The sequence below is a fragment of the Robinsoniella sp. RHS genome, from assembly GCF_001029355.1.
In the GTDB taxonomy this organism is placed as follows: domain Bacteria; phylum Bacillota; class Clostridia; order Lachnospirales; family Lachnospiraceae; genus Robinsoniella; species Robinsoniella peoriensis.
Map to the genome: position 1 here is coordinate 1 of NZ_JNGB01000081.1, position 56,526 is coordinate 56,526.

At 39.9% G+C, this 56,526-nt stretch carries 48 protein-coding genes; 6 read left to right on the plus strand and 42 right to left on the minus strand.

Annotated features, from left to right (window positions below; translation table 11 throughout):
- Both rpsI and rplM read right to left on the minus strand, forming a co-directional pair.
- Positions 1–185: 30S ribosomal protein S9 (gene rpsI / locus RHS_RS21745; RefSeq protein WP_047834358.1), on the minus strand; the 185-nt coding region annotated here is incomplete at its 3' end.
- Between the two features lie 17 nt (positions 186–202).
- Positions 203–631, minus strand: coding sequence for a 50S ribosomal protein L13 (gene rplM, locus RHS_RS21750; RefSeq protein ID WP_027296327.1), 429 nt, complete (start codon positions 629–631; stop codon positions 203–205).
- A 349-nt stretch (positions 632–980) separates the two neighbouring features.
- Here rplM and RHS_RS21755 point away from each other — a divergent pair, with 349 nt between their 5' ends.
- Genes RHS_RS21755 through RHS_RS21770 form a run of 4 tightly spaced genes read left to right on the plus strand, consistent with a single transcriptional unit; the run spans position 981 to position 4,738 of the window.
- Positions 981–1,979: a radical SAM protein gene (locus RHS_RS21755; RefSeq protein WP_047834359.1), complete on the plus strand. Its 999-nt coding sequence runs from the start codon at positions 981–983 to the stop codon at positions 1,977–1,979.
- Positions 1,980–2,022: 43 nt separating this feature from the next.
- Positions 2,023–3,090 carry an ABC transporter substrate-binding protein gene (locus RHS_RS21760; protein ID WP_377141707.1) on the plus strand — a complete coding sequence of 356 codons (1,068 nt, stop codon included), beginning with the start codon at positions 2,023–2,025 and terminating at the stop codon, positions 3,088–3,090.
- A gap of 18 nt (positions 3,091–3,108) precedes the next feature.
- A complete protein-coding gene (locus tag RHS_RS21765) occupies positions 3,109–3,924 on the plus strand; it encodes an ABC transporter permease (protein WP_047834360.1) in 816 nt (271 codons plus the stop codon).
- Between the two features lie 40 nt (positions 3,925–3,964).
- Positions 3,965–4,738 carry an ABC transporter ATP-binding protein gene (locus RHS_RS21770; RefSeq protein WP_047834361.1) on the plus strand — a complete coding sequence of 258 codons (774 nt, stop codon included), beginning with the start codon at positions 3,965–3,967 and terminating at the stop codon, positions 4,736–4,738.
- A gap of 9 nt (positions 4,739–4,747) precedes the next feature.
- On the opposite strand, the gene RHS_RS21775 is transcribed toward RHS_RS21770, so the two are convergent.
- The 10 genes from RHS_RS21775 to RHS_RS21820 form a co-directional block, all read right to left on the minus strand.
- Entirely contained in the window at positions 4,748–5,182 is a 435-nt protein-coding gene (locus RHS_RS21775; RefSeq protein ID WP_027296323.1) for a DUF3887 domain-containing protein, read from the minus strand.
- Between the two features lie 55 nt (positions 5,183–5,237).
- Positions 5,238–6,356, minus strand: coding sequence for an ROK family protein (locus RHS_RS21780; protein ID WP_395023293.1), 1,119 nt, complete (start codon positions 6,354–6,356; stop codon positions 5,238–5,240).
- Positions 6,357–6,617: 261 nt separating this feature from the next.
- Entirely contained in the window at positions 6,618–7,058 is a 441-nt protein-coding gene (gene rbsD / locus RHS_RS21785) for a D-ribose pyranase (protein ID WP_027296321.1), read from the minus strand.
- A gap of 20 nt (positions 7,059–7,078) precedes the next feature.
- A complete protein-coding gene (locus tag RHS_RS21790) occupies positions 7,079–8,158 on the minus strand; it encodes a substrate-binding domain-containing protein (RefSeq protein ID WP_044294714.1) in 1,080 nt (359 codons plus the stop codon).
- Between the two features lie 15 nt (positions 8,159–8,173).
- On the minus strand, positions 8,174–9,148 hold the full coding sequence (locus RHS_RS21795) for an ABC transporter permease (RefSeq protein WP_027296319.1): 975 nt from the start codon (positions 9,146–9,148) through the stop codon (positions 8,174–8,176).
- Positions 9,145–10,650 (minus strand): sugar ABC transporter ATP-binding protein, encoded by a 1,506-nt coding sequence (locus RHS_RS21800; RefSeq protein WP_047834362.1) that lies wholly within the window; start codon positions 10,648–10,650, stop codon positions 9,145–9,147. Before RHS_RS21800 ends, RHS_RS21795 begins: the two co-directional genes overlap by 4 nt.
- Before the next feature lie 77 nt (positions 10,651–10,727).
- A complete protein-coding gene (locus RHS_RS21805; RefSeq protein WP_027296317.1) occupies positions 10,728–11,756 on the minus strand; it encodes a zinc-dependent alcohol dehydrogenase family protein in 1,029 nt (342 codons plus the stop codon).
- A gap of 135 nt (positions 11,757–11,891) precedes the next feature.
- On the minus strand, positions 11,892–12,956 hold the full coding sequence (locus RHS_RS21810; protein ID WP_242849161.1) for an NAD(P)-dependent alcohol dehydrogenase: 1,065 nt from the start codon (positions 12,954–12,956) through the stop codon (positions 11,892–11,894).
- 406 nt (positions 12,957–13,362) lie between these two features.
- Positions 13,363–14,703: a sensor histidine kinase gene (locus tag RHS_RS21815; RefSeq protein WP_047834363.1), complete on the minus strand. Its 1,341-nt coding sequence runs from the start codon at positions 14,701–14,703 to the stop codon at positions 13,363–13,365.
- 18 nt (positions 14,704–14,721) lie between these two features.
- Positions 14,722–15,420, minus strand: coding sequence for a response regulator (locus RHS_RS21820; RefSeq protein ID WP_047834364.1), 699 nt, complete (start codon positions 15,418–15,420; stop codon positions 14,722–14,724).
- Between the two features lie 619 nt (positions 15,421–16,039).
- Between RHS_RS21820 and RHS_RS21825 the strand changes: the two genes are divergently transcribed.
- Complete coding sequence (locus RHS_RS21825) at positions 16,040–18,880, plus strand: N-acetylmuramoyl-L-alanine amidase family protein (protein ID WP_047834365.1); 2,841 nt, start codon at positions 16,040–16,042, stop codon at positions 18,878–18,880.
- A gap of 68 nt (positions 18,881–18,948) precedes the next feature.
- Here RHS_RS21825 and RHS_RS21830 read toward each other — a convergent pair whose 3' ends face one another.
- From RHS_RS21830 to RHS_RS21955, 27 genes are all read right to left on the minus strand, one after another.
- On the minus strand, positions 18,949–26,094 hold the full coding sequence (locus RHS_RS21830) for a leucine-rich repeat protein (RefSeq protein ID WP_047834366.1): 7,146 nt from the start codon (positions 26,092–26,094) through the stop codon (positions 18,949–18,951).
- A gap of 11 nt (positions 26,095–26,105) precedes the next feature.
- Positions 26,106–26,696: a hypothetical protein gene (locus RHS_RS21835; protein ID WP_047834367.1), complete on the minus strand. Its 591-nt coding sequence runs from the start codon at positions 26,694–26,696 to the stop codon at positions 26,106–26,108.
- Positions 26,697–26,707: 11 nt separating this feature from the next.
- Positions 26,708–27,043 (minus strand): hypothetical protein, encoded by a 336-nt coding sequence (locus RHS_RS21840; RefSeq protein WP_027296310.1) that lies wholly within the window; start codon positions 27,041–27,043, stop codon positions 26,708–26,710.
- Positions 27,044–27,229: 186 nt separating this feature from the next.
- A complete protein-coding gene (locus tag RHS_RS21845; protein ID WP_047834368.1) occupies positions 27,230–28,354 on the minus strand; it encodes a leucine-rich repeat protein in 1,125 nt (374 codons plus the stop codon).
- 26 nt (positions 28,355–28,380) lie between these two features.
- Positions 28,381–28,536: a hypothetical protein gene (locus RHS_RS31625; RefSeq protein WP_156043044.1), complete on the minus strand. Its 156-nt coding sequence runs from the start codon at positions 28,534–28,536 to the stop codon at positions 28,381–28,383.
- Positions 28,537–28,548: 12 nt separating this feature from the next.
- Positions 28,549–30,045 carry a hypothetical protein gene (locus tag RHS_RS21850; RefSeq protein WP_395023299.1) on the minus strand — a complete coding sequence of 499 codons (1,497 nt, stop codon included), beginning with the start codon at positions 30,043–30,045 and terminating at the stop codon, positions 28,549–28,551.
- The gene (locus tag RHS_RS21855; protein ID WP_395023301.1) at positions 30,042–31,034 is read right to left on the minus strand and encodes a CpaF/VirB11 family protein; all 993 of its coding nucleotides are present in this window, start codon (positions 31,032–31,034) and stop codon (positions 30,042–30,044) included. The genes RHS_RS21850 and RHS_RS21855 overlap by 4 nt, the downstream gene beginning before the upstream one ends.
- Positions 31,035–31,175: 141 nt before the next feature.
- Entirely contained in the window at positions 31,176–31,355 is a 180-nt protein-coding gene (locus RHS_RS21860) for a hypothetical protein (RefSeq protein WP_044289699.1), read from the minus strand.
- Positions 31,356–31,649: 294 nt separating this feature from the next.
- The gene (gene truA / locus RHS_RS21865; RefSeq protein ID WP_027296306.1) at positions 31,650–32,396 is read right to left on the minus strand and encodes a tRNA pseudouridine(38-40) synthase TruA; all 747 of its coding nucleotides are present in this window, start codon (positions 32,394–32,396) and stop codon (positions 31,650–31,652) included.
- 110 nt (positions 32,397–32,506) lie between these two features.
- A complete protein-coding gene (locus RHS_RS21870) occupies positions 32,507–33,313 on the minus strand; it encodes an energy-coupling factor transporter transmembrane component T (RefSeq protein WP_027296305.1) in 807 nt (268 codons plus the stop codon).
- 130 nt (positions 33,314–33,443) lie between these two features.
- Positions 33,444–34,304: an energy-coupling factor transporter ATPase gene (locus RHS_RS21875; RefSeq protein WP_027296304.1), complete on the minus strand. Its 861-nt coding sequence runs from the start codon at positions 34,302–34,304 to the stop codon at positions 33,444–33,446.
- A complete protein-coding gene (locus tag RHS_RS21880; protein WP_027296303.1) occupies positions 34,295–35,140 on the minus strand; it encodes an energy-coupling factor transporter ATPase in 846 nt (281 codons plus the stop codon). The genes RHS_RS21875 and RHS_RS21880 overlap by 10 nt, the downstream gene beginning before the upstream one ends.
- 275 nt (positions 35,141–35,415) lie before the next feature.
- The gene (locus tag RHS_RS21885) at positions 35,416–36,447 is read right to left on the minus strand and encodes a LacI family DNA-binding transcriptional regulator (RefSeq protein ID WP_047834370.1); all 1,032 of its coding nucleotides are present in this window, start codon (positions 36,445–36,447) and stop codon (positions 35,416–35,418) included.
- Between the two features lie 119 nt (positions 36,448–36,566).
- The gene (gene malQ, locus RHS_RS21890; protein ID WP_027296301.1) at positions 36,567–38,051 is read right to left on the minus strand and encodes a 4-alpha-glucanotransferase; all 1,485 of its coding nucleotides are present in this window, start codon (positions 38,049–38,051) and stop codon (positions 36,567–36,569) included.
- Between the two features lie 177 nt (positions 38,052–38,228).
- Positions 38,229–39,161 (minus strand): EamA family transporter, encoded by a 933-nt coding sequence (locus RHS_RS21895; protein ID WP_047834380.1) that lies wholly within the window; start codon positions 39,159–39,161, stop codon positions 38,229–38,231.
- Positions 39,162–39,240: 79 nt separating this feature from the next.
- The gene (locus RHS_RS21900; protein ID WP_027296299.1) at positions 39,241–40,395 is read right to left on the minus strand and encodes a 1-propanol dehydrogenase PduQ; all 1,155 of its coding nucleotides are present in this window, start codon (positions 40,393–40,395) and stop codon (positions 39,241–39,243) included.
- 190 nt (positions 40,396–40,585) lie between these two features.
- A complete protein-coding gene (locus RHS_RS21905; protein ID WP_395023307.1) occupies positions 40,586–41,110 on the minus strand; it encodes a hypothetical protein in 525 nt (174 codons plus the stop codon).
- Positions 41,097–41,888, minus strand: coding sequence for a ParA family protein (locus RHS_RS21910; RefSeq protein WP_027296298.1), 792 nt, complete (start codon positions 41,886–41,888; stop codon positions 41,097–41,099). The genes RHS_RS21905 and RHS_RS21910 overlap by 14 nt, the downstream gene beginning before the upstream one ends.
- Positions 41,889–42,058: 170 nt before the next feature.
- The gene (locus tag RHS_RS21915) at positions 42,059–43,327 is read right to left on the minus strand and encodes an MFS transporter (RefSeq protein ID WP_047834371.1); all 1,269 of its coding nucleotides are present in this window, start codon (positions 43,325–43,327) and stop codon (positions 42,059–42,061) included.
- 97 nt (positions 43,328–43,424) lie between these two features.
- A complete protein-coding gene (locus RHS_RS21920) occupies positions 43,425–44,093 on the minus strand; it encodes a TetR/AcrR family transcriptional regulator (RefSeq protein ID WP_044293900.1) in 669 nt (222 codons plus the stop codon).
- A gap of 114 nt (positions 44,094–44,207) precedes the next feature.
- Complete coding sequence (nudC, locus tag RHS_RS21925; protein WP_047834372.1) at positions 44,208–45,044, minus strand: NAD(+) diphosphatase; 837 nt, start codon at positions 45,042–45,044, stop codon at positions 44,208–44,210.
- Between the two features lie 90 nt (positions 45,045–45,134).
- Complete coding sequence (locus RHS_RS21930) at positions 45,135–45,938, minus strand: aminoglycoside N(3)-acetyltransferase (RefSeq protein ID WP_047834373.1); 804 nt, start codon at positions 45,936–45,938, stop codon at positions 45,135–45,137.
- Positions 45,939–46,095: 157 nt separating this feature from the next.
- Positions 46,096–47,124, minus strand: coding sequence for a LacI family DNA-binding transcriptional regulator (locus RHS_RS21935; RefSeq protein ID WP_047834374.1), 1,029 nt, complete (start codon positions 47,122–47,124; stop codon positions 46,096–46,098).
- Positions 47,124–47,948: a GNAT family N-acetyltransferase gene (locus RHS_RS21940; protein ID WP_138003715.1), complete on the minus strand. Its 825-nt coding sequence runs from the start codon at positions 47,946–47,948 to the stop codon at positions 47,124–47,126. Before RHS_RS21940 ends, RHS_RS21935 begins: the two co-directional genes overlap by 1 nt.
- A 243-nt stretch (positions 47,949–48,191) precedes the next feature.
- Positions 48,192–48,938 (minus strand): phosphotransferase family protein, encoded by a 747-nt coding sequence (locus tag RHS_RS21945; protein WP_047834375.1) that lies wholly within the window; start codon positions 48,936–48,938, stop codon positions 48,192–48,194.
- A 229-nt stretch (positions 48,939–49,167) separates the two neighbouring features.
- The gene (adhE, locus tag RHS_RS21950; protein ID WP_044293896.1) at positions 49,168–51,789 is read right to left on the minus strand and encodes a bifunctional acetaldehyde-CoA/alcohol dehydrogenase; all 2,622 of its coding nucleotides are present in this window, start codon (positions 51,787–51,789) and stop codon (positions 49,168–49,170) included.
- Positions 51,790–52,164: 375 nt separating this feature from the next.
- A complete protein-coding gene (locus RHS_RS21955) occupies positions 52,165–52,686 on the minus strand; it encodes a peptidylprolyl isomerase (RefSeq protein WP_027296290.1) in 522 nt (173 codons plus the stop codon).
- 344 nt (positions 52,687–53,030) lie between these two features.
- Here RHS_RS21955 and RHS_RS21960 point away from each other — a divergent pair, with 344 nt between their 5' ends.
- Complete coding sequence (locus tag RHS_RS21960) at positions 53,031–54,446, plus strand: sodium:alanine symporter family protein (protein WP_027296289.1); 1,416 nt, start codon at positions 53,031–53,033, stop codon at positions 54,444–54,446.
- A 59-nt stretch (positions 54,447–54,505) separates the two neighbouring features.
- Here the strand turns inward: RHS_RS21960 and RHS_RS21965 are convergent, their stop codons facing one another.
- From RHS_RS21965 to RHS_RS21975, 3 genes are read right to left on the minus strand one after another with little or no spacing between them, the layout of a single operon-like run.
- Positions 54,506–55,039: a hypothetical protein gene (locus tag RHS_RS21965; protein WP_027296288.1), complete on the minus strand. Its 534-nt coding sequence runs from the start codon at positions 55,037–55,039 to the stop codon at positions 54,506–54,508.
- Entirely contained in the window at positions 55,030–55,647 is a 618-nt protein-coding gene (locus RHS_RS21970; protein WP_047834376.1) for a J domain-containing protein, read from the minus strand. The genes RHS_RS21965 and RHS_RS21970 overlap by 10 nt, the downstream gene beginning before the upstream one ends.
- Entirely contained in the window at positions 55,637–56,485 is an 849-nt protein-coding gene (locus tag RHS_RS21975; protein WP_047834377.1) for a DUF5685 family protein, read from the minus strand. Before RHS_RS21975 ends, RHS_RS21970 begins: the two co-directional genes overlap by 11 nt.
- Positions 56,486–56,526: the final 41 nt, after the last annotated feature.

Consider the following 56,526-nt stretch of genomic DNA (forward strand, 5'->3'; position numbering starts at 1 on the left):
TCATATTTATCGTTGGTCTCTGTAGCTACTAACGGCTGACGTACGATAACTTTTAATGTCTCAAGACCTAAATAGTTGTCGATGTCTCTTTTATTAATAGTAACTTTACCTGTTCCAGGTACTAAATATACTCTTGCGATTGATTTTTTTCTTCTTCCTGTTCCGTAGAATTTTGCATTAGCCAATGTTTTTTACCTCCTTCTTAAAATGTTAATACTTCTGGTTTCTGAGCTGCATGATTATGCTCTGCACCAGTGTACACGTGAAGTTTTGTCATCATGGATCTTCCTAAAGGTCCTTTTGGAAGCATGCCTTTAACTGCAAGCTCGATAACTCTTTCCGGCTTCTTGTTTAACATTTCTCTTAAGGTAGTCTCTTTCATTCCACCAACGTAGTCTGAATGATGATAATAAATCTTCTGATCTAATTTCTTACCTGTTACCTGGATTTTTTCTGCATTTGTGATGATTACGTAATCACCTGTATCGATGTGAGGAGTAAAGATCGGTTTGTTCTTTCCTCTTAATATTTTAGCTACTTCTGATGCTAAACGACCTAATGTATATCCTGTAGCGTCAACTACGTACCATTTTCTTTCAATTGTTGCTGGACTCGCCATAAAACTCTTCATTGGTTTACCTCCTTGGATAATTAACTGTTTCTATAGTAAAACGTCTCACCGGGGCTTTGGTTTTTAACGTCTACGTACTACGTCACATTGAGATATTATATTACACATCACCGTGTGTGTCAATAACTTTTTCACACATTTTTCCACAATTTTTCGAATTTTTGTTTCTGAAACGGGCAGTTTCCTTTTAGCTTCACTGATCTAAAACAAGATCATTTTTGAATCACTCCACAAAACAGTAAAAAATTTATACTTTCTAAAATTTTTACCAAAAAGCTATATTGTTAACCACCAAAATTCCACAAAATATGCTAGACTTTTATTATAAAGCTTATTGAAGGAGAATACAATGAATATATTAGAAAAAATCGAGTATGCAAAAAATGCAGCTTTAAATCAGAAATCCCTTGACCGGCAGCTCATGATTGACCTTCTGTCCATTCCCCTGGACTCTCCGGCATTTGAGGCACTTGGAAATGCAGCTTTTGAGGCTGCTCAAACAATTACGGAAAAACGTGCTTACCTTTGGGGCGCTATGGGAGTTGATTTTAAAGCCTGCCCGATGAACTGCGATTTTTGCTCTCTTGGAAAAAAATGGGGATTGGTTGAAGTGGAACGGGATTTTTCCGAGTCAGAGATTATCGATAATGTGAGATACTATGTTGAAAATACAGTACGCTGGATTGTACTAAGAACAACGGAGTTTTACAGCCTGGATGTTTTGGAAGCACTCATTCAGACGATTCGCCAAGAAGTACCGGGCACCTACGAAATCGGTTTAAACGTCGGTGAATTTGATACTGCGAAAGCTCACGAGCTTTCCAGACGCGGTGTGGATTTCATTTATCACTCTTTACGTTTAGGCGAAGGCAAAGATACCCGATTTAAAAAAGAGGAGCGTACTGCAACTCTTAATGCATGCAAAAATTCTCCCCTGAAGCTGGTTTTCCTGGTAGAACCGGTGGGTATTGAACATACAAATGAAGAAATTGCAGACATCTGCCAAATGACTATCGATTACGGCGCTATTGTATCTGGCGCAATGGCAAGAGTTCCGGTCAAGGGTACTCCTCTCGGAGAATTCCCTCAGATCAGTGATAAAAGACTTGCCCAGATTATCGCAGTTACCAGGCTGGCATGCGGCTATAAAGTTCCGGGAATCTGCGTACATCCGGCAAGTGAGCTGGCAATTCAGTTTGGTGCCAATGTAGTTGTAATAGAAACAGGCGCCATTCCCAGAGATGCCTGCTGTTTTCCAAATGAAAAGTGGAAACAGTTCGATGTAAACACAGCAAAACAATGGTTTCAAAATAATGGGTACACCGTTTATCAGGAAGGAAACGATTAATTTTCAGGGCTGAATATATAATTTATTAGAAAGGATACATATCATGAAAAAGCACACCATTAAAGGAAAACTTACATTTTTATTTCTGATCCTGCTACTTACTTTTAGTATGCTATTTGCTGCCGGCTGTCAAAAATTTACAAAATCCACGGATGATGCAAAAGAAGAATTCCCTTCAGCGTCCGAAAGTTCATCCGCAAAAGAAAATGCTGCCCCCGCAGATACGGCTGCACCAGATGCCGCGCAATTAAAAGTCGGTACCTGGAAAACCGCCCAGACAATCCAGCCCTTCTTTTATGACCAGTTTATCGATAAAAGCTCCGGTATAGAAGTTCTCCCATTTACAAATCCCGGAGACCAGAAAACTGCCCTTTTATCCGGCGGTCTGGATATGACCGGAACTACCCTGGTAACAGCCATTACCGCTGCGTCCAATAATGAACCGGTCCGCATTGTAACCAGTCTGTGCAACAAGTGTTCTGCTCTGGTAGCCGGGGTAAATTCAGGAATCGAAACCGAGGCTGATCTAAAGGGCAAGACCATTGCATATGTTCCCGGCACCATGCATCATGCTTTATTATTAGATGTTTTGGAACGCAATGGCATCGATCCGGAAAAAGATGTGGAATTGGTTCGGATTGATTTCTTTGATATGGGCCAGGCACTTGCTGACGGTACCATTGATGCATTCTGCAGCGGCGAGCCTTACCCTTCTGAAGCAGTTAAAAATGGTTATGGGAAAATCTTAAGCTATCCATATTTTGATGACAGCATCGGAACCATTAATGCAGCTATGATCGTAACGGAAGACACGATTAAAAATAAGCCTGAGGAAGTTCAGAAAATGGTTGATGCCCACATCAAGGCAACTCAGTATCTAAATGAAAATCAGGACGCCTGGCTGGATAAGGCGGAAGAATTCGGAACAGAAAAGGATCTTCTGAAGATTGCAGCCGACAATATCGAGCTGTGCTGGGATATCGATGATGCCTTTATCCAAAACACCAAAAATCTGGCGCAGAAAATGCTGGATCTCGGTATCATTACAAAGATGCCTGACATTGATTCCTTATTCGATCTTACCTTCCTGGAAAATGCAAAGAAAAATTAATGACAAGAATGAGGCACTATGGACAAAAAACATGCAAGAAATACTCTGACAACATTAACCTCTGGTCTGTGGGGATTATTAATTCCCGGAATTCTCCTTCTGCTCTGGTACCTGGCTACCAGCAGAGGGGCTGTTCCAGAATATGTACTCCCCTCTCCCCAGAAACTCTGGAACGTAATTATTGATTTTATTTTGGGTAATTCAAAAGTTACTCCCTACTCCGGTAAACTCTTTGATAATTTGTGGATTAGCTGCTTCCGCGTCTTAAAAGGGTTTCTGACCGCCGCACTGCTTGGCGTAATCCTGGGCTTTCTCACCGGAAGAGTCCGCCTGCTGCAGAAAGTATTTGATCCGTTTGTCCATGCTCTGAGAGCAGTTCCGGGTATCGGATGGCTGCCCATAGCAATTGTCTGGTTCAGCGTTGGCGAAAAAAGTACGCATTTTCTCATATCCCTTGCTACCTTTTTCCCAATCTATATGAACACAGCCCAAGGTGCAAAAGAAGTTCCTGATACCTATCTGCGTGCAGGTCAAATGATGGGTGCAGGTTCTTTTTCCCTTTTTTGGACGGTGACCCTGCCCAGTGCATTCCCTTCCGTTCTAGTAGGTCTTCGCCTGGGCCTTGGAATCTCCTGGGCTTACCTGGTTTTGGGTGAAGTCACCGGTGTTACAAAGGGTATTGGCGCTATCATGACAGATGCCCGCATGCTTGGACATGTGGATATCGTACTTGCCTGCATGGCGGTTATCGCAGTAACCGGCAAAGTATCAGATTTTCTGCTGGTAAAAATCTGCAATCTGTTTTATCCTGTCAAAAAGTGTAATGCTAAATAAATTTAAGCTGCATTAAATTGTATATAAAAAGGAGTTTCTCATGGTCCATAATCTTTTAACCGTTCAAAACGTATCAAAAAGCTACCGCTCCTCTTTTCAGGATTCTATCTGTGTATTTCAGGACCTGAACATATCCGTAAATCCCAATGAAATTGTAGCGCTTCTGGGACCAAGCGGCTGTGGAAAAACCACACTTCTGAATATGATTGCAGGATTTGAGATCCCGGACACCGGAAAAATGCTTTTGGAAAATCAGGCAATCACCGGTCCTGCTTCTAACCGCGGGGTCGTATTCCAGGCACCAGTTCTTTTTCCATGGATGAATGTCCGGGAAAACATCGCTTATGGCCTAAACCGCAGGCACATTTCCAAAAAAGATCAGGAAGAGACTATCCGTGAATACATCGGTCTGGTTCATTTAAACGGATTTGAAAATTATTATCCAAACGAATTATCCGGCGGTATGCAGCAGCGGACTGCCCTTGCACGCACTTTAATCCTGCATCCCCAGCTTCTTTTAATGGATGAACCTTTCTCTGCCCTGGATCCCATGCTGCGTTTTCAAATGCAGCAGCTGGTGCTTTCCATTTGGGAAAAGTTAAAACAAACCATTATTTTTGTAACCCATGACATTGAAGAAGCTATGATTCTCGCTGACCGCATTTATATATTTGGAAAATGTCCACGGGGTATTTTAAAAGAAATAAAAGTGCCGGCTTTTACCATAGATTCACCTTCTTCCTCCTGCCTGGACTCCCCGGAATTTATCCGTACAAAAAAAGAAATCAGGAACATTTTATTCTCATGCTCCTGATTTACCCTATTATTTTAACCACAGCCCATTCAATTTCATTTCTTTTGTAAAGCTTATGGTATACTGTATTGTTCCATTTTCATATTCCGCTGCCATTACCACTACACCGCAGTCTTCTCCTGTTTTCTCATACTTCTTCCCGATAACGGCCTGCTTTCCGTAAGATTGAAAGGCTCCCTTGCTGTTCGCATATGCCACAACCTCATTTTCAAACTTCTCCTGTGAAATACTCTCTGCTACTTCATCTCCTGCATCATTAATAAAACTGTCATAGTCATTCTTATTAACCTGATCCACTACCTGCTCGGAAGCCTTCTTTAATTCCTCCGCATCAAATCCCTCTGCCAGCTTTGTGCTTTTATTCATACACCCTGTGCTTAGTACAAGCAGCAGAATGAAACCTGTTAAAAAAAGCATTTTTGCATTTTTGACTCTGCCTGCCATGCTGCCTCCCCTGGTCTTTATTCCAACTCTATTCAATTTGATTATCAGTATTATATTAAACTTCTTTTATAAATTCAGAAACATATAACAGTGCTCCGCCTACCGCAGATGACCACCAGGAAAAATTACTGGCCTCCACATAGCTGCCATCATTTTCAAAGGTATTCCGCCCGGCTACCTGGATCTGGATATCCTTAATATACTTCTTAATATATCCGCCGACATAACCGCCCAATACTACCTTGCAGTCAAAAAATGTTCTCAGATTATTAATATGTACAGAAAGATAATACACATACTCTTCCCATATTTTCCTGCAATGGTCGTCGCCTGCATCCAGAAGCTTAAAAAATCTTTCCAGACTCCCATCGGTTTGATCCGATAAGATGGAGGAAGCCAGATATGCATCCGCACATCCTTCTTTTCCGCAGTAACATTTCTTACCGCCCGGCACCAGCGTTGTGTGTCCGAATTCCCCGCTCCTCTGGTTATCTCCATAATAAATCTTGTCATCCAGCAAAATGGCACCTCCCACGGTAGGCCCCAGAAACAGATACAGAATATTCTTTCCTTTTTCCCGATACCACATTTCAGCGAATCCGCCTCCGTTTGAATCATTATAAAAAGTATAAGGGTATGGGATATACTCTTTTAATTCCTCATAAAAATCAGGAGGAAGAGAGAATAAATACACCTGTGGGATACTCTTTCGATCCCCACCGATTATCGCCGGCAGTGTCACTGCAACTCCCAGCACCGTTTTGGGGTCAATCTGGTTTTTCTCAACGATCTGCTCTAAAAGCGACCGTATCTCTTCATAATATGCCTTGTCCGCCTCAAAAGTACGTCTGACCCGGATACAGTCCACCATATTTCCTGTCAGATCCACAATTGCCAGGGAGATATGGTTTTTGGTTATATCAAGTCCAATTCCCACCTTCGCACGCCCATTACAGGAGAGGCACTTTGCTTTTCTGCCTCCTGTCGATTCAAAGGTTCCTGTTTCCTCAATTAAATCCATCTCCATTAATTCTGACAGGTTCTGACTTACGGTTGGAAGGCTTAGACGCAGTTTATAGGCAACATCCTGCTTTGATATCTTCTTGTCATTCAGAATCAGCCGATAGATATTGTTACGGTTGATCTTTTTTAATTCCATGCTGGTACTCTTCATACTCACTATCCCTATTTTCCCCTTTCTAGCCACCGGGGTTTCTAAAATTATTTGTTCCATTATACCAAATTCTTCCATATTCGTAAAGTCACATCTTTTCTGTATAAATTTTTCTTCCATAAAAACAGTCGTATATAGCGTCCGCATGGCAGTTTGGAGAATTCACAATTATATTGCGTATTCAAATTTTTTGAACTGCCAGAGCCTAGAACTATCAAAAGCGGAACACAGAGCATGTTCCGCTTTTTCATTTTCATAGCTCTAAGTTATCTGATCCATATCAATAATAAATGCTTTTTTATATTCTTCAACGCCTGATGCTGCCTGCATTATTACATTGGAATAAGGAGCCAGTTCACCGCTTCTTAAAATAAACCTGCATTTTTTTGCCATCCTGGCAAGTAAGTTTTGGGGCATAGATTCCACCGGTTGGTTCACAAACACATTTTTAACAAACCCATAGCCGTCTTGATTATATATCTCCATCTCTTCGGCTATGCAAACCTTTTCAACAACAACCTCATCCAACACGGTTTTTAAACACTGCTTAAGCGTTGGAATCTGAAATGCAAGCGCAAGGTCCACTCTCTCCACGCCTTCCGGAATGGGAAAGCCTGCGTCGCATATCATAAAATAATCCGTATGCCCCAATCCTGCTATTTGTTCACTGAGTTTTTTATTGATTACCCCGCCTCTTTTCATACAAACCCCTCTTCTTTATTCTATTTATAATCGGCTATATTATCTTTGGTTACCAGAACATACGGGATTGATACATCTTTGGGTTCTCCGCCCTTCACAATATCCAGTATCTCATCAATGCCGGCTTCTGCCTGTCCCTTTGCATCCTGGAATACGGTCGCTGACAGAGTTCCTGCTTCAATTGCCGCTTTTGCATCGTCAATGGCATCAATTCCTGTTACAATGATTTTATCGCCCATATCGTTATCAAGGACTGCCTGCAGTGCTCCCATCGCCATTTCATCATTTTGTGCTACGATTGCCTGAATCTCATCGGCTCCCTGTAAGAGGTTCTCTGTTGTGGACAGAGCCTCTTCTCTGGACCAGTTGCAGGTTGGTTCGCTTAAAACTTTAATATCCGGGTATTTTTTTAATATATTTTCATAGCCTTCTCTTCTCAGTACTTCTGCGGAGATACCATTTGGTCCGTGTAAAATCACAATATTTCCTTTACCATTCAGCTGATCTGCTACATACTGCATTTCCAGTTCTCCTGCAACGATATCATCGGAACCCACATGCGCCAGGACCTCATCGGAATTTACCTGGGCATTTACTGTAATCAACGGAACCTTTGCCTCATTTGCAGCTTCTACTGCCGGGACCAGTGCATCCCCGTCCATCGGACAGATTAAAATTCCATCCACATTCTGTGCAATCAGGTTATCGATCTGGCCCACCTGGGTTGCAGAATCCATATTTCCGTCTAAAACACTGAAATCCACAGTGTCCGCATATTTTTCACTGACATAATCCTGCATGGCTTCCGCAAGCAGTACCTGGAATTGTGCGGTCTGGCTATAGGAAGAAAATACAATCTTATATTTTTCACCGGAAGCCTTACCTGCTGCTTCCGTAATGGCTTCATCCACCGCATCCGCTGCATCCGCTTCCGCTTCTGATTTTGCTGTTTCCGGCTTTGCTGCTTCTGTTGTACCTGCCTCTGTCTTAGCCGATGAGCCGCCCTCTGTTGTCCCTTTTGAATCCGCCGTCCCACAGGCTGCAAGTGAAATTGTTGCGAGTACACAAACCATCGTTAATGCTGCCACTCTTTTCTTCATACCTTGATCTCCTTTTTATTTGTTTTTATTTTTTGTTATGCGGTCTAATAGTACAGCCAGTACAATAATAGACCCCTTGACAATCTTTTGATAATAGGAAGAAATGTTCAGTAGGTCCATACCGTTATTGATAACCCCCACAATCAATACTCCAAGGATTGTCCCTGACACTTTTCCTATTCCTCCGTTTAAACTGGTGCCTCCGATTACGACTGCCGCTATGGCATCCAGTTCATAGCCTTCTCCTGAATTTGGCTGGCCTGCATTGATACGGGATGCCAGAACAGTTCCGGCCAGCCCTGCACAGATTCCGGAAATCATATATACAAATAGTTTAATTCTTGCTACACTTAATCCAGATGCTTTCGCAGCATCTTCATTTCCACCGATAGCATATAAATACCGCCCAAATTTTGTCCAGGATAATATCAGATACCCAATCAGAAATACTGCAGCTAATATGTAGATCAATATAGGGAGCCCCAGTATTGTTCCCCCTCCAATGTAACGGAACTGTTCACTCAGATTACTGATCGGACGTCCTTTGCTTAAAACCAACGCAACTCCCGATGCGACAGACAGCATTCCAAGGGTGGCAATAAATGCCGGAAGGTTTAAAAATGCTACCAGTGTACCGTTTACTACACCACAGGCTGCTCCTGCCAGAACCCCAAGGATAATGGGTACAATCACGGGATATTCTCCCGGATGGGCAAAGGTCGTGGCTACAATACCCGATAGTGCCACGATTGATCCAACGGACAAATCAATGCCTCCTGTCAACAGTACGCACATCATTCCCACAGAAATAATACCGTTAATTGACACCTGCTTTAATACATTGATCAGGTTTCTGGATGTAAAAAAGGTATTGGTAATTAGTGTTAATAGCACAAATAGAATTAAAAACACCATCAGAATACCATATTTATTAAATAGATCTTTGCCATTTAACCGTTTTGTCATTTGATTTGCGGTTTTCTCTGTCATTCCTGTCCCTCCTTGTGTGGCGTTGCATACTGCATAACCAATTCCTGACTGAATTCCTCTCTCTTTAGCTCTCCGGTAATCCGCCCCTCACTAAATACCAGTATCCGGTCACTGATTCCAAGCACTTCCGGCATCTCTGATGAAATCATGATAACTGCAATTCCTTTTGCCGCCAGTTGGTTGATCAGTTCATAAATTTCCGTTTTTGCTCCAATATCAATCCCTCTCGTTGGTTCATCCAATATCAGCACTTTCGGATTCGTCAGCAGCCATTTTACAAAAACAATCTTCTGCTGGTTTCCTCCTGACAGGTTCAGGGCAAGTGCCTCCCTGTCAGGTGTCTTGATTGACAGCAGCTTAATCTGTTCATCCGCTACTTTATTCAGCTTTCTGGTGTTCAAAAATAATTTCTTATTCAGTCTCTTCAGATCGGATATTACAATATTGTCCTTTACACTGCCAATTAAATTCAGACCTCTGAGCTTCCGGTCTTCCGGCACATATGCAATTCCTTCTTTTACCGCCTGATTGGGATTAACGACCTTGATCTTTTTTCCTTCCAGGTATAGCGTCCCCTGTTTTTTCTTTCGGAGTCCGAATACCATCTCTGCTGTTTCTGTTCTGCCTGCCCCCATTAAACCCGCAAATCCTAAAACTTCACCTGCTTTTACATCAAAGGAAATATCCCGGATTAGTCTTCCATCATCCAGCCCCTCTACTTTAAATACTGTTTCCCCAATTTTCGCAGCCTTTTTCGGATAATAGTCACCAAGCTCGCGTCCAACCATTCCCTGAATCAACAGTCCGTCATCTAACTCTGAAGCCGGCTTTGATAAAACCCATTGTCCATCCCTTAAAATGGTTATGGTATCGGCAATCTGAAATATTTCGTCCATTTTATGTGATATATATACGATAGCTACGCCTTTTTCCGTTAGTGATCGGATAATGCGAAATAGCTGTTCTACCTCTTTTTCCGAAATTGCAGAGGTTGGTTCATCCATGATCATAACATCGGAGTGATAGGAAACTGCTTTTGCAATTTCAATCATCTGCTGTCCGGCAACGGTCAATTCTCCTAAAATCATCTTGGGTGACACGGACATTCCAAGCTCATCCAGCAGTTCCTTTGCTTTCCGATTCATCTCGGATTTATTTATCAGGCATTTTGCCCTGCTGCTTTCCCTTCCAAGAAAGATGTTTTCTGCAATTGTCATTTCAGGAACCAGGTTCAGTTCCTGATAGATCATCGTAATTCCATGATCAATTGCATCTTTTGTGGAATGGAAGCTCACCTCTTTTCCTTTTACAGAGATGTTTCCTTTATCATTAGTATAAGCACCGCACAAAATTTTCATTAAGGTAGATTTTCCTGCACCATTTTCCCCCATCAGTGCATGTACCTCACCTTTTTTCAGTGTCAGCTTTACATTATCAAGTGCTTTCACCCCGGGAAACTCTTTTGTAATATTCTTCATTTCCAGAATAATTTCATTTGCCATGAAGAAGTAATCCCTCCTCTTTTTGCATAATTCAGCCTGATTTCTCCTGCTGGTAGCCACAAGCCGTCAAAATCGCTCTATTCATTTGGATGAATAATAATTTTCATCTGTCCTCTGCCATTTAACATCTGATCCATTGCTTTATCGAAATCATCCAGGGAATAATGATGGCTTGCCAGGTCATCCACTTTAACAATGCCCTCTTCCATAAATTTAACAGCCCGGTCAAAACAATGTGTCTGGGCAAAAGATCCTATTAATTTTAATTCTTTTTCAAATATCTGATAAGGCTTTATTCGGATTGTATCCTCATTTCCGGCAACTCCATAAACCACGATTTTCCCTTTTGCCTTAGGAAAATTCAGGCATTGTTCAAGTACTGCCGGTACCCCGGTTGCATCGATTACCACATCAAATCCTTTCGGAAACATCTGATTCAGCTGCTCTGTGTGAACACTATAGTCATTCCTGTCCATCAAAACTGTTTTGGCATAACCATTTTTCTCAATCAGATCCAGCTTTGCCTTTGAGGATGCACAGACTACCACATTTGCAGCTCCTCCCTGGTGTATCAATTGGGTTAATAATATTCCGGTGGGGCCAGCTCCAAAAATCAGGACATCATCACCGCACTGGACATCAATCACATCCATGCCATGGATGGCGCAGGCGAGTGGTTCAGCGAAACAGGCTTCATCAAAGCTAAGTTTGTCACTGATTGGAAAAACCTTATCATAATTTACCACCACATACTCTGCAAAACCACCGGGTCCATTGCATCCCAGTGAGTAAAAATTTTCACAGAATAACGGCATATTTCTTCTACAATAATAGCATTCTCCGCATAATACGGTATTATCTCCCGTCACCCTGTCCCCCACTGTAAATCCCTTCACGGCACATCCCGTTTCCACAATCTCACCTGCAAATTCATGTCCCGGTGTCAGTGGAAATCTGGCTATAAATTCCCCTTCATGAATATGGGCATCTGTTCTGCATATCCCGCAGGATTTTACTTTAATCAGTACCTGGTTTTCTTTTACCTCCGGTTTTGGAATTTCTGTGACTGAAAATTTTCTTGGTTCACTGTACACTACTGCTTTCATTGGTTTTCCTCCCATTCTGGTTTACACACTTCTATTTGCTGCCTGTTTCTACTGCCGCCTCCTGCACCTCTCTGGATAGCTCTGCTGCTGATATTTATCATTTGTAATATCCAGCGATCCGGCTTTTAAAACAGGTCAGGAAACCTTAATTACCCCTTTTACAACATCCTGTGCATTATCAATCACAGTGTCAAATGCCAATTTAACATTATTAAAATCAAATTCATGCGTTGCAATCTGTCCAACATCAATTTTCCCGTCTGCAATTGCCGCGATTGCTACCGGATACAGATTTCGATAGCGGAATACGGACTTAATATTCAGTTCTTTCGCCATTATTTTTGCAAAATCATATGCTATGACATCCTGGGGCGCCATTCCTACCAGTACAATCGTACCGCCTCTTTTTGCCATTTCCGGTGTCTGCTGTATGGTCTTTACCGCACCTGCCGTTTCTATAACAACATCTGCCCCTTTTCCGTCTAAAAGCCGTTCCAATTCCTTTTCTACGTTCATCTCTTTCGCATTAACCGTATGGTTTGCACCCAGTTTCTTTGCATATTCCAAACGTTTCTGAAGCATATCCACAACAATTACATTTGCTGCACCTCTGGCTTTACATGCAAGTAATGTCACCAGTCCGATGCATCCGCCCCCAAGTATCACCACGCTGTCCCCAAGCTCAACCTCTCCCTGTGCTGCGGCATGAAGCCCTACAGCCAGAGGTTCTACCAATGCTCCTTCTTTTGTGGACACCTTCTCCGGCAGCTTGAAGCACATATCAGAAGGATGTGCCACATATTCTGTCAGTACCCCATGATAAGGCGGGGTTGCAAAGAACTTTACGTCCGGGCACAGATTATATCTTCCTGTCTTACAAAATTCACATTTTCCGCAGGTAATACCTGGCTCCAGTGCCACCCTGTCTCCTTTTTTCAAATCAGTAACTTTACTTCCTGTTTCCACTACTATGCCTGCCGCTTCATGTCCCAGGATAAATGGTCCGTCAACAACAAAATCTCCAATTCTTCCATTTTCGTAAAAATGAACATCTGATCCACAGATTCCTACATATTCAATTCTGACCAAAACTTCATTTTCTTCCGGCTCTGGTTTCTCAATGTCACGGTATATGATCTGAAATGTTCCGTCCATATAAGCTGCCTTCATCCTTTTCTCCATTTGCTCCATTTGCTCCATAATTCCTCCTATCTGTTCATATCATTTTGCTGGCATCATTTCCGCTTTAGACGCGTCTTATTATGACGCATCATTATCCGTTTAGTTTTGAAATATCTTTTGTAAATATATTTTCCAAAAGTTATTTTAAACATATTTTACAAAAGTTTTTCTCATTTGTCAAGCAAAATATCCAAAAAATAAAAAGTCCGCCTTTTTTCTGTGTGGCAGTTTGGTAAATCCACTATTTATCAGGGTAATTCCCAGCACTTAACGGAAGAATTCAACAAAACAAAAGCCGGGCACCACAAAAGTGATTACCCGGCATCCGCCCTTTTATGAAATTGTGAAGAATCCTGCAAACCATTCAAGATTTGCCGCCCTTCTCTCTCTCCATTCCCTATCCATTTCCAGCAGATTTAGTGTCTTATCTCCTTTCCGGTTTTGGCAATGTTATATTTACCTGAAATTCGCAGTCGGAGCTTCCTGTCTGCACTGTTCCGTTATATTTTTCCAGGGTTTTCTTTACATTTTGCAGCCCATATCCCATGTGGCGGCTCCCTTTACGGTTATGGTGGCTCCCTTTAGGAATATGGCGGCTTCTATGCGTCTCACCGCTTTGGGCTGAAATCAATGCTCCCTCAGCCAGAAGTGAATTGCGAATACTAATAACAACAAATTCATTAAAATAATTCATCTTAATTCGTATATACGGGTGTTCACCCACTCTTTTGGCTGCTTCAATTGCATTATCCAGCAGATTAGCAAACACGGTTGTCACATCAATATCCTTCATAAATTCCAGACTGACCTCACCTATTTCAACCGCTGTATCAATTCCATCCCGTTCTGCATTACTCAATTTGTCATTCAAAATAATATTTAACATTTTATGATTGGTATAAAACCGCTCTCCCAGGACATTTAACATATGATGCATATCCTTCACATAAGTATTCCCTGCATCTGACTCCTGCATATGGTACAGCTGCTCCACAGCTATGAGATGGTTCTTCATATCATGCAGTACCTTCCGGGAATCCTGATATTTCTTCTCCAGATCCCCATAGTATTTGTATTGCAGTTCATTCTGCTGATGATACAATTGCAGCTCTTTTTCCAATTCATTAGATTTGGAAATATATCCGCCCAGATAAATAAAATAAACATCCAGAATCAAAAGCAGCACGATGTTAACCGCAATGACAGTAATCCCATACAACTGGATATAAACTGCTCCTACCTGAACCAATGAGAGCAGAAATATGACACTCCATACCGGCACCATATACATACTGATCAGTTGCCATTTATTAATTTTATTTATCTTCTTCCTGTTCACAAAAAACACCATGAATTTTGTCAGTAAAAGATACAGCACTATTTTTAGCATCAACGCAATATTCGCCATTAAAAGAGCGCTGTTTATATCCATGGAAGGAATAAACAGTGCAGACAGATTCAAAATAGCCGACTGTCCCAAAACCCCTATCAGTGTAAACATAGCATAATAGACAATATACAGCATATTACTGTTAAATAAGAAGTGCCCCATCACCGCCAGATACAAAATTCCCGAGACCATGCTTAAACTAGTACTTCTAAATATCACACCTAAAATAATAATCATACCATAAACAAAGAATGCTGCTATATACCACCATTTTGCCCTGTAAATATTCCGTTCAATATGGCTCATAAAATAATATGCACAATAAATCATCACGCTCAATTCCATAATTCCCAATACCACATTTAAAATAGCCATTTTTTATACTGCCCTCCATCAAATACGGTTAGCCATATAATGGCTCAACTTTTCCCTAAACTCCACGGACTTCTTCTGTGAAAGGGGAATCATACTTCCATCCATCATATGAATATCATAGCCTTTAATCGTCTTGACATAAAACAAATTAACAGAAAAACTTTTATGAGGCATATAAAAACCATACGATTCCATCTTTACTGCCATTGACGTTATACTGCCATGCATCCGTAAAACTCCTGCTTTCGTCCTGATCAGTATTTTCCGGTCAGCATACTCAAAATAATAAATATCCTTCACATTTATCTCATGTACCCCATCTTCCGTCTCTAACCGCAGCATCTGCTCCGGCTCCTCCTCCGCCGTATATGCCACAACCTCTTCCAACTGCCTGTGAATATTTTCCGGGCTTACCGGTTTAATCAGATACGCAAAAGCATGTACTGAGAAAGCATAATTCCGGTAATCATCATATCCTGTTACATAGATAATTTTCACCTTTTTATCGTAGCTTCTTATCTTCTGTGCGGTTTTAATTCCATTGATCCCTTTCATATCGATGTCAAGGAAAATAACATCATATACCTTATGCCCCCTAAGCAATTCTTCCCCGCTCTCATAGGCATCCACCAGACATAACATCCGGAAATTCTTTATATAATCTCTAATCTGCTGAACGATTAATTTCTCATCATCGCAAACAGCTACCTTAAGCATTTTGTATTCCTGCCTTCCATTTTTGTTAATTCCAGTATAATAGCTTCCCTTCAAAGATACAAGAACAAAAGCACAAGATACCGGGACTTTGGATTAACGTATGGCAGAAGAACCTTTCAGGATCACTATGCTATATTGCAGCTATAGAAAATAATATAATTATTAAAATGCATAATCCTAAGGAAGCTAAGCAGGTAAAAATACTTCCGGAAAATCAGCTGAAATTTTTGATAGAAAATGATTGATTACCTTATGTCTTTTCATGTATAATAAAAACAATATAAATATGTTATTTATCCCATTGCACTCCCGCTCACACATTGCAAAGTTGGTAATATCATATTAATAATTAATATCCACAATTTTATTTAGAATGAACCACGTGTATTCGTCTTACATAAGAAAAAGCTTACACAGCTAACTTAATCATATTTGTCTTTTGATCTATTCCTTTTTATCCTTTAGATTTATAAAGGAGTTCTTATTAATATTAAAATCCCACAATAAGATAATATATAGCATATACTGAAGATTTTCTATGCCGTAAAGCATTTTAAATTGTTGTCCATAATATAGATTTGGAAACCGTTCATGGTTTCTGTATGAAGGGAGTAAAATTATGAAAGTCAAGTTATTTACAAAGATCTTAACAATAACTATAACAATCTCATTGGGGATATCCAATATTGCATTTGCTGCTTCTGATCATGTGGAATCAGAAGCGTCCCAAGTGGGGAATCCTATTGAATCAGAAATTCCTGTTGAAATTGACACTGATGAATTTGATGTACCTGTTGAATTTCAAAAACAAATAAACAAGCATCTATCAGAAACAGAAAAAGCATCTTCTGTTTCTGAAATTACCGTTGAAAATGAATTAATTGCAACTGAAGAAGCCGAAATTACAGAATCCTTAACCGAGCCGAATAGCAGTGATAGCAGATCTGATCATGTTAAAACATCAGGGGAATCAGAAAATAATATTCAAGCCTCCTCTGATATTATATTCTCACAATCCGAGCAGCCAGCGCAGGTTGGAGATACTTTCAGTACCACTTTTGGCATATATCAGATTTTAACCGTCGGTGAGAAACCAACTGCTATGCTAATAGATAAAGCCCAGAGTGATCCCAACGGTAACTTTATCTATGGGGATACTTCCAAACCTTGGACTGCAAGTTATAAAAACGTGGAATATTCAGTTACTGAAATTGGTAAAAGTAGTAAATTAACAGGCATTTCCGGTACTATTTCCATTCCAGAAGGTGTTACTTATATTCATAATGGGGCATTGTCAAAAGCTGCCGCCAGAAGGATTGATCTTCCGGCTTCATTGGTGCATTTTGATGAAGATCATACACTCCATAAACTTGAACTCATTACCGTAGCAGAAGGAAACCAATATTACAAAGTAGAAGATGGCGCACTTTTATCCAAAGATGGTACCAGACTAATTCTTTACCCGGCAATGTATCAAAATGACTCCTATACTTCACCGGAAAGTGTTCTCAGTGTAGAAGAAGATGCTTTTTATAATAATGCGTTCTTAAAAACCATTACATTAACTAAGGTTACTACTATTAAGGACTATGCCTTTTACGAAATGCATAGTATTGAAACGATTATGTACCCCAAGACTCTTACCAATCTTAGTCCAAAATATGTTACATTTAATTGCTTCACCCTAAAACAAATATTTGTAGAAAAAGGTAATCCTATACTATATGATGAAAATGGAATTCTATTTTTTAAAAATGAAAATGAATATATGTTAGTAGTATACCCTGCTTCATATCCATTAGATGAATACTGCATTCCATATGGAGTAAAATCTATTTCCAGTTTTGCTTTTAATGGAATAACTCATACAAAACTGATTAATATTCCAGCTACTGTAAATAATATTTACTCTTATGCTTTTGAAGAAACTCAAATCCCCATAGAGTTTATATTACAATTTTCATCTCCAATAAAATTATCACAGAGTGCATTTGATCGTCTTGCCCGTGGCAGCAAATTGTATGTGGAAACTGATAAAATAAAAAATGGTTTTCTTAAAGACTTTTTAACCACTAACATAAATGAAAATGGAGGAACCAAAATAGATACGGAGACCCCCGTTATCGTTGACTATGAGAAAGCCGTATCTCGGATTGAAAATTGGTATCTTTGTAATAATAAAAAATATTACTATGATATAAGCGGAAATTTAGTAGTTGGTTTGCAACAGATTAATCAATACAAATACTATTTCGGTGAAGACCATATAATGAAAACTGGATTCCAAGATGCTGATGGAAAGACATATTATTTTTTCACTGACACTGGAAAAATGTTAACTAACTCTGGAATTGAATCTATTGATAATAAACTTTATTTTATCAAAACTGATCATTCTATTTATAAAGAAGCAGAACTAACTTATGATAATAAGATTTACTACTTAAACACTAATACTGGAGAAATTATATGTGACAGCCTAAGTCATTCCTTTGGTCCTTGGCAAGATACGATTGCCGCGACTTGCACGAAAGGAGGTTCACAATCCCATACTTGCTTAAAGTGTAACCATATAGAAACACGGACTTTATCTAAATTACAACATCAGTTTAATGACTGGATCATATTAACCGAACCAAACTGCACATCACAAGGAATAAAAATGCATACATGTCATTTATGTCATACCAGTGAACAGCAGATTATTAATAAATCATCGCATCGTCCTGGTAAATGGATTATAAACCGACAACCAACTTGTCAGTCAAATGGAAAAAAATTATTAACCTGTAACATATGCACACAACTAATACAGTACGAGGACATCCAACGACTCCCTCACAAATATGGTAATTGGAAAATAAAACGTCAGGCTACTTATGTTCGCACAGGTAGTAAAACCAGAACCTGCAGTATTTGTGGTAAAACAGATCTGACTAATATTCCTAAACTATTACGTAAGAATATCTCAAAAGCGATAACATCCTCCATCAAACAGAGAACCTATAATGGAAGATCACAAAAGCCATCAATTAAGCTTATACTAAACAACAAACTGCTCAAAATGAATGCAGATTATAGCATCAATTATAAAAACAATAAAAAGCCAGGCAAAGCATCGATCATTATCAAGGGAAAAAGAAATTATTATGGAACGAAAAATTTGAATTTCTACATTGCACCAAAAGCTCCTACCATACGCAGCTTAAGCTGTTACAAAAAAAGATCATTATCTTTACGAATAAAAAAAGCATTTTCTTCCAGTGGATATCAATTCACTTATTCACTAAGCAGAACATTTAAAAACAAAAAAACTACTAATTTTAGCGGAACTTCAAAAACGATTAATCATTTATCCTCAAATAAAATTTATTATATTAAAATACGCGCTTACAAAAAAATAGGTAGAAAAAAAATTTTTGGTCCTTATAGCAAAACATCAAAAGTATTAATAAAATAACACTTACTCTTCCCAATATACACAAAAACATCCCGCCCTATCATCGAGCGGGATGTTCTTCACAATTACTATTTATTCATATACTGTTCTTTTATAACCTTTATAGCATATTCAAAATCGTTCTTATTCTTCAATCCCTGCATCAGCTCTTTTATTTTTAGGATCTGTTCATGAGTATAAGTGTTCGTTTCAACAGAAGTTTCATTTTTTAGAATGGCTTTGAGTTCATCTTTATTCCATTTCGAATATTTATCCAGTGTATCCAAATGTTGTAGGGATATAAACCTTACGTATTCAACATTACTTGCTGTTAACTGTGCTGGCTCTAAAACAGTTAGTTTCATAGTTTTCTGCGTTTCTTTACCAAAGCGGTCTTTCACTGAGTAAGTAATAAAATACTCTCCTACATCTTGAATAAGCTCTGGCTGTATGATATTGCTCGATTCATTTTGGATGTATAAAATTTTTACTTTATCCTGAATATTAATATAATTTCCATCTGCATCAGTCAAACCCTGATTCTTTGCTGCATCATCTTCAATATCATTTGCTTTTGCATAATTTTGCAAATCATTCATCATTAATGGTTTTCTTCTAAGCTCTTCTGTTGTCATAAAAAGATTCTCCGGTACTTTTAAAGTTGGATAATTGTTATATAATATTCTAATATCACTTTCTCTTGTTGTGCTATTTCCTGTACTGTCTTCGACCTTGAATGTCAGCTTATGCCTAACTTCTTCATCCTGTATCATTCCCTTTTTATCGTAAGTATCTAAGAAATACTCGTCTGGCATATTCTCAGCAAATATTATATTACTTTGATTAGGTTTGTAACCATTTTGTATCGGAAAATATTCAATACCTACAATTTTTACATTATCATCAAGAAGGTGTGGATAATATTCCATACTTTTGATTTTTATTCCATCTTCCTTGTCAGTGGCACCATTCTCTGATAAATAAATCTCCTCCATCAACTGATCTTTTTTTACAACTTCACCTTCATAAAATTCTAATACTGTAGTCTCTATTATTGGAGCTTCATTCCAAATAGCATTTAAATCCAATTGGTAATCATAGTCAACGTCATTTAAAACTCTTGAAACAGGTTTTCCGTATGCCTTTACTAACGCTGATACAGATACATGTTGAGATTTCTTATTTATAAGATGTTTTTTGCTTGTTATTTTTATATAATTTGGAAAAGTTGTGGCTGGTACCACAATCTGTCCTGGCAGAAAACGAATATCAGATGATTGTTTATTTGATTCTGGGTCCCATCCCGCATATGAATGGCTATTAAACACAAACTCATTCTCCCGCAATGTATAATCAGCCTCTAACGGCACAACATCCCCTGCCATCTTCCCTGTTCCCCCATTCGGCAGATAATTAATCAGAACTCTTTTACCATCCAATAATACCTGATACGGATAGTCCCTATCAACACCGGTCTGATCATCAATCACCATTCCCTTTGCGTCTGCGAATTCTTTCGTATCAGCCTCCAAAGAATACTTTCCTGTTTGCTTTTCTGTATTGAATTTGTAGTTAGCCAATATTCTGCCTTTAAAAGTATCCTCTTCCTTCATGGATGTAATAAAAGCCGCTTCGCACGTATTCTCCACAGTAATGAAATGATTCGGTGTTAAAAATATATCCTGTGTCACATTTGGATTTCCCTTTACATTTAAAATACCATTTTGATATATACTATTACCCATCTCATGAGATCCGGTGACTCCATTGGGAAAGAATTTGGATGTAATTTCTTTGCCGTTATGTAAGATACCCCCGGAATATAGATTAAAGGTTCCTGCATTCTCTAATCCCCTTTTTGTATTTTCTGTGATAGTGCCACCGTTCAAAGTTGCAGTTCCTTCGTTTTTCAACCCTGTTTTTGCAAGCCAGATCTGATTTTCCTCACCCATTGTCATTGTACCAGTGCTTCCATTATAAATTCCAACATCAGAATTACCAGATAATGTACAATTTGCACCGCTAAACATATTTAATTTACCACGGTTATAAATTCCATAGGTGGCGCCACTGTATATACGTGACCTGCCTTTAATGTTTAATCGGTCTGCATTGTAAATTGCGCCGATTGAATTTTGTTTAGATTCTGCCTGTGCCTGAGTAAGTCCACCCGATGCATTTTCAAATTTTTCGAATCCGATTAAAGACCATCCATTACTGGAAGATGAAGCATTCTCCAAATTTACAGTACCTAACATATTAACAATTCCATATCCGCTATTTCCATAGATTCTGCCTCCAGTCATTGTAAAGGATGCAGCAGCATTTCCAAGCCTGATACCTCCACCGGTATTGCCGGCTTTACATTTATTACTATAGATCGTTCCCCCAGTCATTCGGATTGATCCATCATTGTTTATCCCTCCATCACCGGGAGCAGTATTTCCATAAATAGATGCATCATTTAATACCAGTGTATTACCTGACAACACCTGGATACCTCCACCCCAGGAAAGGGCTGTATTATTAGATATAGAACCTGATTTCATCGTATTCACAGGTCCTCCGAAGACAATGCCGCCACCAGTCACTGCTGTATTGCTGTTAATATTATTACTTTCTAATGTAACATTGGCATTGTAATATATTCCACCTCCATTACCTCCTGTAGCTGCATTACCCGTTATCGTTGTATTTGTGAGACTTAATGTCTTCGTATCATGGGTATCGGTATAGATTCCGCCGCCATTCCCAGCGGAAACTTTATTATTTTTTATGGTACCTCCAGATATGGTCAGTTCATTATTTCTTCCGCTAAAGATACCGCCGCCTCCGTTGGCTGCGGTATTTCCATTAATGCCTCCACCAGTCATGGTAAATGTCCCATCATTCCTGACACCTCCGCCTAATCTGCCTGAGCTATTATCTTTAATCTCTCCCCCATTCAATTTGAATATCCCATTGTTTTGCACACCGCCGCCGCCTGATGAAGTATTATTACGAATATATCCTGATGTCATAGTATAGGTACCTAGATTATAAACCCCTGCCCCCGTCCCGTAGTTTTTATTATCATGGATATCTGCGTTCCCCATATTTACGATTCCGGAAACTGTATTGTATACCCCATAAGCAGTGCATCCGTAAATTCCTCCACCATTTATATTTATGTTCTTACTATTGTAAATTCCGGCTTGTGCATTTAAAACCAGAACTTTCTCTATTGACATTTGTCCTGAATTATCTATTGCATGAGTGGACTTCCCTGTTATAACCGGCAAATTTCCTGATGAATTAATCGTACAAATTCCTACATTATTTATATTAAAATTAGTTGTACTAGCTAGACAAATCCATGCATTTGCACTTCCCTGAACGGTGAGATTTCCCTTATTATAGATATTTCCCTCTCCATTATTACTTGGTGTAAAGGAGGTACTGCTTGTCCATGATGAGAATCCCATACCTGCTCCATCTTTCACTTCTACTGTTCCGGCGTCATTATGTATCCCATAGCCGCCAGCATTTCCATATATCCACCCGCCTTTTACAGTCATTTTGGGATTATATGCACCATGCTGTTCAATTCCGGATCCTTTATTGGAAGTATTACCATATATTTTACCATTTGATATGGTTAAGACTGTAGCAACTCCCTGGGTGCCGCCATCATTACATATTCCACCGCCGCTGTTAGCAGCTGCCCGGTTTCCCCCGATCTCGCCCCCGGTAACATTCAGGGTATTTTTATTCATTATACCGCCGCCGTAAGTCGCAGCAATATTATTCAATATCCTTCCGCCATTCATAATTAATCTATTATTGTTATATATAGCGCCGCCACTTGCTGATGCTGTATTTCCCGAAACAGAAGCAGTCCCCTTCATCGTTATTGTACCATCATTATAAATACCGCCACCATAATTTCCTTTATTAGAATTAATTCGGATAGAGTCTGTATCTCCACTTTGTGCATCTAACAAGCAGGTTCTGCCAGTATTATTATAAATTCCACCACCTTTATCTCCCCCTCCATTATTAATAATCTCTACCCGGTTGCCCAGACCAAAGTCCGTTGTAACAATTGCCATATTACCGTTATTCATAACACCTCGTAACGTACAATTTTGTATCACCGTGCCTTTCGTTGAAAAAGGTGAATTTTCCATCATACAGCTATCTTTTTTGGTATTCTCATTTAAAATACCTGTCTTAGCGCCATCAATATTGACACCATAAAGGTATACATAACCTGTAAGTGTATTGCGGATACCATATGATGCATTCCCCCATATTTTAGTTCTATTACCATTTGTATTGCTTGTAATATCCAATGTCCCTTCATTGTGTATGGCTTCATTCCCTGTATGGTAAATCCTACCTGCGGATTCTATCCATACTTCTGATTTGTTGGATATGGATATTCCATAGGACGCATTAGAGGAAACTTTATAAGTGTCCGCATTTGCATATGATGTTAATCCAACATATACTGAACTAATGTCTGCCATAGAGTTATTTATTTGAATACCAATATCATTATTATAGATATATCCGCCGCTAAAATTAGCATATGCATCCTCTTTATTACCACCGTTTGCACCATTTCCATGATTAACCCCAATACCAACGATACAGTTATAAATACTTCCTCCAGTGACTTCTATCGTACCACCATTGGAGTGGACGCCCTGTCCATACTGCATTTTCCGATTTGAACTTTCACAATAAATTTTACCATTTTTAATCAGAATGGTTCCGTAAGATCCAATTCCAAAGGTATTTCCACCGCCGTTTACAGCTGTGATCTCTTTCGTATTCATAATGCTTCCACCATTCAATACTATAGTTGTATTTGGATCTCCATATACGGTATGATAGCGGCTGTTGCGCACAAGAACGTTACTGTTGATTGTAGTTCTAGCCGTTCCCTGAACTATGATATTACTGGAATTGATACAGTTTCCAGTCCCTTTTGACGCACTTGCACCGATATATAGTTTATTATCTGCCACGGATCCGTTGGATGCCAGATGGGTTCCCGTTGCTGCAAATGTTACTTTGCTGTTACCATTTATAATAAATGCAGTAACATTGTTTCCATTGGCAGGCGTGATTGTCCGGTTGCCGCCGGCTGCCCTAATCGTAATATTTTTATTTGTGATAACAACATTTTTTAATGTCATATTTTTGGAAATATTGATAATATCACCACTGCCGGACTGTCTAATTGCAGTTTCCAGTTCTGCCTGTGTTGATGCACTTCTGGTTGTAGCTGCAAAAGGAGAAATAGCATTTTTTAAACCATTGTTTTTATCTACAATAGAAACATTAAATTTGATATTTGCTTCCGGATAATTCTTCTTAATGTAATCGTCATAATAACTTTTGAGATCTTTGTATTTCTTTCCAGATTTATCACTGCGCTTTTTCAGGATATCTTGAATTTCAGAATCCTGTAATTCCTTAGACATCTGCAGGGCATTGTAATACAGGCTTCCAACATAGTTGAGATTACCTCTGGAATCGGTTTTTCCATATGATTGAATTTCAAGCTTTACATAGCTTGGATACTGGAAAAATGCATCTTGATTTATCTTAATTCCTTTACCTTCTGCATCCTTTTCTCTGACCTTAAAACAGTTGTAAAATGCATATCCTTCTATTTTCTGCATAGAACCTGGAAAACTCTCTGCCTGAAGGTTAATATTCTTACTAAACGCTCCCTCTTTGATAACTTCAAGATTGCCGGGAAACCGTACTTTTGAAAGACAGTAATTGTCAGCAAAAGCATATTTACCAATAACTTTTAAAGAATCCGGCAATCGCAGTATCTCTGCATTTAAACAATTACGAAATGTAAAATCACCTATAGCAGTTATTCCTTCTTCTATAATAATAGTTTCAATTTCAGCCTTTATATCATCGATGGGGTTTTGGGTATACATTGATAAATCAGGGAGATTTCCTTTCCCGGTTACCGTAAGTACTCCATCCAGGAATTCACCCCTTATGTTCTCTGAAAATTGAATAAGTTGCTTTTCACTCTTTGTTTGTTTCGAATTGGCTTGTGTGTTCGTTTGCGTTTTGTTTTCTGGATCAGCTTCTGAGAGAGATTCTGAATCAGCTTTTGAATCAGCTTCTAATTTTACTTCTGAATTCGTTTCGGTATTAGATTCTATTTCCTGGCGTTCTGTAACTGTTGTTGTTTCGCTCTCCGACTCAGACTCAGTTTCCTTATGAGACTCATTCACACTCTGCAGCACTTCCAGTCTGTAACTTATTTTTATTCCATATTGCTCAAGTTCTATAAGATAGTCAAAATAGTCATTAACAGTTTCAAACGTCTGATTATATTCCACCTCCAATTGTGATAAAACCTTCCCAGTCTCTTCACTATCCAGCTTTATTGCCAAATCTGCAGCTGCCTTGTATATATTTCCAAATAGTACCCGGCTTCCATTTTCCAAAAAGTATGCTTTATCCGGAGTAAAAACAACTTGATTCCGGCATAAATAGAATGCTTCAGCACCAATTTTAATTTCCTGATCTGTGGCTGTCTTGGTATGATAACAATTGTAAAAAGCTGCTTCGCCTACTGTTTTTAGACTTATGGGGTATTCCGTATTGCTGAGGTTAATCCCATTAAAAAATGCCCCTGCTCCGATCTCTGCCACATTTGCAGGAAAGTTTATTTCTTTTAGGGCTACGTTATAAGCGAAAGAATAATTACCTATGGCAACAAGTGTTTTCGGAAGTTCAACCTTCTCTGCATTAACACAATCAGCAAACACATAATTCCCTATTTCTGTAATACCCTCCCCTACCTGTATGGAGGTTATATTTTTCATAACTTCTTTCAGTGGCGAACTTCCTTTTTCGTAATCAGGTATCTTTCCAGTACCTGTAATGATAAGCTTTCCCTTGTCAAATTCTCCCTTTATTTCATCTGTAAAAATAATTTTCAGAGCATCATCCCCTGTCTGTTCCTTCTTATCTTGTTCCCTCTTATCCTGTTCCCTCTTATCCTGTTCCCTCTTATCCTGTTCCCCCTCCCTATCCCTTTTCTCTGTTGTTTGCGTTTCATTTTCCTTTTCTATTATCTTTTCCTTTTCTGTCACAGATTCAACTGATATCTCCGGTACTCTTTTGTTCACTGCGTAAGCGGTTTCCGGCAAACACATCGCAAATATTAATGTAGCTGCTATAATAATTTTTCCTGGTTTTCTTTTCATAATATAATCCCCTAACTGCATACCGCACGAAATGTCATTTCTCTTGTTACTACGATTTTGCTGAAATCCCCATCCCATGCAGTATCATCTGTTAATTCCCACCGAATCAAATTGGCAGGTTCCGGTTGTGGTGCTGTCAGGCGCCCCTCATGGTAGACCTGTATCTGCCGAAACAGTGACCCATCCTTATTCAAAAATCTGACCTGATAGAACTTGTCATTTGGATCCTGAAACTGCTCAAATATCACTGTTTTCCTTACTGCGATCTTCCCCTCATTCCCGTTAAAATATTTAAAGTGTTCTACGGCCTCTACATCCATACAACCATTTTCAAAGTCTATATTTTTAATATGAATATCAATATCTGCATCACTGGTTATTTGTGCAAATAAATTCCCGGTTAAATCTGCAATCAGTTCGTCCTGATCCCTGATTGGATACGTATGATCCAGATATTTAACTTTCATTGTCTGTTCAATTGCATTGGAAAGACTTTTTTCCAGTTCCGATTTTCTGATATTTCTTCCTGAAACAGTATAAATAATGCTTCCTGTCAAAAGTAAAATCAGGATGCTGATAAATGTAATGATTCCCGCTTTCATATAATCCTCCCTTATCTTGCATAACCACGTATTGAATGTTGTTCATTTGTTATATTTAAAATTCCAATATCGTAGTTATAATTAAGAACAACCTCAGCTGTTTTTTCATAATCCTCTATTTCATAAGGAAGTATTGGTTCAAGAACATAACCTTTATCTGCCGCATCGGTATATAGATTTTCTATTATCTCCTGATTAAAATTACTGGCTTCCAACTCATTTATGATAGATGCATGATAGTCTCTTGCATTAGCGGTATTGATAGATGCCGTAATATATGCGGTTCCTGAAATTGCAAGTAACGCAAAAGTAATGGTAATCATAAAAAATTCAACAATTCCTTTCATATTCTCTCCCTTATCTCTAATTTAGTACGACAATGCCCCCATCACAGCCCACAGAATCTTCACCATTGACAATCCAATTATAACAATTGCGGCTGTCTGACCATATTCTTCTAAGATATCCTTCATAAGTGCCTCCATCTCCAAAACCTTCTTTTATATCATCCCCAGCATGTGTTTTAACGTGATCTATTCCTTTATACCCAAATATCTTACATTAGATCCATTCAACTTTATAATCTCCTGTATTACCATCTCTTTTAAGGTGGAACTATTGATTTCATTTGCAGCATATATTTTCAAAGAAACTCCGCCCGTCTGGCTTGCCGTCAACTCCAGGCAGTCCTGGTAGCTTAACGGATCTGCCTCAATTAACAATTCTCCCCTCAGCTTTACACATCCTGAGAAAGCTTCATCCATGATACTTACGGAAGAAAAGATGGGTCCCATTGAAGTCATTTCGGTGCATCCTTTAAAAGCCTGGCTGATATTTTCCACTGTATTTTCGATGTAACCATATTTTATGGCTTTGCAATTTTGAAAAGTTCCCTGCATTTTGCGGACTCCATAGAACTGCGGAATCACTTCCAGTCTGGAGCATTCACTAAACCAATAACTAACATCCTCTGTTCGGACAGAACGTGCAATCTCACATTCCGTTATCTTATCTGCATAATTTCTCAACCATGGTATCTGTTCTGGACTTCCATAAGCCTTTGCTGCTCCTTCTCCATTAATGGTAAGTACATATCTTTTTGTAAAAGTGCCGCCAGCCTGATAATCGTACTCAAAAATCTTTGCCGACACCGTTTCCGCTGCTTGTCCAATATCCCATTCTTCCAATAATTTTGCTGCCTCCAGACTATCCGGATTATTTACGATTGCTATGGCAAATTTCTTATCTGCAGCAAGCCCCTGGGAATCCTCTGCACGAAACCGAAAAGACATCGTCCCAAACTGAACTGCCCTGATTTCATAATCAGATGTTACCGGTGTCCCATCCTCCAGGTAATACCGGATATGCTCTTTCAGATCATTTCCGTCAGCATCGGTTGCACTTACCACCAGATCTCTGATCAGGATCTTATCCCCAAGTCTTAATTCTGGAGAAGAGAAGACAAACTTTGGCTTTTCTCTTTTTGACAGGCTGCCCAGTTTCAATCTTGTAAACTCATTCCGTACATCCGGATTCGCAGGCTTAAGACTATCCACCATATCCATAAATGCTCCATGAAACAATAAAATCATCATGCTGATAATACCAATTAGGGCAATTATCAGCACTTTCCCATACTCCTGTATAAAAACTTTCATCCCAATGCCTCCCGCGTTAGTTGAAATTATATGGCTGTCCCAGCTATCATGCTGGAAAACCTTCTTGCCAGCACTTCTAAAAATCCACCTTCTTTCAAGCCACTATATAAAAACATTAATATCAGTCCCGCCAAAACAATTGCTATTATGACATATGCATATTCCTCTAAAACTGCTTTCATCTGACACCTCCTCTACATTCCCTGTGTTAAACTAAGTAAAGACATAAGAAAGACTCCCAGGTCCGTCATCATTTTCAGGGATCCCGTTACCATTGGAATCAATACCAACATGCCTGTCCCCGCTGTCTTATCTTCATTTATAATTCTTTCCGACTTATCCAAAAGCCGGTTATTACGCTCCACCATAAATATAATCTGCTTTTTAAAGTCTTCACTTCCTGATTCAGACATGGAATATAACATACGAAGGAAAGACTGAACATCCGGCAAATCAAACTCAGTCATAAATCCCAGATACGGATCAATGGCTGCCGGATTTTTTTCCATTTCACTCACCAGTTTTTGTAAGCTTTCCTGTAGTACATAAGGTGCCCGGTCAACAGACTTTGTTAACGCCACCTGCGGATTGTCCGTTTGTAACAGCAGGGATATCTCCATAATCCATACCGGAAATGCCTTGTCAACTTCCCTTACCATTCTTTTTTTAGCCATCTTAAGTCCCATTCCCGGCTGCATCAGTGCATAAATAACAGCTGATGCTCCAATGATCGTTACGGGGATATTTTGCAGTATGATTCCTGATGCACCTATCATCATGCACAATCCCGCCATTATAAAGGACTTTTTTCTTTCTTTTTTGGGATTATGTTTCATTACACGATCGTAACATCTCTTGATCTCCTCCCGGTTCTCTTCCAGATCGTTTAGCCAGTTCACACTCAGTTTCTTCTGCCCGATATACCAGATGATAATATTGCTGATAATCAACGACATCGTTGCTGCTTGTGATAAACCATTGTGTAAAGTCTGAAAATCCTTTGGGAGCATAAACATGGTCAATCCACAAATCAGAAATGAAAGTGCCAGTGAAATGGTTATTTTCACTTTTAGATTACTTCTGTCCTTCTCCAACTCATATACTCTTTCTATCCACAGCCTTCGGTCTTCCAGTAAAATATCGATTGCTCCGCTGAATTCTCCGCCAAAGCTCTCTACCTTTATTAAGAATTCATGCGCCTGACGCAGTCTGCGGCATCCGTAAGCCTCTTCCATTGCAGAAAATGCATCACGGTATAGATCCCCGCTCTCTTCAAGCGGTTTATTCTGAATGGCGTCCATAACCATCAGAATATGGTCATGCATCTGGCCTTCAGGAAATACAGCCAGAGTATCCTGGAGAGACGAGAGAATCTTTGGTCCTTTACGAAAGGAATACAGTAACTGCTCCAGATAATTTGTCACATCCTGAAATCGCTTCTGCTGATACATATTCTTATACGTATTTAAAATAATAAAAGGGGAGAGAAAAAGAGAAAAAATTGATACAGCCAGAATATAAGGCAATTGTAATTGATAAATCATACTTATGATAAAAATACTGACGAGCGCCAGCAGATAAAATTTCCAAAAACCCAACAGGGAAAAATGATACCCATACCTGTTTACTTCATACACTAAATTTTTGGGGCTGAGCCAGTTACAAATACCCGGTTTTCTTTTCGCACTCACTTCCAATGTTCATACCTCCCTCGTACCCGGAAGGGATCTTCGATATTATCCTGTGTAAATTTTCTCTCAATATTATGAGGAAGTTTACGACTTGTCATTTCGCCATTTTCAGCAAGCATCATAATTTCATTCACCCCTCTAACTTCATTCCTGTTATAGATACAGATTTGTTCGATATATCTCTGTATCACTCCTACATGATTCATTCGCTTTTTTAATAAAATACCCACATTCACAAATGAGTATATGTCATTTTCCATGCGGTTCGCAGCCAGGGAATCTTTCATCATATTCTGAATTCTATCCGGCACTTTGCGAACATCATCTGTATGCAGCGTGGTCAGACAATGGGTACCCGTACTCATTGCTTCCAACAAATATTTCACTTCCGCCGATCTGGCCTCTGACAACATAATCCACTTTGGATTTTGGCGTAGACATGCTTTTATTGCCTTGGTATAATCAAACAATTTTTCATTTACTTTTAGTTCCACCGCATCCTTGCCTGGATTAATATCTGCATAATGAATTTCCAGATTATCCTCAATCGTGATTACTCTTTCATTCGCAGGTACAAATCCAGTCAGATATTTCAACAATTCCGTCTTTCCCGATCCCGGAAGTCCACACATAATAATATTCATATGAGCTTTTACGGCATTTTCTAAAAATGCCATCATCTCTCCCGAACAATATCCTGTTTTCTGCATCAACGGCTCTGTCAGCCGTCTGCAGGGATCTGTTTTACGGATTGATACAGAGCGGCCAGTACTGGCTACACTTTCGTGTATTATTGATATCCGCAGAGTTTTCGTCTCTGCCTCCAGCAGATTTTCATTTTTATTGAAATTTGCGCTGACCGCATTGGACAGACGCATACTGAACTGATTGATAAAATCTGATGTAACTTCGATGTCCTCTGCAAGAAAACGCCCCTTTTCCAGGTGATCTATCCAGGTATCCCTGCCATTATAATTGATGTCTGTCACCAGGTCATCTTTAACATACTTTAAGAAAGGTCCATAATTTTCTTCTTTAAAGGTCCAAAAATCAACTGTATTATTAATACTGCTTCCTCCTTTCTTTCCTTGTTATGCAGGGATCTGAGACGGTCCCTGCAATTAATTGTACTACCAGGGCATTGTTATTTGAGGGGGGCTTGAGATACCGGACTTGGTAATGAAATTTGTGACGGTGGCAGCGACTGCTTCACCGATGTAATGTCCCAGTGGCGTTGCCAGCAAAACCATAATCAGCGCAATAATTGCAACGATAATGATAATACCATATTCCTCCAGAAATGCTTTCATAGGCATATTCCTCCTTTCCATATTTTTATATAGAAAATCCCTATAAAAATCAGAGACTATTCTAGCTTCGTTTATAATTGTGCGATTTATCACACTATTAAAACAACAAGTGTTATCGCTTGTTTCTATAATGATTACTGCTGTTATTTGCGTAAAAATCTTTCTTGTTACAAAATAGGGAAAACCTTTGGCGATATGCCAGAATTTATATCATTTAGATGTATATCCACACTTTAACATAATATATTTATTTTGTCAATAAAAAAGAGTGATGTTTTTAATATTATTAAAACATCACTCTTTGTCTGTGTATTCTATTTTTACCAGAGTCAATCCTTCCGGCCTTGCTGTCTCACCTGCTTTTTTCCGGTCCTTACCTTCCAGAATATCCAATACATACTCCGGTTCAAAGCTGCCATTTCCTACCCGGATTAAGGTACCTGCGATTATTCTTATCATATTGTACAAAAATCCATTCCCTCGAACCCGGATTGTAATCAGATCATCATTCTTTTCAATATCCAGTGAATAAATTGTTCTTACCGTATTGGTTATCTCCGGTTTATGGGTACAAAGCCCGGCGAAATCATGCTCCCCTACCATATAAGCAGCCGCTTTACGCATACGCTCCACATCCAGTGGGATATAATAGAACAGGGAATACAGGCGGCGTATAGGGTCCTGAAACCGTTTATTCAAAATTTTATACTCATATGTTTTCACCGTGTTGCAGAAACGCGGATGAAAATCTTCTGGCACTTCACAGGAATCCTGAATACGGATGTCAGACGGAAGCCTGGTATTCATCGCATAAGAAATCTTATCTGCCGGCATTCTTGCCATTGTATTAAAAACAGCTACATTCCCCAGGGCATGTACTCCGGCATCTGTTCTGCTGGCACCGATTACCTTAATTTCCTCCTGGAGAAGTTCGGAAAGATGATGATTTAATTCATCCTCTATCGTATTCCCATTGGGTTGTACCTGCCAACCGCAATAATTTGTGCCGTCATACGCAACCACTAATTTTACTCGCTTCATGTTCCATGCACCTACTTTTATTTCATATCCAAACTCTCAATATAGTATCAAATTATTTTTCTTTGAAATCAACTGATTATATTTTAATCCCTGAAATCCAGTCCTGCTGTTTACATTTTTACATATAATTTTATCAGTATCATTCCTGCTAAATACACTAAAAGGCATATATACGCTGCATAATCCTGCTTTTTATAAACCAGCGGCTTCATCTTGGTTCTTCCTTCACCGCCATGATAGCCCCGTGCTTCCATAGCCATGGCGAGATCATTCGCTCTTCGAAATGCAGAGATGAATAACGGGACAAGCAATGGAACCAGGTTCTTTGCCTTTTGAATCAAATTCCCATTTTCAAAGTCAGCGCCCCGGGCCATCTGGGCTTTCATTATTTTATCCGTTTCTTCTAACAAAATCGGGATAAAACGAAGTGCGATAGACATCATCATCGCTACTTCATGTACCGGTACATGCAATTTATTCAGGGGACGGAGCCCCTTTTCCATACCGTCTGTCAGCTGGTTCGGTGTTGTAGTCAAAGTCATGACCGATGATCCTATAATTAAAAATGCCAGCCTCAGCGCCATAAATATTGCCGTTTCTATTCCTTCCCGGGTAATGGTAAACTTCCATATTGTCAAAACCGGGGTTCCGCCTGTTAAGAAAAGGTTAAAAACAACCGTGATCATCAGAAGAATCATAATCGTCTTCAGACCTTTTACCATAAATTTAAAAGGTACTTTAGACATTTTTATCACGACACCCAGGCAGACAGCAGCAAATGCATAAGCAATAAAAGACCGGACGATAAATAAAGATACAATAAATACAATCGTACCGACTAATTTAGTCCTGGGATCAAGACGGTGAATGGGAGATTTCACCGGATAATATTGTCCTAATGTAATATCTCTTATCATATTTATAACCATTGCATATTGCAGGACCGCCTGCAATACTGCCACAAATAAAACAGGTTGAAAGAATCACAGTGTGGCTTCCTTTCCATTTCTCATTTTTCTTTCAGCCTTTCAACATCTTCACCATGCATTATTGCATTTTTCTGCCTTTCATGGCTTTTAAGATGGCATCCCTTGCCTCTTCTACCGTGGTAGCGCTGGTATCAATATTCCATCCTTTGTTCTCAAGGGCCTTTACAGCATAAGTTACCTGCGGCGCCGCCAATCCAATTGCTTCTAACTCTTTATAATGCTGGAAGACATGCTTTGGCTTGCCATCAAACATGACTTTTCCTTTGTTCATAACGATAATACGCTCCACATAGCGCGCAACATCTTCCATACTATGTGATACCAGAACAACCGTTATTTTTCTCTCCCTATGGAGTTTTGCTATCTGATCCAGAATATCATCCCGTCCTTTGGGATCCAGACCAGCAGTAGGCTCGTCTAAAATCAACATTTTCGGCTGCATCGCGAGAATTCCGGCAATAGCCACTCTTCTCTTTTGTCCACCGGACAATTCAAATGGAGATTTCTTATAGTACTTTTCCTTAAGTCCTACCTGCTGAAGCGCCTCTAATGCCCTCGCTTCTGTCTCTTCCTTTGACAATCCCTGATTTTTAGGACCAAAACAGACATCGGTAAATACATCAATTTCAAACAGCTGGTGCTCCGGGTACTGGAAAACCAGTCCTACCTGATTTCTGAGACTGCGCATATCATACCCGTCCTGATAGATGTCTTCCCCGTCATAATAGATCTTACCGGATGTCCCTTTAACAAGGCCATTCAAATGCTGGATCAATGTGGATTTACCTGATCCGGTATGACCGATAATCCCGATAAACTGTTCATCTGGAATCTCCAGATTAATATTATCCAGAGCCTTCTTTTCAAATGCTGTACCTTCACTGTACACATAACTTAAATTTTCTATTTTCATCGACATAGTTCATTCACCAACTCATCTACACTTAAAATACCTTCCGGCAGATCTGCACCTGCCTTTTTTAACTCATGAGCCAACAGCGTTACCTGAGGAACATCCAGACGATATTTTTTCAGGGTTTCCACCTGTGAGAAAATTTCTTTGGGCGTTCCCTGCATTACAACTCTGCCCTCATCCATCACAATAACTTTATCGGCATGTACCACTTCTTCCATATAGTGGGTGATCAGAATTACCGTCACCTCTTCTACCTGATTTAAAGCTCTTACGGTACGGATTACTTCTTTTCTGCCGGTTGGGTCTAGCATAGCAGTTGGCTCATCCAGAACAATACACTTTGGATGCATCGCCACGACACCTGCAATGGCAACGCGCTGCTTTTGTCCGCCGGAAAGTTTATTCGGAGATGCTTCCCGATATTCCCACATGCCGACTGCTTTCAGACTCTCCTCAACCCGTTCCCAGATTTCCTTGGACTCCACTCCCATATTTTCCGGTCCGAACCCAACATCTTCTTCCACTACCGTTCCTATAATCTGATTATCCGGATTCTGGAATACCATGCCTGCAGTCTGCCGTATCTCCCACACCTTGTTATCATCCCGGGTATCCATCCCATCCACATACAGCGTTCCTTCCGTAGGTATCAGAATCGCGTTCAAATGCTTTGCCAGGGTAGACTTTCCAGAGCCATTATGACCCAATATTGCAATAAAATCCCCTTTTTTCACATCCAGATCCACATGATCAATCGCTCTTTGGGTAGATTCTACATTTCCGTCTTCCCCATATTTAAAATATTCATATACAAGCTTACTTGCTTTTATAATTCCCATATTGTCACCTGTTTTAGTTTAATCGTTAACAATTATAATCTTTGTATATTGTATATGATTTAATGATTTTTTACAAGGACTTTCGCGCCCAGAATTTCTAAAATGATTCTATATATTTTCTAAAATAAAAAAGCAATGGATGAATAGCGCCCCTTTCGAACAATTCTCTAAAATGAAAATTAAAAGAGAGTGCATAAGTTCGAAGAAACTTTTTTCACTCTCTTTTAATCACAATATTTTACACTCCCATATCCTGCAGATACTTTATCTCATTCTCACACTATCCTTTTTACGGATTTTCCCTCTATTAGTTCTCCATCAAATACTCTCTGCTGTTCCCGTGCACCGTTTAAGATCACATCAAAGAGCATTTTTATCGTAGCTTCTGCCATTTCCTCTACCGGCTGTTTTATTGTTGTGACAGACGGATGATAATAAGCCGCCATTTCCAGACCGTCAAATCCCGCTACCGAATAGTTCTCCGGCACACTCTTTCCAGCATCAAAAATAGCCTTGCAGCATCCAATTGCAATACTGTCAGAAATTGCAAAGATAGCCGTAAAATCTTTTCCTGATTCCAGCAGTTCCTTCGTAACTGCATAACCGTTTTCCATTGAATAACTATCCACATCGTCCTTCATCCGGGCTACATAGGATTCATCGTATTCAATACCATGTTCCTCCAGCGCCCTTCTGTACCCCTCCAGCCGGAGCCTTCCAATACTCTCATCATCCTCACCGGATGCGATTATAGCAATTTTACGGTGTCCCTGCTCAATCAGGTAACTTACCATCTTGGCACTTTCCTTTACATCATCCACGTAGACACTGGAATACTTTTCACTGCCGGATTGGTCCCGCAGACCGATTGTACTGAGTACAAAGGGAACTGGAATCTGCTCCAGCTTCTCTCTGGAATGGGAAAAATGACCGCCTAAAAATACAATTCCATTCAATCTTTTTTCCTTTTCCAGGCGGATTGCAACATCCACCTCATCCTGGTGGTCATCCACATGCTGCAGGACAAATGTATATTTTTTCTCCTGAATTTCCTGCTCAAATATTTTGATCATTTTGCTGAAAAACGGGTTCGTAATCCCCTTAATTAATACTGCAATTGCCTTTGCATCTGCACGCTTTAAATTCCTTGCGCTGTTGTTGGGGACATAATGATAATCCTTAATCACTTCCATGATTTTCTGCTTCGTTTCTTCATTAATATCCGGATGATTATTCATCGCCCTGGACACCGTACTCACACCAACACCGCATAACTTTGCTATATCCTTAATCGTAATAGTTTCCATTGATCTTCCTCTTCCCACTATCTAATAGTAAAAGTATATCAACTGATGAATAAAAATACAAGAAAAATAAGATGTAATGCAGTACTATCCTCTGCTCCGGTTTTATCTATCCCATTGTCTTACTCACTTCTGCCAAATAAAACACAAAGTTTTCTGATTTTGCTAATCAATTCTTCATCAAAATCTTCATCGGTTAAACGCCAGGTCCAATTATCACCTAAAGTAGACGGCGTATTAATTCTGGCATCGGAATCCAGATAAAGATAATCCTGTACCGGTATTACCGCCAGCATTGCCACACTGGAAAGTGCCAAACGAATGAACTCCCAGTGAATTTCTTCATCGCTTCTGCCATACAGATTCATATATTCTTTAGCAAGCTCCCGGTCTTCCTCTGCCATTTCATAATACCAGGTTCTCAGTGTCTGGTTATCGTGGGTACCGGTATAAACCACACAGTTCTTGTCATAGTTATGAGGCAGGTAATTACTTGGTTCCCTGGAATCAAATGCAAATTCCAGCACTTTCATCCCCGGGAATCCGCTCTCTTCCACCATCTGTATAACACTTGGAGTTAAATATCCGAGATCTTCCGCAATCACCCGCATTTCCCCTAACTGCTTCCTTAACTGCCTGAACAGATCCAGTCCCGGACCCTTTTTCCAACATCCATTTTCTGCAGTCTTATTTCCATAAGGAATCGCGTAATATTCATCAAATCCCCGGAAATGATCTACCCTCACAATGTCGTAAAGGCGGAAACACCGTTCCATACGTTTTGCCCACCATACATATCCGGTCTCTTTGTGATATTCCCATTTATACAGAGGATTCCCCCACAACTGGCCTGTAGCTGAAAATCCATCCGGAGGGCACCCAGCTACATCGATGGGCAGATTCTCATCATCAAACTGAAATAAATCCGGACGCGCCCAGGTATCTGCGCTGTCAAATGCTACATAAATGGGAATGTCTCCAATAATCTCCACACCGCTTTGATTTGCGTATTTCTTTAATGCATACCATTGTTCCTGGAACTTAAACTGCTGAAAGCGGAAAAAATTAATTTCATCTTCATACAGATTCCTGTACTTTTCCATTGCCTCCGGTTTACGAAGCCGGATATCCTCATCCCAATGGTCCCAGCTGACTCCGTCAAAATGATTTTTTACTGCCATATACAGGCAATAATCATCCAGCCATTCCTCATTCTCTGCTAAGAATTTCTGGTAATCCTGATTTCCTTCTAATTCACAGTGCTCGTATGCTTTCCGTAAAAGGAGAAATCGGGAGTCATAGATCTTTCCATAATCAATATGTCTTCTATTTGTACCAAAATCAAAAGACTTACATTCTTTTTCACTTAACAATCCTTCTTCCACCAGCTGGTCCAGATCAATGAAATATGGATTTCCAGCATAGGTAGAAAATGACTGGTATGGTGAATCCCCATAACCCGTAGGACCTAGAGGAAGAATCTGCCAGAACTTCTGGCCTGCCGCCTTTAATATATCTACAAAATCATATGCGCTTTTTGAAAATGTGCCAATTCCATACTTAGATGGAAGGCTGGCTATCGGTAATAACATTCCACTGGCTCTCATATAAGTGCCTCCTCTGTTCTTCTTTATCTGTTTCCGGTAACGTTATCGGTACCGTTTCCAATTCTATAATTATCATAGCACAGATATACACGGCTGGCAACTCCAATTCTCCTGATTTTTTGCATTTCAGAAAAACGCATAAGTTACAGCCCTGTATTCTGTGCACATTTACTTTAACTACTTTATCTTACGCCTGTTAACGACTATAATTCCGGCACTGACGAGAATCAATGCCCCAAGATTTCTCAGGGTAAAGGCATTCTCCTGAAGGAAAATTGCAGATAAAAACACTCCAAACACCGGAATCATAAATCCATAGATCGCTACCTTTCCCACGGGATTATATTTCAGCAGAATCGTCCATATGGAAAATGCTGCAGAGGATATAAATGCCATATATAAAAGCAGAAGTAACCCGGATGCAGAGAATCCGATGACAATCTTTCCACCGCTTAAAAATCCTATACCAATTAACAGAGCACCTCCAGATAAGAGCTGCAATGCAGTAATCAAAATGGGATCTTCTTTTTGCGCAAGCCGCTTTGACCACAAAGAAGCCACAGAATATGCCAATGCAGAAATCATCAAAAATCCTTCCCCCTGAATTGAAAAAGATGTATCCCATCCACTCAGGGAAAAATTAGTAAGAATGACTCCTCCAAACCCAAGAAGACACCCCACACATTTTTGAATATTCAGCTTCTCACTTTTCATAAAAAAATGAGCCAGCAATATGGTAAAAAAGGAATTCGACGCACTAATGATTGATCCTTTTACACCGGTGGTATTCGCAACTCCGATATAGAAAAAAATGTACTGTATCGTGGTCTGTACCACACCCAGTCCCAATATTCCGGGTATCATTTTCCGAACCGGAACCGGGAATCTTTTCTTTAGTATCCATACAAAAACAAACGTCATGATCCCTGCAAGGAAAAATCGATAGCCCGCAAATAAAATTTTTGATCCAATATCCTCTGCAGCTATCTGAAAGATCTCATATCCCGATTTCACACAGGGATACGCACTTCCCCACAAAGCAGTGCTGATCACGGCAAGTATTCCTACTATCCAGGGATTTGTCAAATAATGACCCGCATCTTTTTTCATATTCTCTCCAAAAAACAGAGCCAGACACAAGATCATCTCTGAAAAATGCTCTTGTGCGGCCCTATTTCGTATCTATTTATTAATTTACATCCCAGAGACGTTCGTAGATATCCATAATATCATCTTTGGTTGGAACTCTTGGATTGGTTGGTGTACAGGCATCCGCTAAAGCTGCATCCGCCATAGCCGGAATTGCTGCAAAATATTCTTCTTTTGTGCATTTTCCAGTCTGTGCAATACAAAGCGGAATATCCATTTCTCTTAACATGAACTGTACCCAGGCTACCAATGCTCTAATGGTAGTGATTGTATTAAAGTTCTGAAGTCCTAAGATTCTTGCGATCGTTACGTATTTTTTAACCTGTTTCGGGTATTCCTTCTGACTTCTGCTGTGTTTGCTTATGTAACTGTTATATTGAATAATAAATGGCAGCAGCATTGCATTCGCACGTCCATGAGGAATATGGAATCTTGCACCCAGCTGATGTGCCATACTGTGATTAATCCCCAGCGAAGCGGAGTTAAATGCAAGTCCTGCAAGACAAGATGCAATATGCATTTTCTTTCTGGCATGTGTGTCGCTTCCATCCAGGTAAGCACGTAATAAGAAGCTGCCGCAGATTTCAATTGCTTTTTCGGATAATGCTGCTGCAAATTCCTGATTTTCGGTACTTACATATGCTTCTAACGCATGGGTAAATACATCCATTCCGGTATCTGCTGTGATTGCAGGCGGAACACTTCTGGTCAGCTCTGCATCTAAAATCGCTTCGGTTGGAAGCAGGCTTTCGGAAACCAGTGGATATTTAATCTGTTCTACCGGGTCGGAAATGACAGAAAATGACGTTACTTCAGAGCCTGTACCACTTGTAGTAGGTATTGCAATTAAAGCCATTTCTTCTTTTGCACCAAGCTTTGTAGCAAACTCACGCATACCTTTTGCGGAATCAATCGCGGAACCACCGCCTACTGCAACAATTGCTTCCGGCTGATATTCCAACAGTGCTTTTACGCCTAAAACTACTTTTTCAATCGGCGGATCCGGCACTACATCTTTGTATATGGAATATTCTTTCCCACTCTTGTCCAATCGTCTTGTTACCAGTTCGATCATACCGCTCTGGACTACAAACGGATCTGTTATAATCATTATTTTCTGATATGGAATATCTGTCAAACGGTCTAATGCATTGTCACCGAAATATATCTTCGTCTTAATATCAAAACTATTCATGATTCCCGTCCCTTCTTTATCACTTTTTTGTCATTGTTAACATATTAACATTAATATACCACATTTATTTGGGATTCGCAAGTTCAAATCCTAGAAAACAACAAAAATCCACATTGAAATCTACCTAATCCAAAACCCGCTGCTGCCGTATAATAAATGCAGGAAAAGAAAGGTATTCAGAAAAAACTTTTTATAATAAATAAGTGGGCATTTTATCCTTAATACCGATATAATTCTTCTGTACCCCTGTTTCCTGTTCAACCATAACGGTTTCTTTCGTTTCCTTTTTTACTCGTGACGAAGCCTTTGTTTTTGCAGCTGCTTTTTTCACAGGTGCTGCTTTTGATGTTGTTTTTACTGCAGCCGTTTTCTTTGCCGAAGCCGCTTTTTTAGCTGGTTCTGCCTTCTTTGCCGGTTCAGCCTTTTTATCTGGCTCTTCCTTCGTTACCGGCTCTTCCTTAGGCGCAGTTTTTCTTCTGGTCGTTTTTTTCACGGGTTTTTCAGCTGCAGACACTTCCGCTTTTGTTTCTGATTTAACAGATTCCTTTTGTTCTTCTGCCGGCATTTCAGCTGCTTCTTTTACTTCCTGCTTCTCTTCTGCCATACTTTTTTCCTCCACTTGATTTTCTGTTGCCTGTGTCATAAACTCTATATTATTTTCCTTTTTACTTCCTGATTTCGCTGCTCTCATGATGCTTCCTCTACCTACTGCCAATTTCCAGTACCTCCTCTGCCAATGCTGTATATTCTTTTGCACTTCTGCTGCTCTTTTTATAGGCAACTACCGGTGCGCTGTTATCCTGTGACCATTCGATAGAACTGTCCACCCGAATATAAGATTCGAATAAATGGATATCTTCCATCTCCTTTAATGTTTCCATTGTCTGTTTAAAATAATTCTTTCTGGTATCTACTTTTGTTACTACAATTCCCAACAGTTTCAGTTCTGTTGAAATCTGCTTCACCTCATTTAAAAAATCAAACATATTTGCCAGGCCAAATAAGCCCCAGGGACTGGCTTCTACCGGTATGATTACCTGATCGGATGCACAGAGTATGTTCATTACCCATCCTCCAAGCGTAGGAGGTGCATCAATCAGTATATAATCGTAGATACCGGATGTACGAACCTTCTCAAGACACTTTTTCAGAATTAATTCTCTCTGCCATTTTGTAAACAATTCATATTCAATAGAACTCATTAAAGTAGAAGAAGGAATCAGATCCAGATTCTCATAAGCGGTAGAAACTATGTAATCACTCAAGTCCTTTTGGGCCTTTATCGCCTGATAAAGATTCTTATCGCCTGTAGCAAATTCTAATACCTCATCCTCTGTAAAAAATGACAGTGATAAATTCAGCTGCATATCCGCATCGATCAAAAGCACTTTTTTCCCGGCCATAGCCATAGCACATCCTACATTAGAGCAGGTAGTAGATTTACCACTTCCTCCTTTATTATTCGTAAAACAAATGACTTTTGTTTCTTTCATCAGGCACCTCGCTTTATTTCATAGATATTTCTTATATAAAATTGATTATACGAGGTTTTTTGACTTATTTCAACTTTTAATTTCTTACTGTTCCCGGAATAAGATTTCTTTTTCAGATAACAAAAGAACCAGGTTTTGAGTAAATTCAAAACCTGGTACAAGATATTTCTCTAATAACTTCCCACTTCTTCCTTTTCAAATGACTGTCCCATGGATCGGAAGACTTTTCCTGCTGCTAATGCAATTACAATTGAGATAAAAGCTGCACCAAAAATAACGATATGCGGTGTCATTTTAAATTTTTCAAATAGAGCTCCATACATTGCCTGCCCAACCGGCTGCGAACACATAGCCAATGCCAGTACCCAGGAAATTACCTTTCCTAATAAATGTGCCGGAGTCTGCCCCTGAACAAAAGATAGCATCTGCACGCTGAACATGGTAGACATACCCATCAATCCAAAACTGCTTATGGTAATAATGATATACGCAGCCATTGGGGTACAATCAATTAAAAACACAGCCCCCATAGGAATTAACAGTATCGCAGAACCTAAAAGCATCCATGAGGTCTGCTCCACCTTTAATTTTTTAGCCAGAACACCCGTCAGTATGCCGCCAAGTAACCCACCTGCTGCCAAAGCCCCCTGGGCATATCCATACATCTGGTCCGGCATACCCAGAGTCTGTGTAATCATAACCGGCATGGATACCATCACCATAGAACTCAGGAATAAATTAAACGCTGCCACAATCATGATTCCTTTCATGATAATGGGGTTTTCTTTAACAATAAAAGTCATGCTTTCCTTAAAATCACTTTTCACTAATACCAGCATACTTGTCGCTTTTCTGGTCTTCACATTTGGAATACGTATAAAAATCTCCATTACCGCAGAGCAGAAAAAGCAAATACCGCCGATTGCCAAAATCGGGGGCAGCCCCCATAATCCAAATAATATTCCTCCTATAATAGGACCCAGTAAATTAGAAAGTGCGCTGACCTGATTGATCACGGCATTCGCCTGCAGCAAATGTTCTTCATCTGCCAGCAGGGGCATACTAGCCTGAACAGCCGGCTGATAAACCCCCTGTATTCCATAAAGAATCATTAATGTAATGATCAATAGTACAATCAGATTCAGTCTCCCCATAGTAATTGAAAATATAGTTATGAGCGCTGCTGTGGCAAAATCCAGTACCACCATAATATTTCTTTTATTCACCCTGTCTGCAATCATCCCTCCAATAGGAGTTAACACAATCATTGGAATAAATGACAGTGCGCTGGCAAGCCCAAAATAAGCAGCAGATCCCGTTATATTCAGCAGGTAAAGTGGCAGTGCGAATCGAATAATTGCATTTCCAAAAAGGGAAATAATCTGTCCGATTACCACCAGTGTGAAATCCCGGTGGAATAAAGTTGTTTTTTGATTCATTCTAAATCCTCCTTAATTGATACCGACGTTTGGTATGTATGTTTTTAAAAATATACTGCCACTATATTACGTGACAGTAATTGAGTTGCTATCTTTTTTATGATAATTCTTTTGCTGAGTTCTCATCCATGATGCGTCGAAAGTATTGCAGTCTTTCAAGCATACTATCATCTAAAACGGGAATGCCTATACGCTCTCCTACATCTTTTAGAAATAAAAATTTATCATACAGTTCATTATCCGGAACCGGAAATACTGCCGGGTTCAACCAGATATTAGACAGGATTATCAGCATCTCCGCCAATTGTTTGGGATACTTCGTACAAATGGAACCGTCTTTAATTCCCTCATGCACCAGAGGCTCTATCACTTCTCTGCAAAAATTATTAATACTACCATACAGTTGTGCTGCCAAAAAGCGTGAGTTATGCATTAGATCCGGCGCCGACTTCAGTACCTTTTCCTGATTTGGATTTCCCAAAGAAACCCGAATCGTTTTCTGTATCTTCTGTAAACCATTTAATGATGAGTCTTCCATTATCGCATATACACTACTATACATCTCTGCAAACATACGCTCCATAACGGCTTCAATAATATCTTCTTTGGATTTAAAATGATGGTAGATGGCACCCTTGCTTAAATCCCCCAATTCATCTATTATTGCCTGAATTGTTGTACTATCGTATCCTTTTTCCACAAACAATCTGGTAGCCACATCTAAGATACGATTTACTGTAACTTCCGGATACTTATTTCTAGCCATACGTTCATCTCCTGTATACATACTATTGGTATGTATGTAGTATACAGGAACTTTTACGCATTGTCAATCATTATTCTGGTCTTCGATAACGTTACCTTCTAATCTGTATAATTTTTACTCTTTATTCTCTCTAAATCTCATTATCATTTCATTCGTCAGACTAATCGCGGTGTCGCAAACCGGTATATCTTCTCTGTTAAACCACTCTGCAAATTCCAGCTCATTCCGATCCAGCGTTATGTCTTTTGCGCCATCAAGGTCTGCATAAAATCCGAACAGCAATGTACTGGAAAAAGCCCAGGGCTGGCTTTTATAATATCTTATATTCTTTACTTTAAGCCCCACTTCTTCCATAACTTCCCGTTTTACTGTTTCTTCAATCGTCTCACCAACCTCTGCAAATCCCGCTATCAAAGCATATTTCTTATAATTCCGCCCGGAATATCTGGACATCAGAAGCTTATTTCCATCTACAATTCCTACAATTACTGCAGGTGAAAGTTTGGGATATTCCTGTAATCCGCATTCGCTGCAAAACATCATTCGTTCTTTATCATGATGTTTCATAGGTTTACCGCATCTGCCACAAAAACGTCTGGTTTGATACCAGCTGAATATTTGAAATGCGGTTATTCCTGCAAATGACAGATATTGGGGCTGTGCAGTCCGGAATATTTCCACATTCGCCATGGTAAATCCTGTTCCAGGGGAATTTGCTATGTTATTTGCCAGATAAAAACTCTGGCTGTTGATTGAAAATAAATAAGTACATCCCTCCTGCAAATTCTCTTCCATCGATTCCAGGTCTTTTAACCTCGGAAAGACGATTTGGTCATCACTGATATTTATCAAAACTTCATTTCCATGAAAACAAAGCAGAAAACTATCCTTATTTGGCAAATCAGGGGTATACTGATTATCTAAAACATATGGTTCTATATCCTGAATCATTTATTCCTCCACCTTTCGTTTTGTTTTCTGCATTATATCAGGTTTAGAAAAAGCTTTCAATGTTTTTCAGAATCCGCCTCTTATATTCTTTTATTTTCTATATTTTTCAATCCACTTAACAGCAAAGTCCACCAGTTCTCTTTGCTTCATGATGCGAACATCCGCATTTCCCAGTTGTACCACCCTAACTTCGTTTTCCTCTTCAAAAGCTTCCCCAATTTTTTGAAAATCCTCACCATCCACCGCCAGTGTCTCGTAAGTAACCCATTGTCTGATTCCGCCCTTATTGACTGCACTGCTCTGAACCTCACTATGCTTTCCCGGATAATCAGCTATTGCATCTGCCAGATGCAGCGATGTGTTCTTATCATATCCCACTCCAATGAGTAAAACTTCCCCGCCCAGCTGGTACAAGCGATCGATCGGGGATCCTGCACCAAAGATATTGGATAAATCGTGCTTTTCTGTTAAAAACTCTGCATATCTTCCCACCGCTGTCACAGAACGCACCGGATGACTGCTGCGCTTTGCACCCGGCCATTTACGGAACATTTCTGCTGCTGCCCCCATGTTATTGGAAGGGGTGATTTCAGGGTCATATGCAGGCCAGCATTTGCGTATGACAGGATACCACTTTCTTGGAAGATCCCCATGAACTCCTGTATCCGGATCCATGTTCTTCCAGCTCTGGGTTGGCATCATAATGGTTCCTTCCTCACCAACAGACTCTAACAGTGCTTCAATCACAACTTGTGCCCCTCCACATACAAATCCAAGACTGCTCAGCGAAGTGTGCACAAAAACGGCTGCTCCTTTTTTTATTCCTATTTCATGAAATCCTTCCATGAAATCTGCTTTTGTTAAAAATGCTCTGTTTTCATCATTATTCGTCATTTTGTTTCTCCTCGCATTATAAGTCGGCATTCTGGAAAGGATTCCTTTCTTTCCAATACCTTTATCCTATCACGCATTTTCTGAAAAACAAAAGGTTAACCGCGTAACCAAAGCCAATTCTTTCAAGATATTTTTGTACAATTTAACGAAAGCCACATTATATTTTTTTTACACTCTGCCGTTCCACCAGCATAACCGGTAAGATCCTTTCTTCCTGTATAATATTTCCTTTCATCATTGACTCCAGTAAATCCATTGCCGAAGCCGCTTTCTCTTTTAAATCCTGCCGGATTGTAGTAAGCTTTGGTCTCACTATCTGTGCCGCCGACACATCATCAAACCCGGATACGGAAAAATCCTCCGGTATACGGTACCCATGATCCGTCAAATAACTCATAAATTCTATGGCATATACATCAGAAGCACAAAACGCCGCCGTATATTCTCCCAGTTGGGATAATAATTGTTCATAGACCTCCGGGCGTTTTCCGGCTTCCATTGGCAGCATTTTAAAATCACACATACCTCCGCCCCATTCCGTGATAGCCTTCACAAATCCACAGTATCTCTGGTGATCTGCGCACTCATCATTATCTGCCAGAAATAATATATTACGATGCCCCATATTCCACAGATACTCCCCCATCTGGTATCCACCGCTAAAGTTATCAATGCCGATATTCCCATAGCGATCTATTTTTTTCAGAAAACCGTCAATTACAACAAACGGAATTCTCATTCTGCTTCTCAGCTTCTCATACTCCTGTTCACAAAATCCCAGTAATAGAATCCCAGCCATATTCCAGATCGAAGAATATCGGACAATTTCCTCCAAATCATCTTCTTCCCGAAGCAGCATAAAATATCCCTTTGCCTGAATTTCCTTCAAAAGGTTGGAAACCACCGTACCGACAAATGGATCTTCAATCATTCTGCCTTCGTATTTACAGTCATCAGAAAGTATCACCCCGATGATGCGCGCATCATTTTGCGCCATCAAAATAGATGCCATATTGGGAAGATACTGATTTTTCTCCAATACTTCCTGCACTTTTGCTACGGTAGTCTCGGAAATCTTTTTCGTCTTCCCGTGGATGACATTAGATACCGTGGCTGTGCTCACCCCCAGCTCATCTGCTATATCTTTAATCCGCACACGATATTCCTGCTTTTCTTCCTCAGCCATTATAATCCCCTTCTGTAATACTGTATATCACCATCTTTGATCAGCTGAAAGCCTGCTTTTTCAGCCAAAGCACGGGAACCCAGATTCTCTGATTTCGTTCTGATATAGACTTCCTCAAATCCCAAAAATGTCTTCCCATAATCCAGAACAGCTCTGACTGCTTCAAATGCATATCCCTGTTTCTGCCAGACGCTGCCAATCAGATATCCCAGTTCAATCATTCCTGCTCCTTCCAATTCCCCATTTTCAAATCCCACTCTGCCAATCATCTGACTGGAACTTTTTTCAACTACAGTCCACATTCCATATCCATATAATGCATACATATGATCAAAATAGGATTCCAAAATCTCTCTTTCCTCATTAAGATCCTTTGGCAGTGCCGGTAAATACCTGGATATCACCGGATCTTTGTATATCTCATATAATTCATACACATCTTCCGGTACAGTTTCCCGAATAAGTAAACGGGCTGTCTCCGTGATAACAGAAGCGATCTTATAGTGTCTGTTATAGACACTCATCAAGAATTCGCTGTCCACTTCTTCCAGACCTTCTACCACCATATCAACCCCGTAAATACCGGCTGCACTTCCCATTGCATCATAAAAAACGCAGGGAATTCCTGCGTTTTTCGCTTTTTTTCCATTGGCAGCTGAATTTGTGATCAGAATTACGGATTCCAGATCATAAGACATGTCAGATGCTGCAGTTATCACTTTCCATCCTTCCTTTTGCAGGCGATTGAAAAACTGGTTTATTTCTTCTATTATATTGTTGTTCTCTATGTTTTGATTGAATATAATGTCATTTATGATAATCATAGGGCTCCGATTAGGCTGTAATATAAATTCTTATTGATGCAGCCTGAAAAGATTTAATTTTTTATTATGTTAAACTATTAAATAATTATTTGCAATATTTTTATTATATCATATTTAGTCCAAAAAATGCTGCAATATCCGCAATCTATATCATCTTAGTAAACCACAAGAACAAAGGAATGCCCAATCACCCGGCATTCCTTCGTTCCCCACTACTCAATCTTCAATTTTATTCCAGTCATTCTATTGATATTCGCAAACATCAATCCACTTCATTAAAAATTCTTTTTCTGCTTCCACACCTTTTGTGAGGCGGGATGCAGCTACAATCGGAAGCCACTGCTCTACGTATTGTTTTGCCGTGTCACTCTTCCTGCAGAATAGATCCATGTAAAGCTTTGCTGCTTCATGATTTTGCAATGCGAAGCAGAGATAAGTATTGGCGGTATCGGCACTTGCGTTACCCTGGGTGGCATGTGCCCAGTCAACAATCGCAGCTGTTCCGCTTTCATCGATAATAATATTGCTCGGGTTGAAATCGCCATGACATACTTTGGTATGGGTAGGCATCCCCTGCAGGCGGGTGTTGAGTTCATAACGAACAGTTGCATCCAGACCTGTTGCAGTAATCTTACGAATCATCTTATCTTTCAACTTGTTTAATAAAGGTGCTTTTTTGCTGTGCATCTCTAGCTGAAGGTCAACAAATAAATTCATATATTCCTCAAGCCTTTCCGGATGCTCCTGCATCAACTGCTCTAATGTCTTACCTTGGACAAATTCAGATACGATCGCCCATTTTCCATCGACTTTCGTTACTTCCAGAACCTGCGGGATATTAAGTCCCGTTTCTTCTGCTCTTGCCTGATTTAATGCTTCATTTAAAATATTTGCTTTCGTGAAACTTGATTCAAATACCTTGACCGCCTTGCCGCCGTCTCTGTAAACCATTTTCTGGTCCCTTTTTGCAATAATCTGTAATTCTGACATTAGAAAATCCCCCTTTTCCATGTTGTTGGTTCTGCCAGGCAGACACTTGTAATGTACTAAGGAGGACTGCCTGGCAATTGATGTTTACAAACTGCCATTCAACCGTTCTTGGAATAAAACTGATCGTGGAAATTACGGCAGACTGTAGACTCAATCTGCCGTAATTCTTCATACTATAGCAAGGTATCCGACTGAACAGCTTATCTATAAACTATACCATATAGGAATCCTATTTGCCATAGTATGCAGCTAAATAAATTTCTTTGATTTCCTTCATAAGAGGATATCTTGGGTTAGCTCCTGTACACTGATCATCAAATGCCTGCTCTACCATGTCATCTAATGTATCCAGGAAGTATTTTTCATCTACGCCGTAATCAGCGATGCATTTTTTGATACCAATTTTTTCTTTTAAGTCTTCTAATGCTGCAATTAATTTTTCGAATGTATCATTGTCATCCTTGCCTACGATGCCTGCAAAACGAGCTGCTTCCGCATATCTTTCTTTTGCATGCGGATACTGATACTGAGAGAATGTACCCATCTTTGTAGGAACGTCAACTGCGTTGAAACGCATAACTCTTGTAAGGATTAAAGCATTTGCAACACCATGTGGCAGGTGATGGAATGCACCTAATTTATGGGCAAGAGAGTGGTTGATTCCAAGGAATGCGTTAGCGAATGCCATACCTGCCATACAAGCAGCATCAGCCATTTTTTCTCTTGCGATCGGATCATTTGCTCCGTTTTCATATGCTGAAGGCAGATACTGGAATACATTTTTAATTGCTTTTAATGCAAGACCGTCTGTATAGTCTGTAGCCATGATGGAAACGTATGCTTCTAATGCATGTGTCATTACGTCGATACCGGAAGCACTTGTTAAGCCTTTTGGCTGGTTCATCATGTTATCAGCATCAATGATAGCCATGTTAGGAAGCAGTTCATAGTCTGCTAACGGATATTTTACTCCGGATTTTTCATCTGTGATAATTGCAAATGGTGTAACCTCAGAACCTGTACCTGAAGATGTAGGGATAGCTACGAAGTAAGCTTTTTCGCCCATCTTAGGGAAGGTGTATACTCTCTTACGGATATCCATGAAGTCCATTGCCATCCTCATGAAGTCAGCTTCCGGATGTTCGTACATTACCCACATAATCTTAGCAGCATCCATTGCAGAACCACCGCCAAGTGCAATGATCGTATCCGGTTCGAATTCTGTCATTGCTTTTGCACCAGCCTGTGCACATGCAAGTGTTGGATCCGGAGCTACGTCAAAGAAGCAGGTATGCTGGATTCCCATAGCGTCTAATTTCTCTTCAATTGGTTTTACATAACCATTCTTATATAAGAAACTATCGGTTACGATAAAGCATTTTTTCTTATTCATGATTGTTCCCAGTTCATCAAGAGCAACCGGCATACAGCCTTTTTTGAAGTAAACTTTTTCAGGTGTTCTAAACCACAGCATATTTTCTCTCCTCTCAGCAACTGTCTTGATGTTGATTAAGTGTTTTACACCAACATTCTCGGAAATGGAGTTACCGCCCCAGGATCCGCATCCAAGTGTTAAAGATGGAGCCAGTTTGAAGTTGTATAAGTCACCGATACCACCCTGAGCTGCAGGAGTATTGATTAATACACGGCAGGTCTTCATAGCTGCTGCGTGTTTTTCCATTTTTTCTTTCTGTGCCGGATGGATGTACAGGGATGCTGTATGTCCGTATCCGCCGTCAGCTACTAACTGAGCTGCTTTTACAAGAGCTTCATCGAAGTCTTTTGCTTTATATAATGCCAGTACCGGAGATAATTTCTCATGTGCGAATTCTTCACTGATGTCTACAGATTCTACTTCACCGATCAGGATCTTGGTTGCTTCCGGAACTTCTACACCTGCAAGCTTTGCAATTGTATAAGCGGACTGTCCAACGATCTTAGCGTTTAATGCGCCGTTGATGATGATTGTTTTACGAACCTTATCCAGTTCTTCGCCTTTTAAGAAATAGCATCCGCGGTCTGCGAATTCTTTCTTTACTGCGTCATAGATGCTTCCTACTGCTGTTACAGACTGCTCAGAAGCACAGATCATACCATTATCAAATGTTTTGGAATGGATGATGGAGTTAACTGCAAGTTTTACATCTGCTGTATCATCAATTACAACAGGGGTATTACCAGCGCCTACACCTAAAGCAGGTTTTCCTGAAGAGTATGCGGCTTTAACCATACCAGGACCACCGGTTGCAAGGATGCAGTCTGCTGCTTTCATTACTTCATTTGTTAATTCAAGGGAAGGAACGTCGATCCATCCGATGATGCCTTCCGGTGCTCCTGCTTTTACTGCTGCATCTAAAACAATCTTAGCTGCTGCAATGGTACAGTCTTTTGCACGCGGATGCGGGCTGATGATGATGGCATTTCTGGTCTTCAGAGAAATTAAAGTCTTGAAGATTGCTGTTGAAGTCGGGTTTGTGGTTGGGATTACTGCTGCAATTAATCCTAACGGCTCTGCAATTTTTTTAATACCAAATGCAGAATCCTCTTCAATCACGCCACAGGTCTTTGTACTTCTGTAAGCATTGTAGATATACTCTGCAGCATAGTGGTTTTTGATAACCTTATCTTCTACAATACCCATACCTGTTTCAGCAACTGCCTGTTTTGCCAGCGGAATACGCTGCATATTTGCTGCCATAGCAGCTTCAAAAAAGATCTTATCTACCTGTTCCTGTGTGAAAGTAGCAAATACCTTCTGCGCTTCGCGCATAGCAGCCAGTTTCGCATTCAATGCTTCAACACTGTCAATCACTTCAGGTACTACATTAACCGTGGTTTCTTTCTTAGCCATGTTTGTTCCTCCTTGAATAGGTGAATTTATAATTTGTTTTGGTTCATTTATTGACAATTTTTTAACAAGGTCATCATACTATACCGTTAAAATTTTGTCAATCCTTTTTTCAAAAAAACTACAAAGATTTTTTTACCATCTGAATACTCGTAAAATTCCACATTGTAACCTGCTCAAATTCGCTATAAATACAGATTTTCTCACAAAAAATCACATTTCAAAAGGACAGGACCCCTAATTATAAAATTTTTGTAAATTGACCTAGTATTTCCAAATAACAAAAAAATATTCCCCAGGTCCGGCGGTTTATTTCGTTAATAAAATGCCAAACTCTGAGGAATATTTATATGAAATTTGTTTTAGTTTGTTAAAAAATTAGCATTTCTCCGGTTCCGGATAATCAACACCAAAAGTATCTACTGTCATAGATTTAATCTTTTGCTCATCTAATGGACGGTCGCTGTAATCTGTATCTGTTTCTGCTATCTTATTTACAACATCCATACCCTCCGTAATTTTACCGAAAGCCGCATAAGATCCATCCAGATGAGGTGAATTCTTATGCATAATGAAGAACTGGGAACCTGCAGAGTTGGGATCCATAGCTCTTGCCATGGAAAGAACACCCGGTGTATGTTTAAACTGGTTTGCAAAACCATTCTGTGAGAACTCTCCTTTAATACTATATCCCGGACCTCCCATACCATTTCCGTTAGGACATCCGCCCTGGATCATAAATCCATTGATTACACGGTGAAAAATAATTCCATCATAGAAACCTTTTTTTATAAGGCTGATAAAATTGTTTACACTGTTTGGTGCAATCTCCGGATATAATTCTGCTTTCATAACATCGCCATTTTCCATAGTAATGGTTACAATTGGATTCTGTGCCATAGTTTTATTCCTTTCATTAAATGTAATTCCCGCCATAAAGGAGGGCTGTGTTACAAACAGTTACTTTTTCCTGCCTGTACCAATAAATTATAATATGTAATCTTCAATGTTGCAAGGCATATTTACAGCATATCTCTACATAAAATCACAAAGAAACACTCCTTGCCCCCACCTCTTATCCATGCTATAATTATTTAATTATACACTACCGTGTTAACTTGTTAAGTCAAATATCCCGCCTCAGGCGACGGGGGATTTGAACCTCGTGGCAGTCGCCAAATGAACACGCAAGCGCGTCCGTCTGGCTTGTTGCTCACGGGAATAATTATCAGGAGGAAACCAACATGAATTTCTCAACGATCTTATCCGATGTTAACAGTTTTGTCTGGGGGCCTGTCATGCTGATACTGCTGGTCGGAACCGGCATTTTCATGACTATTCGCCTCAAATTTCTTCCCTGGCGCAACCTGGGTTACGCTCTGCGGTCCGTTTTTCAAAAAGCCGATCCGGATATGGATTCTAACAGTGGTGACATCTCACCTTTTCAATCTCTGATGACAGCTCTTGCTGCTACAATTGGTACAGGAAATATCGTTGGTGTTGCTACGGCTATGGTTATAGGTGGTCCCGGAGCTCTTGTCTGGATGTGGATCAGTGCTCTGTTTGGACTTTCTACCAAGTATGCAGAAAGCGTTCTCGCTGTAAAATACCGTGAAACCAATGTATTTGGTGAAATGGCAGGCGGCCCTATGTATGCCATGAAAAACGGTTTTCGCATCAAATGGATCGGCTCTGTTCTTGCTGCACTCTTTTCCGTCTTTGCGGTTGTGGCATCTTTTGGAATCGGCAACATGACCCAGGCAAATTCCATATCCCTTGCCCTGCATGATACCTTTGGCATTCCGCTCTCTGTAACGGGTGCAGTGATTATGATTCTGGCTCTGATCGTGCTTGTGGGAGGGATTAAAAGTATCGGTAAAGTATGCTCCCTGATTGTTCCTTTCATGGCCGTCCTCTACTTTATATGCGGTCTTATTGTCATAATTCTGAATTTTAAAAATCTTCCAGCCGGTATTGCACAGATCATACATATGGCTTTTTCACCGGACGCCATTGCCGGAGGGGTGGGCGGTACCATTATTGCCAGCATGCTTTCTGCAATGCGCTGGGGCGTCGCAAGAGGGGTATTTTCTAATGAAGCAGGGCTTGGATCTGCTCCAATCGCCGCTGCTGCCGCCAAAACAGATCATCCGTCCAGACAGGGTTATATCAACATGACAGGTACCTTCTTTGACACTTTGGTTGTCTGCTCCATTACCGGACTTGCAATCGCTTCCTCCGGTGTTCTTGGTACACTGGGTGTGGACGGAAAAGTAATCACCGGGGTAAACCTGACCATACAGGCTTTTTCTACCGCTCTTGGTGGTGCCGGGGGTTGGCTTGTCACCATCGGCATTACATTATTTGCTTTCTCCACTATTTTAGGCTGGGAATACTATGGTGAAAAATCTTTGGAATATCTGGTGAAGTCCCCAAAGATCACTTATCTTTACCGTATTATCTTCTGCCTGATCATTTTTGTCGGCGCTACTACTACTTTGCAGGTAGTATGGGATTTTTCAGATACAATGAACGGACTTATGGCAATTCCCAATCTGATCTGCCTGTTAGTATTGAATAAGACAGTTGCAAAAGAATGTTTTCATTTCCAGGATACAGTAATAACCCCGGATCGTAAAAAGAAGAAACGATTGAAGTAAAAAATGTAAAAAAGCCCATATCGCTGACGCACAATTACGTACAGCCATATGAGCTTTTTTTAAAATCCTAATTGTTTCCGGTATTTTCCCCATATACTTGCCTGAAAATACTCGTATGCTTTATCATAAATAAAAAGAACAATCTGTCCCAATACTACTGCTACCAGAAGAATCCATCCTGATATCTCCCCAGCAAACAGAAGCTTTGGAAAAAGAAACAGCATCGGTAAGAATAATACATTAAAAATGAGATATTTGAAAATCCAGAATATCCTGCGGCCTTTGGCATTTGGACATACTTTTCCAAGTTTCAGCCATACAAATTCAATCGCCAGAACATAGAGTCCCATAATCGCAAAAGTAAGGCAGTGCAGTTTATCCGGCGCTATCAGCAGGCCCAGAATGACCGCTCCTATGTAAAAGCCGGCGCCCAGCTTTAATCCGAATTCCCGGATCATAATTCCCACGAAAAACGAAGCTGCTCCCAGTAAAAACAACGTGTTAAACTGAAAGACACCGCTCAGCACCATAAGTACAATCGTAAGCGCCAGTAACAGGCCTGAAAATGCCATTTTTTTGCCACTTACATGCATGAACAAAGATCTCCTCCCATACATTCGCAAAGTGAATCTGCACACCACAGATCACAACAACAATTACCGGTCGTACATCCGCCGGCAGAACGCCCGTTCCCATAACTGTTAGACTGGTAACGCTGACCGCTCCACTGCAATTGATTAACCAGATTTCGGTACTCCTGGTTGTTTGGTTCCATACTGCATGCCTGCTGTGCCTGGTTCATCGCCTGCACATTATTGCCGATACCGGAATTAGCCACCGCACTGTAGTAATACCACTTTGCGGTACGATTCTGCATTCTTGATAACGTATTCAATGCATCCTGATAATATCCCGAATTTATATAATTCGTTACAGACTTCATCTCATTGGAATCATCCTGGCTGCTCTGATATCCTCCGGCAGTATAACCGCCTGAACTATAGCCGCTTTCCCGTTCCTTCATAATCTGATCATAGGCTTCCTGCACTTCTTTAAACTTTTCTTCAGCCAGACCCGCCAGTGGATTATTCGAATAAGAATCAGGATGGTATTTCCTGCTCAAATCTCTGTATGCTCTCTTTACTTCATCATTGGTCGCATTGGATGAAATCCCCAATACGCTATATGGATCACTTACCATTTTTCTGTTCCTTTCCTTCTTTCATTTCTTTTTGTATTTTATCATATTTTGTCCATACTCCGACGTAGAGTATATTTTTCAGGATATCCACATCCCAAAGACAGGGCAGCAACTCAAATTCTCTGCTGCACTCTCCCATCATCATATTAAGCATCTGCTCACAAACCGCTTCATAATTCTCTTTACCCTGTAATGGGATGAGAGGATTATAATTACCTTTTTCAATATCTTTTTTCACATCTTCATAGGCATCCATGATATATATAAATTTACCAAGGAAAAATCCCATTTTACGAAGTTTGTCTTCCCACTGGTCTTTCCTGTAAACCAGAAGTTCACCCATTAATTCGCCAAAGCTTCCGGCAACGGCATCCATATCCGTTATCTGCTTTTTTTCATATTCCTGAAGTTTTTTTAAACAGCGCTGTATGGTTTTACACTTATCCGGATATTTCGAAATGATGCTTTTTACGCTTTTGCCAAGCAGCTTACTGCCTGCAAGCCCAGCCATACTCTTTTCATCTTCCCAGTCATCTATAAAATGATAATAAGATAATATTACATTCATCTCTGCTGCATATTCTGTAAAGTCATTTTGCAGCATGTCCATTTTTTTAACCGGATGTACTACACAATGATATTTGCTGTTCTTCATTTTATGTTCGTACAGCGAAGTAAGCAGAATGACTACAAAAGTCATATCATAGGTCAGCGTCATTTGGCCGCGGAATCCGAAGTTCTCTTTTAGGGTTCTGCATAAACCGCAATAATATGCTTTATATTTATAATAATCTTTAACTTTTAACTCCGGTTTATAAATGGTAACATAGCCAAACATGTACAATCTCCTAATCTTTTTGCCTTCATAGGGGATTATAC

Coding starts and splice junctions, on each gene's coding strand:
- RHS_RS21920 (WP_044293900.1), bottom strand. CDS start 44,093: ATGGCTAGAAATAAGTATCCGGAAGTTACAGTAAATCGTATCTTAGAT.
- RHS_RS21840 (WP_027296310.1), bottom strand. CDS start 27,043: ATGAAAGGAATTGTTGAATTTTTTATGATTACCATTACTTTTGCGTTA.
- adhE (WP_044293896.1), bottom strand. CDS start 51,789: ATGGCTAAGAAAGAAACCACGGTTAATGTAGTACCTGAAGTGATTGAC.
- RHS_RS21955 (WP_027296290.1), bottom strand. CDS start 52,686: ATGGCACAGAATCCAATTGTAACCATTACTATGGAAAATGGCGATGTT.
- RHS_RS21825 (WP_047834365.1), top strand. CDS start 16,040: ATGAAAGTCAAGTTATTTACAAAGATCTTAACAATAACTATAACAATC.
- RHS_RS21845 (WP_047834368.1), bottom strand. CDS start 28,354: ATGAAAGTTTTTATACAGGAGTATGGGAAAGTGCTGATAATTGCCCTA.
- RHS_RS21830 (WP_047834366.1), bottom strand. CDS start 26,094: ATGAAAAGAAAACCAGGAAAAATTATTATAGCAGCTACATTAATATTT.
- RHS_RS21790 (WP_044294714.1), bottom strand. CDS start 8,158: ATGAAGAAAAGAGTGGCAGCATTAACGATGGTTTGTGTACTCGCAACA.
- RHS_RS21770 (WP_047834361.1), top strand. CDS start 3,965: ATGGTCCATAATCTTTTAACCGTTCAAAACGTATCAAAAAGCTACCGC.
- RHS_RS21945 (WP_047834375.1), bottom strand. CDS start 48,938: ATGTCAGAATTACAGATTATTGCAAAAAGGGACCAGAAAATGGTTTAC.
- nudC (WP_047834372.1), bottom strand. CDS start 45,044: ATGATTCAGGATATAGAACCATATGTTTTAGATAATCAGTATACCCCT.
- RHS_RS21975 (WP_047834377.1), bottom strand. CDS start 56,485: ATGTTTGGCTATGTTACCATTTATAAACCGGAGTTAAAAGTTAAAGAT.
- RHS_RS21780 (WP_395023293.1), bottom strand. CDS start 6,356: ATGAAGAGTACCAGCATGGAATTAAAAAAGATCAACCGTAACAATATC.
- RHS_RS21910 (WP_027296298.1), bottom strand. CDS start 41,888: ATGAAAGAAACAAAAGTCATTTGTTTTACGAATAATAAAGGAGGAAGT.
- RHS_RS21860 (WP_044289699.1), bottom strand. CDS start 31,355: ATGAAAGCATTTCTGGAGGAATATGGTATTATCATTATCGTTGCAATT.
- truA (WP_027296306.1), bottom strand. CDS start 32,396: ATGAAGCGAGTAAAATTAGTGGTTGCGTATGACGGCACAAATTATTGC.
- RHS_RS21815 (WP_047834363.1), bottom strand. CDS start 14,703: ATGGCTATTTTAAATGTGGTATTGGGAATTATGGAATTGAGCGTGATG.
- RHS_RS21935 (WP_047834374.1), bottom strand. CDS start 47,124: ATGGCTGAGGAAGAAAAGCAGGAATATCGTGTGCGGATTAAAGATATA.
- RHS_RS21820 (WP_047834364.1), bottom strand. CDS start 15,420: ATGCTTAAGGTAGCTGTTTGCGATGATGAGAAATTAATCGTTCAGCAG.
- RHS_RS21755 (WP_047834359.1), top strand. CDS start 981: ATGAATATATTAGAAAAAATCGAGTATGCAAAAAATGCAGCTTTAAAT.
- RHS_RS21800 (WP_047834362.1), bottom strand. CDS start 10,650: ATGGCAAATGAAATTATTCTGGAAATGAAGAATATTACAAAAGAGTTT.
- RHS_RS21810 (WP_242849161.1), bottom strand. CDS start 12,956: ATGGAGCAAATGGAGCAAATGGAGAAAAGGATGAAGGCAGCTTATATG.
- RHS_RS21795 (WP_027296319.1), bottom strand. CDS start 9,148: ATGACAGAGAAAACCGCAAATCAAATGACAAAACGGTTAAATGGCAAA.
- RHS_RS21870 (WP_027296305.1), bottom strand. CDS start 33,313: ATGATAAGAGATATTACATTAGGACAATATTATCCGGTGAAATCTCCC.
- RHS_RS21765 (WP_047834360.1), top strand. CDS start 3,109: ATGGACAAAAAACATGCAAGAAATACTCTGACAACATTAACCTCTGGT.
- RHS_RS21775 (WP_027296323.1), bottom strand. CDS start 5,182: ATGGCAGGCAGAGTCAAAAATGCAAAAATGCTTTTTTTAACAGGTTTC.
- RHS_RS21960 (WP_027296289.1), top strand. CDS start 53,031: ATGAATTTCTCAACGATCTTATCCGATGTTAACAGTTTTGTCTGGGGG.
- RHS_RS21875 (WP_027296304.1), bottom strand. CDS start 34,304: ATGTCGATGAAAATAGAAAATTTAAGTTATGTGTACAGTGAAGGTACA.
- RHS_RS21805 (WP_027296317.1), bottom strand. CDS start 11,756: ATGAAAGCAGTAGTGTACAGTGAACCAAGAAAATTTTCAGTCACAGAA.
- RHS_RS21970 (WP_047834376.1), bottom strand. CDS start 55,647: ATGGTAAGTGATCCATATAGCGTATTGGGGATTTCATCCAATGCGACC.
- RHS_RS21940 (WP_138003715.1), bottom strand. CDS start 47,948: ATGATTATCATAAATGACATTATATTCAATCAAAACATAGAGAACAAC.
- RHS_RS21880 (WP_027296303.1), bottom strand. CDS start 35,140: ATGGGAATTATAAAAGCAAGTAAGCTTGTATATGAATATTTTAAATAT.
- malQ (WP_027296301.1), bottom strand. CDS start 38,051: ATGAGAGCCAGTGGAATGTTATTACCGATAGCCAGCCTTCCATCTAAG.
- RHS_RS21900 (WP_027296299.1), bottom strand. CDS start 40,395: ATGAATAGTTTTGATATTAAGACGAAGATATATTTCGGTGACAATGCA.
- RHS_RS21885 (WP_047834370.1), bottom strand. CDS start 36,447: ATGGAAACTATTACGATTAAGGATATAGCAAAGTTATGCGGTGTTGGT.
- RHS_RS21895 (WP_047834380.1), bottom strand. CDS start 39,161: ATGAAAAAAGATGCGGGTCATTATTTGACAAATCCCTGGATAGTAGGA.
- RHS_RS21760 (WP_377141707.1), top strand. CDS start 2,023: ATGAAAAAGCACACCATTAAAGGAAAACTTACATTTTTATTTCTGATC.
- RHS_RS21965 (WP_027296288.1), bottom strand. CDS start 55,039: ATGCATGTAAGTGGCAAAAAAATGGCATTTTCAGGCCTGTTACTGGCG.
- RHS_RS21835 (WP_047834367.1), bottom strand. CDS start 26,696: ATGAAAGCGGGAATCATTACATTTATCAGCATCCTGATTTTACTTTTG.
- RHS_RS21930 (WP_047834373.1), bottom strand. CDS start 45,938: ATGACGAATAATGATGAAAACAGAGCATTTTTAACAAAAGCAGATTTC.
- RHS_RS31625 (WP_156043044.1), bottom strand. CDS start 28,536: ATGAAAGCAGTTTTAGAGGAATATGCATATGTCATAATAGCAATTGTT.
- RHS_RS21915 (WP_047834371.1), bottom strand. CDS start 43,327: ATGAATCAAAAAACAACTTTATTCCACCGGGATTTCACACTGGTGGTA.
- rbsD (WP_027296321.1), bottom strand. CDS start 7,058: ATGAAAAGAGGCGGGGTAATCAATAAAAAACTCAGTGAACAAATAGCA.
- rplM (WP_027296327.1), bottom strand. CDS start 631: ATGAAGAGTTTTATGGCGAGTCCAGCAACAATTGAAAGAAAATGGTAC.